We start from the raw sequence: 55,204 nt of genomic DNA, 5'->3' as shown, positions 1-55,204 counted from the left end.
AGCTCGGCTGGCGCTGGGTGTTCTTCGCGCCGGTCCTGCTCGCCGCCGCGATCCTGGCCGCCGCGATCGCGCTGATCCCGAAGGAGCCGCGCCCGGCCCGCGTGAAGGGCGGCTTCGACCTGGGCGGATCGCTCACCGCCGCCGGCGCCATGCTGCTCCTCGCGTACGGCATCATCCGCCTGGAGCACGGGCTCGCCGGCTGGCGGGTCACCGTCGCCGCGCTCGTTGCCGGACTCGCCCTCGCCGCGGTCTTCGTCGCCGTCGAGCGCCGGGCCGCCACCCCGCTCGTCCGCCTCGGCATCCTCCGCAAGGCCTCGCTCGTCCGCGCCGACCTCGGCGCCCTGCTCTTCGTCGGCTCCTTCTTCGGCTTCCAGTTCGTGGCCACGCTCTACCTCCAGGAGCTGCGCGGCTGGTCCTCCCTCCAGACGGCACTGGCCCTCCTGGTGATGGGCGTCGACGCGGTCCTCGCCCCGACGCTGACCCCGCGGCTCGTGGCCCGGTTCGGCAACGCCCGGGTGATCCTGGGCGGCTTCGTCCTCGCGGTCGCCTCGTACGCGCTGTTCCTGCCGGTCGGCCCGGACTGGTCGTACGCGGCCATGTTCCCGACCCTGTTCCTGTCCGGACTCGCGTTCGCCCTGGCGTACGGGCCGCTGACCATCGCCGGCACGGACGGCGTCGCCGAGGAGGAGCAGGGACTCGCGAGCGGACTGCTCACGACGGCGACCCAGTTCGGCTCGGCGGTCGGCATCGCGGCGGTGACGGCGGTGTACGGCCTGGCGGGCGGCGGTCTCGACGGCTTCCGGGCGGCGCTCGTGGTCCCGGTGGTCATGGTCGCGCTCGGAGCCGTGATCACGGCGACGGGGGTACGCGGAAAGGCCTCCCGAGTCGTCGGGGGAACGGGCCAGGACGCCCCGGGGGCCTTGGAGTCTGCGACGAAGGTCACGGTCTGAACGCCCACGGCCGCCCCTAATGTGGAGGGATGGACTTTTCGCCCGGCTGCCCGCTGATCGGCGTTGCCGCCACCTACATGCCCCGGCTCTCGGAGTTCACCTTCGAGCCGGGGCTCGTGGCCGCCGTCGACCAGCACGCCGCCGCCGTGTGCGACGCCCTGATCCCCGCGCAGCGGGGGCCGGAGGGCCGGACCGTCCGGCGGGAGGAGCTCGCCGACTACGTCCTCGGGTTCACCGACTGGCTCTCCGAGGTCGACTGGACCGAGCCCGTCGGCCACGACTTCGCGACCCTGCGCCTGACGGCGGTCTGCTGGCTGATCCGGGAACACGACCTGCTCCTGGACGCCTGAGCCCCGCGGAGATTCCGCGGAGGCGAGGAACCCCGGACCTACAGGGGAATCCCGGACCTACATCGGGTCCATCGGGGGCTCCTGGCCGGGACGGCGCTCCGTCCGCTCCTGCCCCTCGCCCCGCTCCATCCGTTCCCGTCCTTCGCCCCGGGCCGTCCGCTCCTGCGCCGACGGCATCCCGCTCCGGGCGTCCTCGCGGCCCCGCTGGTAGGCCGCGACCTGGTCCTTGGCCCGCCCGGTCTCCGACTCGGCCGCCGACAGCCAGCGCTCCCAGCGCCCCCGCATCGGGGTCACGAGGCCGCCGCCGACGCCGACGATCACGACACCCGCGATCATCGCGAGCACGGCCGTGAGTACCGGGCCGGTCACCGAGGTCGCGATGCCCGCCTGGCTGAGAGCGGCGATCACACCGAGGCCGACGATGAACGCCCACGCCGCCGTGGCGAGGATCCTGCCGTAGGACGTCTGGCTCAGCGCGCCGCCCACGATGTCCCGTACCGCGCGGGCGATGGCCATGGCCACGACGACGATGACACAGGCGACGATCGCCTTCGGCAGCCAGGCGACGATGCCGTTGATCATGATGCTGACCGGGTTGGGGCCGAAGACCCCGAAGGCCAGCTGGAGGGCGATCAGCAGGACCGCGTAGTAGAGGATCTTGGCGATGATGCCGGTGGCGTCGTACTTCGACTCCCGGAGGGTGTTCGCGACGCCGCTGCGCTCCGCCATCCGCTCGAAGCCGACCCGGCGAAGGAGCCGGTCGGCGACCTTGGCGATCATCTTGGCGACGAACCAGCCGATGAGCAGGATCGCGAGGAAGCCGATGAACTTCGGTACGAACTCGGCGACGGCGGACCAGGCGTCCGTGAACCCCTGGCCGAAGTCGACCGAGAGGGCGAGGCGCTGCGACATGGAGCCATCACTCCGCTCAGGAGGGCCCCGTCCGTTCAGGGGGCCTGGACTCCCGACGTAACTACGCCCGGGATCCGCCCGCCCCCGGTCAGCGTCCCGGCTGCGCCGAAGGGGTGGAAACCGGCGTGCTCCCGGTCTCTCCGCCGGTGTGTCCGGTTGCGGGCGGGACGGGCGCACCCGTCTCGGCCGCGGCCTTCGCCGCCTCGACCGCCGCCCTGCTGCGGCGGGCCGTGCGCAGGGCGTCCCAGGTGAGGATCGTCAGGGCCAGCCAGACGAGGGAGAAGCCGGCCCACCGCTCCGGCGGCATCTCCTCGTGGAAGTAGAGGATGCCGAGGAGGAACTGGAAGGTCGGTGCCAGGTACTGGAGGAGCCCGAGCGTCGACAGCGGTACGCGGATCGCCGCCGCCCCGAAGCAGACGAGCGGGACCGCCGTGACGATGCCGGTGGCGGCGAGCAGGGCGGTGTGGCCGGCGCCGTGGCCGCCGAAGGCGAGGGTGCCCTGGGTGCCGAGCCAGACGAGGTAGCCGAGGGCGGGCAGGAACTGGACGGCGGTCTCGGCGGCGAGCGACTCGAGACCGCCGATGTTGACCTTCTTCTTCACGAGGCCGTAGACGGCGAAGGAGAAGGCGAGGGTCAGGGAGATCCAGGGCGGCTGCCCGTATCCGATCGCGAGGACGAGGACGGCGGCGAAGCCGACGCCGACCGCCGCCCACTGCGCGGGGCGCAGGCGTTCCTGGAGGACGAGGACGCCGAGGGCGATGGTGACGAGGGGGTTGATGAAGTAGCCGAGGGAGGCCTCGACGACGTGGCCCGTGTTGACGGACCAGATGTAGAGGCCCCAGTTCACGGTGATGACGGCGGCGGCGACGGTGATCAGGCCGAGTTTGCGCGGGCTGCGGACGAGCTCGCGCATCCAGCCCCAGCGGCGCAGGGCGAGCAGGGCGAGGCCGACGAAGGCCAGCGACCACACCATCCGGTGGGCGAGGATCTCGATCGCCCCGGCCGGTTTGAGGAGGGGCCAGAAGAGCGGGACCAGTCCCCACATGCCGTAGGCGCCGACCCCGTAGAGCAATCCTGCTCGTTCCGTGCTCCGCGTGCTTTCCGTGCTCTCCATGCTCTCCGTCTTCACCGGACCTCCTGCCCCGCGCCGCGCTGTCCTGTCGAAGGTAGCGCCGCACGGGGCGGATTGTCATGCCCGTACTCCGATACGGTCATGACGGGTCAGGAGGCGGCGAGGGCTTCCGTGATCGACTCGGCGATCGGGGTGGTCGGGCGGCCGATCAGTCGGGCCAGGTCGCCGTTCCGCCGGGCGAGCGCGCCGCGCTCGACGGCCCGGTCGACGTCGACCAGGATCTCGGCGAAGGGGGCCGGGACGCCGGCGCCGGTGAGGATCGCGAGGTGGGTCTCGGCGGGCACGCTGCTGTACGTGATCTCCCGGCCGGACCGCGCGGCGACCTCGGCCGCGTACTCGGCGAACGACCAGGCGGTGTCGCCGCTCAGCTCGTACGCCCGGTTCAGGTGCTCCTCGGCCGGGCCGGTCAGGACGGCGGCCGCGGCGGCGGCGTAGTCGGCGCGGGAGGCGGAGGCGACCCGGCCCTCGCCCGCGTTGGAGACGACGGCGCCGTGGGCCAGGACGGGGGCGAGGTTGGCGGTGTAGTTCTCGGAGTACCAGCCGTTGCGGAGGAAGGTGTACGGCAGACCGGAGGCGAGGATCAGCCGCTCGGTCTCCTTGTGCTCGGCGGCCAGGTCGAAGTCGGCCTCGTCGCCGCCGAGGACGCCGGTGTACGCGAGCTGGGCCACGCCCGCCGCCTTGGCCGCGTCGATCACGGCGGCGTGCTGGGCGACCCGCTGCCCGACCTCGCTGCCCGAGATCAGGAGCACCCGGTCACCGGCCTCGAAGGCGCCCGCCAGGGTCTCCGGCCGGCTGTAGTCGGCGATCCGCAGCTCGACACCGCGGTCCGCGAGACCGGCCGCCTTCTCCTTGTTCCGGACGACGGCGGCGACGGACTCGGCGGGGGTGGTGGCGAGGAGGGCGTCGATGACGAGACGGCCGAGTGCTCCGGTGGCTCCGGTGACGACGATGCTCATGGTGCTTCCTTCTCCCGTGGGCTGCGGTGGGCGGTGTACCCACCGGCACTCACCGTACGTCTGGCGCTTTCCTTTCGTAAGTACCCACCTTGAAGTAAGGTACTGGTATGGGAGTAAGTGAGGAATCGAAGAGCCCGTTCACGGACGTCGTCGGCGCCATGTGTCCGGCGCGGCTCGTCCTGGAGCACGTCACCAGCCGCTGGGGCGTCCTGATCCTCATCGCGCTGCGGGAGCGCTCGTACCGCTTCAGCGAACTGCGCCGACGGGTCGGCGGCGTCAGCGAGAAGATGCTCACCCAGACGCTCCAGACCCTGGAGCGCGACGGCTTCGTCCTGCGCGTCGCCGAGCCCGTCATCCCGCCCCGCGTCGACTACAGCCTCACCGCCCTGGGCGAGGAGGCCGCCCGCCAGGTCGCGGAACTCGCCCGCTGGACCGACAGCCGGGTCCCGGAGGTCGAGGAGGCCCGCGCGCGGTACGACGAGGCGCGTCGCGAGCGCGCCACGAATTCGTCCCAATGATGCGGTAACCAGGGCGAGTTGCCGCCGCCGGGCCATACGATCTGCTCACTGTCCGGGGGAGACCGTGAGGGACCGTGGGGGAACTGTGGCGTACGGGGACCGAAGACTGCTGCGCGCCTGCTGCGCCGTACTGGTGGGCGGACTGATCACGACCGGCTGCGGCGACGGCGACGGGAAGAAACCCGACGGCAGGAGCGGCAGGGGGACCACCAGCGCGTCGGCCGCCCCGACCACGGCCGCCCCGGCGCCGGCCCCCACGCCGACCGCCCTCGACTTCGTCCCCGACCCCAAGCGCGCGCCGAGGACCGAGGCCGACGCCCGGCGCCTCGCCCTCGCCGTCGTCGCCGGGCCCGACGCCTGGGGCCCGGACTACGTCAAGCGCACCCCGTACCTCAGCGACCCGGACTACTGGCCCGTCCTCGGCGCCAACTGCTCCTGGGAGACGGGCCCCCGGCCCTCCACCGTCCTCTACAGCGTCACCGCCTACAGCGAGATCCCCGCCCGAGGAACCCTCGGAGCCCTCCGGGTCGCCGCCACCGTCACCGTGCACCGCACCGAGACCGATGCGGACTGGGAGATGGCCGGGACCCTGGAGGAGGCCCTCCGTTGCCCCGACCAGCGGCTGCGCGACGGTGAACGCATCTCCGGTCTCATCTCCCTCGGCAACCCCTTCGGAGTGGGCGGCAACTACACCGCCATGGACTCCCTCGGAGAGCGCGGGAGCTACCACAACGACGCCGTGCGGGGGGAGCAGTTCTACGGCTGGTACCAGTCGCGGATCGGCCAGGTGACCGTCGCCACCGTCGTCAAGGGAGCGCCCGGCTACAGCGAGGAGCAGACCAGCACCACCGTCGGCACCGTCGGCGGCCAGGTGCAGGCCCTCGTCACGATGATCGAACGCGCGCAGAACGAGCTGGAGGTCCAGTCATGAGCTCGACGACCCCCCAGCCACCGGAGTCCGAGCCCCAGCCCGGCGCTCAGCCTCAACCCGGCGCTCAGCCTCAGCCCGGCCTCCAGGCTCAGCCCGAGCCTCAGTCCGATTCCCAGCCCGTGCCCACGCCCCCGCCCCGCCCCCCGCACCCGCCCCGTCCCGAGCCCGGCGCGCTCCAGCCCCTGCTGCCCTCCGACCCGTCCGCCGTCGCCGGCTACCGGCTCCTCGGCCGCCTCGGTGCCGGCGGCATGGGCGTCGTCTATCTGGGCCGTACGGAGAACGGCGAGCTCGCCGCCGTCAAGGTCACCCACGCCGACCAGGCCGAACAGCCGGACTTCCGGGCCCGGTTCCGGCGCGAGGTCGAGGCCGCCCGCCGGGTGGTCAGCCCCTGGGCCGTCCCCGTCATCGGCGCCGACCCCGACGCCCCCGAACCGTGGATGGCCACCGCCTTCGTCCCCGGCCCCTCCCTCGGCGAGGCCGTCACCGCACACGGCCCGCTGCCCGAGCGGAGCGTCCGCCTCATCGGCTGGGCCGTCGCCCGCGCCCTCTCGGCCGTGCACGCGGCCGGACTCGTGCACCGGGACGTCAAGCCCGGCAACGTCCTCCTCGCCGTCGACGGCCCGCGCCTCATCGACTTCGGCATCGCCCGCGCCACCGGAGAGACCGCCCTCACCGCCACCGACATGGTCGTCGGCACCCCCGGCTTCCTCGCCCCCGAGCAGGCCGAGGCCCGCACCGACGCCATCGGCCCGCCCGCCGACGTCTTCTCGCTCGGCTGCCTCCTCGCGTACGCGGCGACCGGCCGCCCGCCCTTCGGCACCGGCGCCGTCGACGCCCTGATGTACCGCACCGTCCACGACGAACCCGATCTCACCGGCGTACCGGCGGGACTGCTCGACCTCGTCCGCGTCTGCCTCGCCAAGGACCCGGCCGCCCGGCCCACCGCCGCCGGGATCGGCGTCCGGCTCACCGAGGACGGCCCCGCCACCGACGCCGGCTGGCTGCCCGACCCCGTCGTCAGGACCATCGCCGAACGCTCCGCCCGGATGCTCGCCCTCCCCGGGATCGACACCACCCACGCGGGCGCGGGACCGGCGGACGCGCCGAAGCGCAGCCGGCGCGGCTTCCTGCTGCTGGCCTCCGGCGCCGCCGTCCTCGCCGTGGCCGGCGGAGCCGTCGCCGTCCGGGCGGGGCTCAAGGACGACGACACCGACGGCAAGGGGGACGGCGGGAGGCCCGCCCCGCCCCGCACCACCTGGAAGATCGGCGTCCTCGCCGACCTCTCGGGACCCACCAAGGAGATCGGCCTCGCCCAGGAGCGGGGCGCGCGCCTCGCCGTCGAACGGTTCAACGCGCGCGCGGACAAGCCGTTCACGCTCGAACTCAAGGTCTCCGACGAGCGCGGCGACCGGACCAGGGCCCTGGAGGCGGCCCGTGAACTCACCACCGACCCGGGCGTCCTCGCCGTCCTCGGCCCCACCACCGACGGCGTCGGGCAGGCCGCCCTGCCCGCCTTCGAGGAGTCCGGCCTCCCGATGATCACGGTCTCCGCCGGCTTCAACCTCCTCACCGTCCGGGACAAGGCGAGCGCGCCGAACACCACCGTGCTGCGGGCGATCCCGCACCACCCCTTCGCGGGGATGCACCTCGCCTACGCCGTCACGCTCCTCTCGGCCATCCGCAGACCCGGCGTCCTCCAGGACCGCACCGACGACCAGTACGGCTGGCAGCTCGTCCGGGGCGCCCAGTTCGCCTTCGGACAGGCCGGTCTCACGCCGCACTTCCGCGTGGTCCCGGCCGTCGCACGGGACTACCGCCCGATCCTCGGCGAGATGATCGACGCCGGCATGGACGCGTACGTCCACTGTGGAGTACGGGAGACCGCCGTCCTCGCCGCCCGCGCCCTCAACGAACTGCGCTTCACCGGGCCCCGGTTCGCCGGCCAGCACGCCTTCGGCCCGGCCTTCCTGAAGGAGGCGGGCGCCGACGCGGAGGGCTGGTTCTTCGGCGCCCCCGTGCTCGACGCCGTCACCCGCAAGGAGGCCGCCGGCTTCGTCGCCGCGTACCGCGAGCGGTTCGGTACGGCCCCCGCGTACTACACGGGGGAGTCGTACGACGTCGTCACCATGGTCCTGGAGCAGCTCGCACGGAACGCGAAGGCGGGCCGCGCCCCCGCCCGCAAGGGGCTCTGGGCGGAGCTGAGGAAGCAGAAGTACACGGGCGTCATGGGCGGTTACACCTTCGACGAGAGCGGAGACCTCACCAACGGCGGCACGTTCGTGCACGCGGTGCAGAACGGCGCGTACAAGCTGATCGGCCCCGCGCCCGTCATGCCCGCGAACAAGGCGAAGCAGAAGGCCTGACCCGTGCAGCCACTCCGCAGGGGTGACCCCTCGTCGGTCGCCGGCCACCGGCTCATCGGCCGCCTCGGCGCCGGAGGCATGGGCGTGGTGTACCTCGCCCGCTCGGCGGGCGGGGCGCTCGCCGCGCTCAAGCTGATCCGCGCCGAGCACGCCGCCGACCCCGGCTTCCGGGAGCGGTTCCGCCGCGAGGCGCGTGCCGCCGAGCGGATCACGGGCCGCTGGGTCGTCCGTGTCATCGGCGCCGACCCGGAGGCCCGGGAGCCGTGGCTGGCGACCGAGTACGTGCCCGGGCCCTCGCTCGCCGAGGCCGTCGCCCTGCACGGCGCCCTGCCCGAGCCGACCGTACGGGCCCTGGGCGCCCGGCTCGCCGACGCCCTCGCCGACGTGCACGGGGCCGGGCTCGTCCACCGGGACGTCAAGCCGGGAAACGTCCTCCTCGCCCTCGACGGGCCCCGGCTCATCGACTTCGGCATCGCCCGCTCCGCCGGGGCGACCGCGCTGACCGCCACCGACGCGATGATCGGCACCCCCGGCTTCCTCGCCCCCGAGCAGGCCCGCGTCGCCGGGGCCGGCGAGGTCGGGCCGCCCGCCGACGTCTTCTCGCTCGGCTGCGTCCTCGCGTACGCCCTGACGGGGGAGCGGCCCTTCGGTACGGGCGGGGTGGCCGCCGTCGTGTACCGCACCGTCCACGAGGAGCCCGACCTCACCGGCGTACCCGGCACGGTCCTGCCGCTGATCGTGGCCTGTCTGGCGAAGGACCCGGCGGCCCGGCCCACGGCGGCGGAGGTACGGGCCGCCCTGGAGGAGGCCGACGCCCCGGCCGGAACCCCGGCCGGAACCCCGGCCGGCACTCGGGTCGGCGCCCCGGCCGGCGACTGGCTGCCGCCCGGTCTGCCCGCCCTCATCGCCCAGCGCTCCTCGCGGGTCCTGGACCTGCCGGTCCCCGAGCCGACGATGCTCGCGGGCCCCGAACCGCCCACGGGCCTTTCACGGCGCGGCTTCCTGATGGGCGGTTCCGCGGCGGCCGTGGCGGGCGCGGGCGGTCTGACCGCCTGGCTCCTGAGCCGGACGCCGGCGGAGACGGGTGTGGGCACGACCGGAGGGACGGGAGGCGGCGGGGCCCCGCTCCCCGCGTACACCCTCGGCCTGCTCACCGATCTCAGCGGCCCCACCCGGACGTACGGCCGGGCCCAGGAACGCGGGACCCGGGTGGCCGTCGAGACCTACAACGCCCGCCGGGACCGTCCCCTCGACCTCGTCCTGCGCGTCATGGACGACGGCGGGAACGCGGCCCGCGCCACGGCCGCCGCCCGCACCCTGCTCAAGGACGAGAACCTGATCGCGGTCGTCGGCCCGACGACCGCGGAGAGCGTCCTCGCCGCGACGGCCGAACTCGTGAGCCGCTCCGTGCCCCTGGTGAGCGTCTTCGCCTCGGTCCCGGTCGGCAGCACGGTGCAGGGGCAGACGATGAGGAAGACCTACTTCGAGTCCCGCGCCTTCCCCGACAACCTGATCGTGCCCTACGTGCGCTACCTCGCCGAGCGCGAGATCGTGCGGACCGCCCTCGTGGAGGACCGTGCCGGCGGCCGGTTCACCTGGTTCGCGGCCAAGAGCGTCAAGGACGCCCCGCCAGGGAAGGGACTCGGCGGGAAGGCGACCTCCCACCCCGTCGAGGCCGACAGCGAGGACTTCGCGTCCGCCGTGCGGGCCGCGCTCGCCACCGACCCGCAGGGCGTGATGTACGTGGGGACCTCACCGCGCCGCGCCGCGCTCTGCGCCAGGGCCCTGCGCGACCAGGGGTACGAGGGGCTGCGCGGCAGCGTCGAGCACGCGCTGCGGCCGGAGTTCCTCACGCTCGCGGGACCGGCGGCCGAGGGCTGGTTCTTCGGCACGGCCTACGCCGACCCCGACGGCATCCCGGCGGCGAAGGACTTCGCCGCCGCGTACCGCAAGCGCTGGGGACTCGCCCGTACGACGCCCGTCGAGCCGTACGCCACGGAGGCGTTCGACGCGGTCAACTGGGGCCTCCAGGCGCTCCGCGCGTCGGTCGGGAACCACGCGGAGGCGGCGGCCGCCGGGGTGGCGAACGGCCTGCTGCACAACCCCTACCGGGGTGTCGTCAGAACGTACTCGTCCACGGGCAGGGACAGCGTCGACCAGGCCCTCGCCGGTCTCTTCCTCTGGCAGGTGAAGGGAGGAGTCCCGCGGTACCTGGGGGAGTTCGAGGAGGCGGCGGTCACGGGGACATGAGGAGGGGCCCGGCCCGTACGGTGGACGTACGGACCGGGCCCCAGGGGTCTCTCCGGCTCAGCCGACGACCGTCCACGTGTCGTTCCCCGCGAGGAGCTGACCGAGGTCGCCCTTGCCGTGCCGCTCCACGGCCGTCTCCAGCTGCTCGGCCATCAGCGTGTCGTACACCGGCCGCTCCACCGACCGGAACACCCCGATGGGCGTCTGGTGGAGGGTGTCCGGGTCCGCGAGCCGGGAGAGCGCGAAGGCGGTGGTGGGGGTGGCCGCGTGGGCGTCGTGGACGAGGATCCGCGACTCGTTCTCCGGGGTGACCGTGACGACCTGGAGGTCGCCGGTCACCGGGTCGCGGACGACGCCCTTCTCGTCCTCGGCGCCGAAGCGGATCGGCTGCCCGTGCGTGAGGCGGATGACCGCCTCCTTGGCCTGGTCCCGGTCCTTGAGGACCTCGAAGGCGCCGTCGTTGAAGATGTTGCAGTTCTGGTAGATCTCGACGAGCGCCGTGCCGTCGTGGTCGGCGGCCTGCCGCAGCACCTCGGTGAGGTGCTTGCGGTCGGAGTCGACCGTACGGGCCACGAAGGAGGCCTCCGCGCCGAGCGCGAGCGACACCGGGTTGAAGGGGGCGTCGAGCGAGCCCATCGGCGTCGACTTGGTGATCTTGCCGACCTCGGAGGTGGGGCTGTACTGGCCCTTGGTCAGCCCGTAGATCCGGTTGTTGAAGAGCAGGATCTTGAGGTTGACGTTGCGGCGCAGCGCGTGGATGAGGTGGTTGCCGCCGATGGAGAGCGCGTCGCCGTCGCCCGTGACGACCCAGACGGACAGGTCGCGGCGGGAGGTGGCGAGGCCGGTGGCGATGGCCGGGGCGCGGCCGTGGATCGAATGCATCCCGTAGGTGTTCATGTAGTACGGGAAGCGGGAGGAGCAGCCGATGCCGGAGACGAAGACGATGTTCTCCTTCGCCAGACCGAGCTCCGGCATGAAGCCCTGGACGGCGGCGAGGACCGCGTAGTCACCGCAGCCCGGGCACCAGCGGACCTCCTGGTCGGACTTGAAGTCCTTCATGGACTGCCGGCCCTCGGCCTTGGGCACCAGGCTCAGCAGGGTCTCCGACGACTCAGGCATCGATGGCCTCCTTGAGGACGGCGGCGAGCTGCTCGGCCTTGAACGGCATGCCGTTGACCTGGGTGTGGCTGCGGGCGTCGACGAGGTACTTCGCCCGGACGAGGGTGGCGAGCTGGCCGAGGTTCATCTCGGGGATCACGACCTTCTCGTACCGCTCCAGGACCTCGCCGAGGTTCTTCGGGAAGGGGTTGAGGTGGCGCAGATGGGCCTGGGCGACGTGACCGCCCGCCCTGCGGATGCGGCGGACGGCCGCCGTGATCGGCCCGTAGGTGGAACCCCAGCCGAGGACCAGGGTGCGCGCGCCGTCCGGGTCGTCGACCTCGATGTCGGGGACGTCGATGCCGTCGATCTTGGCCTGCCGGGTGCGGACCATGAACTCGTGGTTCGCGGGGTCGTACGAGATGTTGCCGGTGCCGTCCTGCTTCTCGATGCCGCCGATGCGGTGCTCGAGACCGGGCGTGCCGGGCACGGCCCACGGCCGGGCCAGGGTCTCCGGGTCGCGCTTGTACGGCCAGAAGACCTCGGTACCGTCGTCGAGCGCGTGGTTCGGGCCGGTGGCGAATTGCGTCCGCAGGTCGGGGAGCTCCCCGGTGTCCGGGATGCGCCAGGGCTCGGAGCCGTTGGCGAGGTAGCCGTCGGAGAGCAGGAAGACCGGCGTGCGGTACGTGAGCGCGATCCTGGCCGCCTCCAGGGCCGCGTCGAAGCAGTCGGCGGGCGTCTTCGGCGCGACGACCGGCACCGGCGCCTCGCCGTTGCGGCCGTACATGGCCTGGAGGAGGTCGGCCTGCTCGGTCTTGGTGGGCAGACCGGTCGACGGGCCGCCGCGCTGGATGTCGACGACGAGCAGCGGCAGCTCCAGGGAGACCGCGAGCCCGATCGTCTCCGACTTCAGCGCCACACCGGGCCCGGAGGTGGTGGTCACGGCGAGCGAGCCGCCGAAGGCCGCGCCGAGCGCCGCGCCGATGCCGGCGATCTCGTCCTCGGCCTGGAAGGTGCGCACGCCGAAGTTCTTGTGCTTGGACAGCTCGTGCAGGATGTCCGAGGCCGGGGTGATCGGGTACGAGCCCAGGTAGAGCGGCAGGTCCGCCTGCCGGCCGGCGGCGATCAGCCCGTACGACAGAGCCAGGTTCCCCGAGATGTTCCGGTAGGTGCCGGTGGGGAAGGCCCGGGTCGCGGGGGCGATCTCGTAGGAGACGGCGAAGTCCTCGGTGGTCTCGCCGAAGTTCCAGCCGGCCCGGAAGGCGGCCACGTTGGCCTCGGCGATCTGCGGCTTCTTCGCGAACTTCTGCCGCAGGAAGGCCTCGGTGCCCTCGGTCGGCCGGTGGTACATCCAGGAGAGCAGCCCGAGCGCGAACATGTTCTTGGAGCGCTCGGCCTCCTTCCGGGAGAGGCCGAAGTCCTTCAGGGCCTCCACGGTCAGGGTCGTCAGCGGCACCGGGTGGACCCGGTAGCCGTCGAGCGAACCGTCCTCCAGGGGCGAGACGTCCCAGCCGATCTTCTTCATGGCCCGGGGAGCGAACTCGTCGGTGTTGACGATGATCTCGCCGCCGCGCGGTACGTCCCCCAGGTTGGCCTTGAGAGCGGCGGGGTTCATCGCGACCAGCACGTTCGGGGCGTCGCCCGGGGTCAGGATGTCGTGGTCGGCGAAGTGCAGCTGGAAGGACGAGACGCCCGGCAGGGTCCCGGCGGGCGCCCGGATCTCGGCCGGGAAGTTCGGCAGCGTGGAGAGGTCGTTCCCGAAGGACGCCGTCTCCGATGTGAAGCGGTCACCCGTCAGCTGCATTCCGTCACCGGAGTCACCCGCGAAGCGGATGATCACCCGGTCGAGGCGGCGCACTTCCTTCTCGGTGCCGTGGTGCGGCTTCGCCGGGGCGCTGCGCTGCTCCCCGAGCAGGGCCTCACCGGCCTCGCTACTGACCTGGCTGGTCACTGAACTGGACCTCCCTCGCGGCAAGGGGACTCTCCGCCGGAGGCGGAGAAGGCTCGGGCGCGGTCGGCCGATCACCGTCCGTCCCGTGGCCCACCCTACGACGGCAGGGAGGGCCTTCCCGGGACTTCTCACATCATGGACCTCTTTTTGAGACGCCCTCTTGCCCTGAATCGTCACGTTCTGTCGTCATCAGGAGTACCCGGAATGTCGGATTCCGTCCCACCCTCCGGGCCTGGGGCCTCGGGGCGCCGACGAACGGCCTTCCGTCCCCCGTGCCAACTGACAGAGTGTCAGATGTTCAGGATCTCAGATACGTCAACACCGCGAGTACCCGTCGGTGATCGCCGTCACTCGGTGAAAGGCCCAGCTTCAGGAAAATGTTGCTGATGTGCTTCTCCACCGCGCCGTCGCTCACCACCAGCGCCTTCGCGATCGCCGAGTTCGTCCGGCCCTCCGCCATCAGACCGAGGACCTCCCGCTCGCGCGGCGTCAGGTTCGCGAGCACGTCCTGCTGACGGCTCCGGCCGAGCAGCTGCTGCACGACCTCCGGATCCAGCGCCGTACCACCCCCGGCGACCCGCACGACCGCGTCCACGAACTCACGGACCTCCGCGACCCGGTCCTTCAGCAGATAGCCCACCCCCCGGCTGGAACCGGCCAGGAGTTCGGTGGCGTACTGCTCCTCCACGTACTGCGAAAGGACCAGTACGCCGAGTCCCGGATGCTCCTTGCGCAACCGCACCGCCGCACGCACGCCCTCGTCCGTGTGCGTCGGCGGCATCCGCACGTCCGCCACCACCACGTCCGGCAGCTCGTCCTTCTCCGCCAGCCCGGCGACGGTCTCGACGAGCGCGTCCCCGTCCCCGACGCCGGCGACGACCTCGTGCCCCAGATCGGTCAGGAGCCGGGTCAGGCCCTCCCGGAGCAGCACCGAATCCTCGGCGATGACCACCCGCACCGCCTTGCCTTCCACACCCACGCCGTACATCCCCCATGTAGCCCAGCCCGATACGACCACCAGCATCGCACCAGGGACCGCTCGCCCACCCCCGTTGTGGGCAATCGTTCCGCTCGAGCAGGGGGGGACCCCCATCGCCCTTGCGGAACAGTTGCCCACAACGGGTACGAGCGGTCCGCAAGGTCACGCCCGCCAGGGCAGCTCCGCCGTCACCGTCGTCGGCCCACCCGCCGGCGAGACCACCGCCAGCACCCCGTCCACCGCCCCCACCCGCTCCGCAAGCCCCGCGAGGCTCCGCCCCGCCACCGTCTCCGCCCCGCCCGTCCCGTCGTCCCGCACCTGGAGCATCAGCCGGTCGCCCGCCCGCCACACGTCCACCCAGGCGCGCCGCGCGCCCGAGTGGTCGGTGACGTTCCGCAGCAGCTCGGAGACCGTGAAGTACGCGATGCCCTCGATCGCCGGGACCGGCCGGGCCGGCAGGTCGACGTCCACCGACACCGGGACCGCGCACCGGGAGGCGACCGCGGAGAGCGCCGCGTCGAGGCCCCGGTCGGTGAGGACCGCCGGGTGGATGCCCCGGGCGAGGTCCCGCAGCTCCTTGAGCGCGAGCTTCACCTCGCCGTGCGCCTCGCCGACCAGCACCGCCGCCGCCTGCGGGTCCTCCGCGAGCTTCTCCTTCGCCAGCCCCAGGTCCATGGCGAGCGCGGCGAGCCGGGCCTGCGCGCCGTCGTGCAGATCGCGTTCGATGCGCCGCAGGTCGGCGGCGGCGGTGTCGACGACCACGCCCCGGTCCGTCTCCAGCTCGGTCACGCGGGAGGCCAGCCGCGAGGGGCCGAGGAGCCCGGAGACCAGCAGCCGGTCGACGGCGACGAACCCGCGGAGCAGCCACGGCCCGACCATGACGAACAGCAGCCCGATCACGCTGGTCACGGCGATCTCGAAGGGGGAGTCGAGGTAGAGGCCGCGGATTCCGTCGCCGTACAGCTGGAGGCCGTCCTGCCCCAGGTACATGGGGAACACCCACTGCCACAGCGGGTACAGGAAGAGGCCCCAGCCCCAGGACCAGAACGCCACCGTCACCGAGAACGAGAACACCGCCCACGGCATGTGCACGACCGCGTACAGCAGGTGCCGCCAGGACGCTCCGCTCTTCAGCATGGCACCCATCCAGGAGAAGGCCCCGCCGGTCCGGCCCCGCACCGGCTCGGGGGCCCGCACGTCGAGGTCGAGGAGTCCGCGCGCCCTGGCCCGCTCGACCGCGCCGAAGCCCCGGCACATCGCGAGGGCGCCGGCGAGGATCGGCACGCCGAGGAAGGTGATGAGCAGTCCGGCGCCGGCCGAGACGAAGGCGACGGAGAGCGAGAACCAGCAGACGCTCAGAGGCAGCCCGATCAGGACGTGGAGGACGGCGCGCCAGGTGCGGGCCTCGAACGGCGCGCGGATCGCGGCGGGGAGTCGGTGGGAGGCCATCGCGGGGTCCTTCTCTGCGTCAGGGGTGTGCGTACGTGTTCCAGTCCCAGGGTTCCGTCCGGGCGCCCGCCGGACCATGAGGCGGGTGGGCGTCTCCGGGCGGGGGTTTTCCCTACCTGCCGCTCATGGGGCCGGCGTCCGCCGCTCACCGGGCCGACGCCCCCGCCGCTCAGCCCGCTCCGCCCCGCCGCTCACCGGGCCGGCCGCGAGCGCCACGGCAGCTCCGCCGTGACCGTCGTCGGACCGCCCTCCGGCGAGTCGAGGACCAGCAGCCCGTCCACCGCCCCGAGCCGCTCAGCGAGCCCCGCGAGCCCCGTACCGCCGTCGAAGCGGGCCCCGCCCGCCCCGTCGTCCCGTACCTGGAGCAGCAGCCGGTCCTTCGCCCGCCACACCTCCACGGAGGCGGACCGGGCACGCGCGTGCTTGGAGACGTTCTGGAGCAGCTCCGACACCGTGAAGTACGCGATGCCCTCGATCGCCTCCGCCGGCCGCTCCGTCAGGTCCACGGTCACCTTCACCGGCACCGTGCACCGCGCCGAGACCGAGGAGAGCGCGGCGCTCAGCCCCCGGTCGGTGAGGACCGCCGGGTGGATGCCCCGGGCGAGGTCCCGCAGCTCCTGGAGGGCGAGCTTCACCTCGCCGTGCGCCTCGTCGACCATCGCGGCGGCCGTCTCCGGGTCGTCGAGGAGCTTCTCCTTCGCGAGGCCGAGTCCCATCGCGAGGGCGACGAGCCGGGCCTGCGCGCCGTCGTGCAGATCGCGTTCGATGCGCCGCAGGTCGGCGGCGGCGGTGTCGACGACCACGCCCCGGTCCGTCTCCAGCTCGGCGATCCGCCGCTCCAGCTCGTCGGAGGGCGAGAGCAGCCCCCGGACCATGCCCCGGTCGGCACCCGCCATGCCCCGGGCGAGGAAGGGCAGGACCGGCCAGAGGACGAGGAGCGAGACGAGGGTGATCGCGAAGGTCGCGATCCCCCAGGGCAGCCGGATCAGCCCGTACAGCTGCGTCCGCCATGCCACCGGGTCCTTCAGCGAGGTCCACAGCCAGTCGAAGAAGCCGCCGCGCGACGGCAGCGGGGACGGCTCGGCGACCGCGACCCCGAGCAGCCCGCGCGCCCGCGCCCGCTCCGAGCGGCCGATGAGACGCGCGCCGCCGAGCCCGAGGGCGAGCAGCGGAAGTCCGATCACGGTGACCGAGAGGCCGACGCCGAGGACGACGCTGACGACCGCGTAGACGAAGCCGACCAGGGCCGTGAACAGGTTGGAGAGGAGGAAGGCGATCTCCTTCCAGGTCTCCTTGCCGTAGGCGGTGCGCCGGAGCGGACGGGGAGCGGCGGCGGGGGCGGAGGACCCGGCGGATTCATGATCAGCGGTCATGCTCCCCAGACTGCCGGTCGGCGACCGCGCGACGCCATGGGGGAGGTCGGTGAGCGACAGGGGGGATATCCCCACCAGCGGTGTGTACGCGACTGCTTACGGCCTCTTTAACAGGGCCTAGACTCGCGTGCGTACAGAAGTGACTCATGAGACACCGAGACCGAGGGGCGGACGTGCGGGAACCGACCGTTGTCGCGGCCGACGCGGCGGACTACTTCCAGACGTACTCCGTCGTCGGCCTGCTCGCCGTCGTCGGCGTGCTCTTCGTCGCCGTGGCGTTCGGCGCGGGCCGGCTGCTCCGGCCCGTCGTGCCGACACCCGAGAAACTCCTCACCTACGAGTGCGGTGTGGATCCCGTGGGGGAGGGCTGGGCGCACACCCAGGTCCGCTACTACGTGTACGCCTTCCTCTACGTGATCTTCGCCGTCGACTCGATCTTCCTCTTCCCCTGGGCGACGGTCTTCGCCGCGCCCGGCTACGGCGCCACGACCCTGGTCGAGATGTTCGTCTTCCTCGGCTTCCTGGCCGTGGGGCTGCTCTACGCATACAAGAAGGGCGTCCTGACATGGACGTGACCCCGCTCCCCGTGACCCCGCTCCCCGCCCCGACCCTGGGGCCGCTCGCGCGCCTCGCCCCCGAGCCGATGAAGGTGGTCCTGAACTGGGGCCGCCGCTACAGCCTGTGGGTCTTCAACTTCGGGCTCGCCTGCTGCGCGATCGAGTTCATCGCCGCGTCGATGGCCCGGCACGACTTCATCCGCCTCGGCGTGATCCCCTTCGCGCCCGGCCCCCGCCAGGCCGACCTGATGATCGTCTCCGGCACGGTGACCGACAAGATGGCCCCGGCCGTGAAGCGCCTGTACGAGCAGATGCCCGAGCCGAAGTACGTCATCTCCTTCGGTGCCTGCTCGAACTGCGGTGGCCCGTACTGGGACTCGTACTCGGTGACGAAGGGCGTCGACCAGATCATCCCGGTGGACGTCTACGTCCCCGGCTGCCCGCCGCGCCCCGAGGCGCTGCTCCAGGGCATCCTCAAGCTCCAGGAGAAGATCGCGCGGGAGAGCCTGGCCGAGCGGTACGCGAGCGCCGCGTCGGTCTCCCAGCTGACGAGCCCCCTGGTCGAGGGACCGGGAGGCGAGGCATGACCGCCTACGACTCGCTCCCCGAGGCCGTGACCGAGGTCTTCGGCGAGGAGGCGACGGCGGAGCGGGCGTACGACCTGCTGACCGTCGACGTCCCGCCGGCGTCCTGGATCACGGCGCTCGAAACGGCCCGGGACGCGCTCGGGTGCACCTACTTCGACTGGCTGAGCGCGGTCGACGAACCGGGCACGGGCTTCCGGGTCTGCGCGCACGTGGTGTCGCTCGCGTCGCTCGCGGAGGGCGGTCCGCGCCGTCTCCTCGTCCGTACGACGGTGCCGCACTCCGCCGCCGTCCTCCCCACGGCGATCGGGGTGTACGCGGGCGCGGGCTGGCACGAGCGCGAGACCCACGAGATGTTCGGCGTGGACTTCACCGGCCACCCCCACCTCGTCCCGCTCCTCCTCCCGGAGAACTTCGAGGGCCACCCGCTGCGCAAGGACTTCGTCCTCGCGGCCCGGGTCGCCAAGGCGTGGCCGGGCGCGAAGGAACCGGGCGAGTCCCACGACGGCGGCCCGAAGCGCCGCCAGATGCTTCCGCCGGGCGTCCCGGACCCGAACGAATGGGGCCCCCTGAAGGGCCAGCTCCCCCCGGCCCCGACCCGTCCCGCCCGAGCGGCGGCAGGCGACCGCCCGGCCCGCCGGACCCGCTCGGTGGGCGAGGGCTCGGCGAGCCGGACGTCCGCCGTGACTCCCGCACCGGACGCGGCCACCGAGCCCCCGTCCCCGACGACCCGCCCGCCGCGCCGCAGCCGCTCGGTGTCGGAGGGCTCGGCGAGCCAGTCGGCCGCCGCCGACCCGACCCCGGAGCAGGCAGCCGCGGCTCCCGAGCCGGGTACGGCGACCGACACCCCGCCCGCCACCCGCCCGCCGCGCCGTACCCGCTCGGCGTCGGAGGGCTCGGCGAGCCGGCCGACACCGGCGCCGACGGACGCGCCCGCGCCCGAGACGCCCCGCCCGCCGCGCCGTACCCGCTCGGCGGCCGACGGCTCGGCGAGTCAGGCGACCCCGAACGGTCCTGCGCCGAGCGCAGAGACCACCGGCCCGCGTACCCGCAGCTCGGACGCCCCCTGGCACCACGCCCGCCCGGCCTTCGACGACGAGCCGGCTTCCCGGAAGTCCCCGGCGAAGCCGGAGACCCCGGCCGGGGCCGAAGGCCCCGAAGCCGAGCGTCCCGAGCCGCAGACGCCGGACCCGGCGACCCGGCCCGAGCCGCAGGCTCCGGAAACGGCGTCCGAGCCGACCGAGCCCGGCACCGGGCCGCAGCCCCCGGAAGCCGCGCCCGAGTCGGCCGCGTCCGGACCGTCCGAGCCCGCCGCCCCCGCCCCCCAGGCCGCAGGCCCCCGCTCCGCCCCGCCCGCAGGGCGCGAAGCCGTCGCCCCGGACTCCGAGCCCGACGAACCGGCTGCCCCGCAAGGCCCCGCCGAGTCCGACGAACCGCCCGCCCCGCAAGGCCCCGCCCCGCAGGGTGGCGGCACCGACCACCCCACCACCCCCGCCGGAGGCGATCCCGCGTGAACGACGTACTCGACGTCGCCCTCCGGCTTCTCGTCGTCTTCGCCGTCTTCCTCGTGCTGCCCCTCGTCGTCGGGCAGACCGAGCACAAGGTCATGGCCCACATGCAGGGCCGTCTCGGCCCCATGTACGCCGGTGGTTTCCACGGCTGGGCCCAGCTCGTCGCCGACGGCGTGAAGTTCGCGCAGAAGGAGGACGTGGTCCCCAAGGACGCCGACCGCCGGGTCTTCCAGCTCGCGCCGGCCGTCGCCCTCCTCCCGTACCTCCTCGTCCTCGTCGCGATCCCGATCGGCCCGAGCGAGGGCGCGGTCGGCCAGGTCGTCGACGCCGGCGTCTTCTTCGTGCTCGCCGTGATGGGCGTCGGCGTCCTCGGCAGCCTGATGGCCGGCTGGGCGTCCGCGAACAAGTTCTCGCTGCTCGGCGGCCTCCGTACCGCCGCCCAGCTCCTCGCGTACGAGCTCCCGATGCTGCTCGCCGCCGCCTCCGTGGCGATGGCCGCCGGTACGGTCTCCCTGCCCGGCATCCTGAACGCCTTCGAGTGGTGGTGGCTGCCCTGGCAGATCGTCGGCGCCCTCGTCTTCTTCGTGGCGGGTCTCGCGGAGCTCCAGCGGCCCCCGTTCGACATGCCGGTCGCCGACTCCGAGATCATCTTCGGCGCGTACACCGAGTACACCGGTCTCCGCTTCGCGCTGTTCCTGCTCGCCGAGTACGCCGGCATCGTCGTCCTCTGCGGTCTCACCACCGTCCTGTTCCTCGGCGGCTGGCACGGCCCCTTCGGCGCGGACGGCCTCGGCTGGGTCTGGACCCTCCTCAAGACCGCCGTCCTCGCGTTCGTCGTGATCTGGCTCCGGGTGAGCTACCCGCGGCTTCGTGAGGACCAGCTCCAGAAACTGGCCTGGACGACGCTCGTCCCGCTCGCCCTCGCGCAGATCGCGCTCACCGGCATCGTGAAGGTGGCGATCAACTAATGGCTCCGTTCCCCGGCTCCGGCCTCGCCAAGGGCCTCGCCGTCACGCTCCGCACGATGACGAAGAAGACCGTCACCGCGCAGTACCCGGACGTCCAGCCCGAGCTGCCGCCCCGCACCCGCGGGGTCATCGGACTGTTCGAGGAGAACTGCACGGTCTGCATGCTCTGCGCCCGTGAGTGCCCCGACTGGTGCATCTACATCGACTCCCACAAGGAGACGGTGCCGCCCGCCGCTCCCGGCGGCCGCGAGCGCAGCCGGAACGTCCTCGACCGCTTCGCCATCGACTTCTCGCTCTGCATGTACTGCGGTATCTGCATCGAGGTGTGCCCGTTCGACGCGCTGTTCTGGTCGCCCGAGTTCGAGTACGCCGAGACCGACATCCACGAGCTCACCCACGAGCGCGACAAGCTCCGCGAGTGGATGTGGACGGTCCCGGAACCGCCCGCGCTCGACCCGCGCGCGGAGGAGCCGAAGGAGATCGCCGCCGCCCGCAAGGCCGCCGAGAAGGCCGCCGCCGCGGCCGCCGCCGCCCAGGCCGAGGCAGAGGCCCAGGACGCCCCCGCCCAGGCGCAGGAGGAGCAGCAGTGACCCCCGCAGCAGTGGCCCTCGCCGCCGCGGCCCAGCAGCCCCACGGCTTCCTCTCGCCGACCGGCGTCGAGATCTCCTTCCTCCTCGTCGGCCTCGTCACCCTCGGCGCCGCCCTCGTCACGGTCACCACCCGCCAGCTCGTGCACGCCGCGCTCTGGCTGGTCGTGGCGCTCGGCGGCCTCGCCGTGGAGTACCTGCTCCTGACCGCCGAGTTCATCGCCTGGGTGCAGGTCCTGATCTACGTCGGTTCCGTCGTCGTGCTCCTCCTCTTCGGCCTCATGCTCACCAGGGCTCCCATCGGCCGCTCCCCGGACGCCGACTCCCGCAACAAACCGGCGGCGATCGCGGTGGCCCTGGCCGCCGCGGCCGCGCTCGTCTGGGTCGTCGTCGACGCGTTCCGTACGACCTGGATCGACCTGGACGGAGCCGTCCAGGGTTCGACGAAGGTGTCGGGCGAGATCCTCTTCCGGCACTGGGTGCTGCCCTTCGAGGCGCTGTCCGTCCTCCTCCTGGCCGCCCTGGTCGGCGCGATCGTGCTCTCCCGCAAGAAGCAGGAGGAGCAGCGCTGATGCATCTCGTCTACCCGGCCGTCCTCGCCGCCCTCCTCTTCGCCATCGGCGTGTACGGCGTCCTCGCCCGCCGCAACGCGATCCTGGTCCTGATGTCCGTCGAGCTGATGCTCAACGCCGTCAACCTCAACCTGGTCGCCTTCGACGTGTGGCTCCGCGACACCCTCCACGCGGGCCAGGCCCTCACCCTCTTCACCATCGCCATCGCCGCCGCGGAGATCGGCATCGGTCTCGCGATCGTCCTGATGGTCCACCGCAACAAGGGCACCTCGGACGTCGACCGCCTCCGCGACACGGCGGAGAAGGCATCCGAGAGCACCGACGACACGCCCACCGGCGAGAAGGCCGAGGCCACCGCGTGACCACCACGACCCTCGCCGTCCTCGTCCCCCTCCTGCCCTTCCTCGGTTCCGCCGCCGGACTCCTGCTCGGCCGCACCGCGCCCGGCTTCGTCCGCCCGCTCGCCGTGCTGCCGACGCTCGCCGCCGCCGTCCTCGCCGTCCTCGTCGCCGCCCGCCAGGGCGGAGGCAGGGCGATCGAAGCGTCCACCCAGCTCACGCCCACCGGCTCCGTCCCCATCGACCTGGCCCTGTACATCGACGGCTTCGCCGCCCTCGTCGCCGTCCTGGTCGGCGTCGTCGCCACCTGTGTGCAGATCTACTCGACCGGCTACCTCCGCGAGGACCCGCGCTACCCCTCGTACGCCGCGCTCGTCTCCCTCTTCACCTCCGCGATGCTGCTCGTCGTCTACTCCGGCGACCTGATGGTGCTCCTGGTCGGCTGGGAGATCATGGGCATCTGCTCGTACTTCCTCGTCGGCCACTACTGGGAGACCCCCGAGGCGCGGGCCGCCTCCCTGAAGGCCTTCCTCGTCACCAAGCTCGGTGACGTCCCCTTCCTCATCGGGCTCTTCGCGCTCGCCACCGACGCGGGCACCTTCCGGATCACGGGCGTCCTCGGCGCCGTCGCGAGCGGCGGCCTCGACCACCCCACTTTGATCGCGCTGCTGCTGCTCGCCGGTGTGGCGGGCAAGTCGGCCCAGTTCCCGCTGCACACCTGGCTCCCGGACGCCATGGCCGGCCCCACCCCCGTCTCCGCGCTCATCCACGCGGCGACGATGGTCGCCGCCGGCATCTACTTCACGGCCCGGCTGCTGCCCGTGTTCGCCGCCTCCGCCGCCGCGATGACGGTGCTCGCCGTGATGGCCGCGATCACGATGGTCGGCTCGGCGCTCGCCGCGCTCGCCCAGGACGACATCAAGCGGGTCCTCGCCTATTCGACGATCGGCCAGCTCGGCTACATGGCCGGTGCCCTCGCCGTCGGCGACCGCGGTGCCGCCGTCTTCCACCTCCTCTCGCACGCCGCCTTCAAGGCGCTGCTCTTCCTCGCCGCCGGCGCGGTCATCCACGCCGCCGGTACGAACTCGCTGACCGCCATGTCCCGCATGAGCGGCCTCGCGAAGCGCGTCCCGGACGCGTACTGGACGATGACCGTCGCCCTCCTCGCGCTCGCCGCGATCCCGCCCTTCGCCGGCTTCTTCTCCAAGGAGGCCGTCCTGGTGGCCGCCGAGCACACCGCGCTCGGAGACCGGGCCGTAGCCCCCGCCGGGGCCGGCTGGACCGTCCTCGTCGCGGGTCTGCTGACCGCCCTGCTCACGGCCGCGTACGCGCTCCGCCTCTGGCTCCGCACCTTCCGTGGCCGAGGCGCCGAAGCACCGGACCACGGTCGTCAGCCCATCGCCATGACGAGCGTCCTGTGGGTGCTCGCGATCCCCTCCCTCGGCTTCGGGCTCACCGCCACGTACGTCGACGACTGGTTCGACGGGCACGCCCTCACCCCGACCGTCACCACGGCCGTCCTGGGCACGGGCCTCGCCGTCGCCGGAGCGGCCGTCACCTACGCCGTCTGGCGCACCCTCGCCGTCCGGACCCCCGTCGCCGCCCCCGTACCCCACGTCGCCCACCCGGGCGCCGACGCGGGTCTCGTCGAGGCCGAGGCGCTGCACCTGCCGCACCCCGCGGAGGACCCGGCCGATCCCGGCCGCGCACTCCTCGGACCACTGCACGGCCCCGCCGCCGACGGCTTCCACCTGGACGCCGTCTACCGGACCGCCTTCGTCCGCCCCGTCCTGGCCGCCGCCTCCCTGGTCCGTTTCCTGGACCGCGAGGTCGTCGACACCTACGTCCGCGCCGCGGGCGACTCCGCCAAGGGGCTCGGCTGGCTCGTCCGCCGCGCCCAGACCGGCAACGTCCAGACCTACCTGAGCGCCCTGCTCGCCGGCTCCGTCGTCCTGGCGATCGCCGCAGTCGCCCTCGCCAACGCCGTCGCCGGAGCGTGAGCCGTGATCGATATCAGCGAATCCGTGATGCAGTTCCTTCTTGCGTTGATCGTCGCCGGACCGCTCATCGGCGCGGCCGCCGCCCTCCTCCCGGCCCCGCCGGGGCTGAAGGGGAAGTCACCCGACCAGGCCGTGCTCCGCCACGGCGTCACGGTCACCGGCGTGATCCTGCTCGCCGCGCTCTTCCTGGTGCTCGGCTTCGACCACGACCAGCCCTCGAGGATGCAGGCCACGACGGACATCAGCTGGATCCACGCACTCGACGTGCGCATCCACCTCGGTGTCGACGGCATTTCCCTCCCCCTCCTGGTCCTGACCGCGCTCCTGAGCTTCCTCTGCGCGCTGTACAGCTCCTACAAGATGCCTGCCGGCCCTTCCCCCAAGGGCTTCGTCGCGCTCCTCCTCGTCCTGGAGTCCGGCACCCTCGCCACCTTCGCCGTCCTCGACCTCGTCCTGTTCTTCCTGGCCTTCGAGATGGTCCTCATCCCGATGTACTTCCTCATCGCCCGCTGGGGCGGCGAGGGCAGGCAGGCCGCCGCCTGGAAGTTCATCCTCTACACGCTGCTCGGCTCCGTCGTCATGCTGCTCGGCCTGCTCCTCATCGGCGTGAAGGCGGGCACGTTCGACATGGTGGCGCTCGCCACTGACAACGGCCGTGGACTGACCACGTCCGTGCAGGTCATCGCCGTTCTCGCGATCGGTATCGGGCTCGCCGTGAAGACCCCGATGTGGCCGCTGCACAGCTGGCTCCCGGACGCCCACACCGCCGCCCCGACCGTCGGCTCGGTCCTCCTCGCCGGCGTCCTGCTCAAGATGGGCACGTACGGATTCGTCCGGATCCTCCTGCCGATCGCCCCGGACGGCATGCGGACCTTCGCCCCGTACCTCGCCGCCTTCGCCGTCGCCGGGATCATCTACGGATCGCTCGCCTGCCTGGCCCTCGCCAGGCCCGGCAACAAGGGCGACCTCAAGCGCCTCATCGCGTACTCCTCCGTCGGCCACATGGGCTTCGTCCTCCTCGGCATCGCCACCATGACCCCCACCGGGGTCAACGGCGCCCTCTTCGCCAACGTCGCCCACGGCCTCGTCACCGGCCTGCTCTTCTTCCTGGTCGGCGCGGTCAAGGACCGGTACGGCACCGCCGACCTCGACACCCTCGCGGGCGCCACAGGGGCAGCCCTCTACGGCCGCGCCCCCCGCCTCGGCGCCCTCCTCGCCTTCGCCGCCGTCGCCTCCCTCGGCCTGCCGGGCCTGGCCGGCTTCTGGGGCGAGATGCTGGCCCTGTTCGGCGCCTTCGAGCCGGCCGAGGGCCTCAGCCGCCCCGCCTTCCTCACCTTCACGGCGATCGGCGCGTTCGGCACCCTCCTCACCGCCGCCTACCTCCTCCTCGTCGTCCGCCGCGTCTGCATGGGCGGTCCCCGGCCCGCCGGGGAGACACCGATCGCCGACGTCCAGGGGTACGAGTTCGCCGCCTGGACCCCGCTCGTCGCCCTCACCGTCCTCGCCGGACTCTGGCCCGCCGTCCTCCTCGGCCTCACCGACCCGGCCGTCCAGAAGCTCCTCGCCGGAGGCACCCAGTGACGTCGTCGCTCGTCCAGTCCGTCGACTGGCTCACGATCGCGCCCCCCACCCTGACGGCCGTGGTCGCCCTCGTCGTGCTCGTCGCGGACCTCTTCGTCCCCGAGGGGCGCAAGCAGCTCCTCGGCTGGACCGCGATCGGCGGCCTCACCGCCGCCCTCGCCCTCCTCGTACCGCTGCGGGCCGGCGACCGCTCCACCTTCTGCCTGACCGCCGACACCCAGGTCACGGCGTGCAGCTACACCGCCGACCACTTCACCCTCGTCATCCAGCTGCTCGTCCTCGGCGGCGCGCTCCTGACGGCGCTGCTCTCGCTCACCGAGACCCGCGAGAGGCTCCCGGCCGGCGAGTTCTGGTTCCTGCTGCTCTCCTCGGCCGCCGGCGCGGCCCTGCTGCCCGCCTCCCGCGACCTCGCGACCCTCGTCGTCGCCCTCGAAGTGGCCTCGCTGCCCGCCTTCGCGCTCGTCGGCCTCAAGCGCGGCGACCGCATGTCCGGCGAGGCGGCGCTCAAGTTCTTCCTCTCCTCCGTGACCGCGACCGCCGTCACCCTGCTCGGCGTCAGCTTCGTGTACGCGGCCGCCGGCACCCTCCACCTCACGGAGCTCGCCCAGCGCCTCGACGACGTCCCCGGGCAGCTCCAGACGCTCGCCGAGGCGGGCGTGGCCCTCACCCTCGTCGGCTTCGCCTTCAAGACCGCCGCCGTCCCCTTCCACTTCTGGGTGCCCGACACGTACGTCGGCGCCCCGCTGCCCGTCGCCGCCTACCTCTCGGTGGTCGGCAAGGCCGTCGGCTTCACCGGGCTCATCCTGGTGACCGTCGTCGCCTTCCCCTCGTACGCGGACGTGTGGGGCCCGGCGCTCGCCGTCCTCGCCGCGCTCACCATGACCGCCGGCAACGTCGCCGCCCTGCGGCAGCTCTCCACGCGCGCGTGGAGCGCGGTCCGGCTGCTCGCCTGGTCCTCCGTGGCCCAGGCGGGCTACCTCCTGGTGCCGATCGCCGCCGCCGCGTACTCCAGCGACGACCAGATCGGCGCCACCGTCGCGTACGCCCTGATGTACGCCGTCGTGAACCTCGGCGCGTTCGCGGTCGTCGCGCTCGTCGCCCGCAGCCACCCCGGGAACCGGATCGAGGACTACCGCGGCCTGTACGCGGCGAGCCCCGCCGCCGCCCTCGCGCTCGCCTTCTTCCTCCTGAACCTGGCCGGTCTGCCCCCGGGCATCATCGGCCTCTTCGCCAAGGTGACCGTCTTCTCGTCGGCCGTCGACGCGGGCCTGGGCTGGCTGGCCGTGGTCATGGGCGTCAACGTCGTGATCGGCCTGTACTACTACCTCCGCTGGACGGCCCTGCTCTTCCGTACGCCGGAAGGGGCGCGGGAGGGAACGCCGGAAGGAGCGGCCGGGAAGGCCCCCCACCGGACCCCCCGCCGGGCCCCCGCGCCGATCACCCTGGCGATCGCGCTGACCGCCGCCGCCGGGGTCGTCCTGTCGGGCTACCCGCAGCTCGCCCTCCGCTTCGCCGCGAACAGCCTCTTCTGACAGCCCTCGCCGGCCCCTCCCACCCGAACGGCCCACAGCACCCCCGGCGCGGCCGGGGGAACCCGAACCTCCCGCCTGGCGTTGACCAGTACGGAAGGGTCCACTGGACCTGGGATCCCTCCCGGACGAAGACCGGGGGCGGACGACCACGAAGCAAAGGGTTCCCCTGCCGCACCGCTTGGAGGGCGTACCGTGCACCGCCGGCACAACGGGCTGAGGACCGCCGTACTCCTCGGAGGGCTCTCCGCCCTCATCATCGTCATCGGCAGCTTCTTCGGACGTACGGGGCTGATCGTCGCGCTCCTCGTGGCGCTCGGCACCAACGCGTACGCGTACTGGAACAGCGACAAGCTGGCGCTGCGGGCCATGCGGGCCCGTCCGGTCAGCGAGTTCGAGGCCCCCGCCCTCTACCGGATGGTGCGGGAGCTCTCCACCCAGGCGCGCCAGCCCATGCCCCGGCTCTACATCTCGCCGACCCAGGCGCCCAACGCCTTCGCGACCGGCCGCAACCCGCGCAACGCCGCCGTCTGCTGCACCGAGGGCATCCTCGCGCTCCTCGACGAGCGCGAGCTGCGCGGGGTCATCGGCCACGAGCTGAGCCACGTCTACAACCGGGACATCCTCATCTCCTCGGTCGCCGGAGCGCTCGCCTCCGTGATCATGTTCCTGGTCAACTTCGCCTGGCTGATCCCGGTCGGCCGCTCCAGCGACGACGACGGTCCCGGCCTGCTCGGGATGCTCATGATCATGATTCTGGGCCCGGTGGCCGCCTCGGTCATCCAGCTCGCCATCTCCCGTTCCCGCGAGTACGAGGCCGACACCTCCGGCGCCCAGCTCACCGGCGACCCGCTCGCCCTGGCCAGCGCCCTGCGGAAGCTGGACGCGGGCACCAAGCAGCTGCCGCTGCCTCCCGAGCCCCGGATCGAGACCGCGAGCCACATGATGATCGCCAACCCGTTCGGGCCCGGACGGGGCATGTCCAAGATGTTCTCCACCCACCCGCCGATGGCCGAGCGGATCGCCCGGCTCGAACAGATGGCAGGTCACCGCCCGTGAAGACGATCCTCAACGTCATTTGGCTGGTCCTGTGCGGATTCTGGATGTTCCTGGGCTACATGCTCGCGGGCGTCCTGCTCTGCATCACGATCATCGGCATCCCCTTCGGACTCGCCGCCTTCCGCATCGGGGTCTACGCCCTGTGGCCCTTCGGGCACACGGTCGTCGACCGCCGCGACGCGGGCGCCCCCTCCTGCGTGGGCAACGTCCTGTGGCTGATCCTGGCCGGCTGGTGGCTCGCCCTCGGCCACATCACCACCGGCATCGTCCTCTGCGTCACGATCATCGGCATCCCGCTCGGCATCGCGAACTTCAAGCTGATCCCGGTGTCGCTGCTGCCGCTCGGCAAGGAGATCGTCCCCACGGACCAGGTCTCCCAGGCGTACGGATACGCGGGACGCTGAGGCACCCCCGCCGAGGCATCCCCGGTGCGGAACCCGACGCGGGGAACCAGGCGTACGGAGACCGCCGACGGGCTCAGGACCGACGGGCTCAGGGCCGAGGGGGTACGGGCCGCCCCCGGCTGACGGCCCACGCCACCACACCGGCGGCGACGACCCCGGACCCCGCCAGGACGGACCCGAGGGGCAGCGCGAACGCGAGGACCCCGCAGCCGACCAGCCCGAGTGCGGCGAGCGGCCGGTTCCGGCCTCCCAGGGTCCACGCGGAGGTGTTCGCGATCCCGTAGTAGACGAGCACCCCGAAGGACGAGAAGCCGATCGCGCCCCGCACGTCCGCCGTCGCCGCCACCACGGCCACCACCGCGCCCACCGCGAGCTCCGCCCGGTGCGGCACCTGGAAGCGCGGGTGCACGGCGGCGAGCGCGGCCGGCAGGTATCCGTCCCGGGCCATCGCCAGGGTCGTGCGGGACACCCCGAGGATCAGCGAGAGCAGCGAGCCGAGCGCCGCGACAGCGGCGCCCACGGTGACCACCGGAACCAGCCAGCCGGCGTCCGCCGCGCGTGCCGCGTCGGCGAGCGGGGCGGGGGAGTCGGCGAGGGCCGTGGGGCCGAGGACGGAGAGCACGCCCACCGCGACGAGCACGTAGACGGCGAGGGCGATCCCGAGCGCGATCGGCACGGCTCGGGGGATCGTCCGGGCCGGGTCGCGGACCTCCTCGCCGAGCGTGGCGATCCGCGCGTACCCCGCGAACGCGAAGAAGAGCAAACCCGCGGCCTGGATCTCCCCGCCCGCCGTGACCTCTCCGCCGATGGTGAGCGGCGCTGTCCCACCGGCCCCGAGGGACACCACGCAGACGGCGGCGAGGACGGCGAGGACAAGGGCCACGATCACCCGCGTGAGCAGCGCCGACTTCTGAACTCCCGCGTAGTTGACGGCCGTCAGGGCGACCACGGCGGCCACCGCCACCGCGTGCGCGTGCCCCGGCCAGAGGTACGTCCCGACGGTCAGGGCCATCGCCGCGCAGGAGGCCGTCTTGCCCGCAACGAAGGCCCACCCGGCGAGGTAGCCCCAGAAGGATCCGAGGCGTTCGCGACCGTACACGTACGTGCCGCCCGAGCTGGGGTAGCGGGCCGCGAGCCGGGCCGAGGCCATGGCGTTGCAGTACGCGACGACAGCGGCGATTCCGAGCGCGACGAGCAGTCCGCTCCCGGATCCGGCCGCCCCGGCGGCGGGCCCGAGCGCCACGAAGATCCCGGCCCCGACCATGGCCCCCAGCCCGATCACGACCGCGTCGAAGACGCCGAGGGAGCGGCGCAGTTCCGGTGTCATGCACCGCACATTAGACGGTGAGGCCGGTCTCCCTGAGCGTGATGTTGAGCCGCCCCGTCAGGCCGAGCGCCGGCTCGGCCGTCCCCGGGTACACCTTGGGAACCCCGTGGTGAACCCAGCGCGAAGCCCCGCCGAAGACGAACAGGTCTCCCGAGGCCAGCTCGACGTCCTGGTACGGCCGTCCACGGCCCTCCTCGTTCCCGAACCGGAACACGCACCGGTCCCCGAGGCTCAGCGACACCACCGGCGCGCCCGAACGCTCCTCCCGGTCCTGGTGCATGCCCATCCGCGCCCCCGGCTCGTAGAAGTTCACGAGCGCGGTGTCGGGGGTGAAACCGCCGTGGTCCCCGTACGCCTCGACGAGCGCCTCCCGGCCCAGGGCGACGAGCGGGCCGGGCAGTTCGACACCGACCGTGTCGAGATAGCGGTACGGCACCCACTGCCGGCCGAGACACAGCGACCGCACCGACATGACGCCCCCGCCCGGCAGCACGGTCCGCCGGTACGGCACGGGCCCGCGCCCCCACTCCCGACAGGCGTCCACCAGCTCCCGCTGCCGCGCGAACGGGAGCCACGCGGGCACGTGCACGGCCCCGGGCGCGATCACGGCCCGCTCGCGGGGAAACAGCCCCTCGGTCACACGGAGGCCCCTTCGAGCGCCCCTTCGAGCGCGAGGAGCCGCTCCTTCCGATCGAGCCCGGCGGCGTACCCGCGCAGACTCCCGTCGGCCCCGATCACCCGGTGACAGGGCCGCACCAGGAGCAGCGGATTGCGCCCGATCGCGGTCCCCACGGCCCGTACGCCGGCACCGGAGGACCCGACCCGCCGGGCGATCTCCCCGTACGAGACGGTCGTGCCGTACGGGATCTCCTCCAGGGCCCGCCAGACCCGCCGCTGGAACGCGGTCCCGGCCTCGCCGTCGAGGGGCAGGTCGAACCGGTCGCGCCGCCCGGCGAAGTACTCACCGAGCTGCCCGGCGACGTCCACGAACGCCTCGGGCGCGAGCGTCCACCCGTCCCCGACCGCGACGGCACCCTTCTGTCCCGGCAGGGACAGTGAGCGCAGCACGGCACGGCCCCCTCCGGCGAGCCGCCCGACAAGCAGCATCTCGCCCAGGGGGCCGTCGACGTACGCGTACACGGTCATGGCTGGTTCCTCTCCCCGCACGGGTCTTCCACGTCCAGTGTGCGGGGCCCGCCGAGCCTCGGACCGGCGGAATTCGGACACGAACCTCGACGGGTCAGCGGTAGTTCACGAACTGGATCGCGAAGTCGAAGTCCTTGCCCTTGAGCAGCGCCTGCACGGCCTGCAGGTCGTCCCGGCTCTTCGAGCTGACCCGCAGCTCGTCGCCCTGCACCTGCGCCTTGACGCCCTTGGGACCCTCGTCCCGGATGGTCTTCGCGACCTTCTTGGCGTTCTCCTGCGAGATGCCCTCGGTGACCGACGCGAAGAGCTTGTACTCCTTGCCGGACAGCTGCGGTTCGCCCTCGACGTCCAGCGACTTGAGCGAGATGCCGCGCTTGATCAGCTTGGTCTGGAAGATGTCGAGGATCGCCAGGACGCGCTCCTCGCCGTTCGCCTGCATCAGGATCTTCTCGCCCGACCAGGAGATCGAGGCGTTGGTTCCCTTGAAGTCGTAGCGCTGGGAGATCTCCTTCACGGCCTGGTTGAGGGCGTTGTCGACCTCCTGCCGCTCGACCTTGGACACGATGTCGAAACTGGAGTCGGCCATGACTCGTGGCTCCTTGCTCGGATGCTGTGGGGTACAGCCCAAAGCCTAGGGGGTGCGCCACGACCCGAACCGCTGATCAATCCGGTGGCGAAGCACCCCCGGGGATCAGGTATTGTTTACGTCGTTGCCACGGAACACCGCCGGAAAGCGGATCCACGGCAGCGATCTCATGGCGATGTGCCCGAGTGGCCAATGGGAGCGGACTGTAAATCCGTCGGCTTAGCCTACCCAGGTTCGAATCCTGGCGTCGCCACGCGATAAGAACGGCCCCTGATCTGCGGAAACGCGATCAGGGGCCGTTCGCGTGTAAAGGTTGGACCAGGGCTGGAGTGTCTCGCCCTGCCCCTCTCAATCACCCTGTCTACCAGCGTGTCTGGACGGACTGTGGACGGGAATCCGGACGCTACGTGCGGCTCCGGCCGGGGCGGACGTCAGAGGCCAGCGGGAGCACTCACCCGGTGCTGGTTCAGGCGAGCGGAGATCTTGGCGTTCGCGGCCTCATCGCCCCCCTTGAGGAACTTCGCGTAGACGCGGAAGAGGACCCCGACCGAATGCCCGGCCCGCTGGGCGACCAGCTGCGGTTCGACGCCGGAGCTCAGCCATGTGGAGACGGCCGCGTGACGAAGGTCATACGGCCGCTTGGCGAGCTTCGTTTCCCGTTCGGCGGGGGTGAGGACGTCCTCGCGGGCGCCCGCCCAGACCTCCCCGTACCCGCTCTCCTGGACCATGCCGCCACGGGCGGTCCGGAACAGCCGGCCGTCGGTGTGGGTGCCGTAGAGGGTGACGTGCCACCGGAGCATGGAGACCAGCTCGGGCGGGATGGGCACGTACCGGACCGTCTTCCGGGTGCGGTGCTTGAGCCCGCGCCGGTCGTGAGCCTCACCCGTGTCCGTCCAGGAGCTGCCCGAGCGAGCACGGCTCTCCCGGAGCCGGACGAGACCCCAACCGCGCCGGGGAAGGTCGCAGTCCTGGAGCCGCAGCCCGACCAGCTCTCCCGGACGGCCGGCGGAGTAGTACATGCACCCGAAGAACGCTTCCAAGTGCCGGCCACGGGCTCCCTGCTTCCGCACGGCGGCGAGGAGTGCGGCGGCCTGCTCGGGGTCCGGCACGGCCTCGGGGTCCACCTCCTCCTCGACTTTCTCGGGGGCCTTCCACTTGATCGCCGGAATCGGGTTCTCACCCAGCAGCTCAGCGTCGACTGCGAGGCCCAGAGCTTGGTGAAAGATGGCCCGCTTGCGGGCGATGACCGACCCGGCGGAAGTCTTGCCGTCCAGGCGCCGGGTACAGGCGTCCAGGGCCCGGCGTACGAGGATCCGATCTGCGAGCGAGGACGTGGGGACCGACTTCCGATCCACCCAGGCGAGCAGCGCGGCCACGTCCTCCGGGGCCTCCTCCTTCCACCGGTTCACGTTGAAGCCCCAGGTGTAGAGCGCACGGCGCACGGCCTTGTGATCCGCCATGCCCTTCGTGTCCTTCAGGAGCGCGAGCGTCACGGTGGCCATGGCCTCAGCCAGGTTCCTGCGCGTGGAGGCGGGGGAGTGGTCCCACTTCATCTCTACGTAGTTCCTGGCGTGCTGGTACCAGGAGATGTCCTTGGCTTTCTGGACCATGGATTTCGGCAGGCCGCTGTCGACGTCCCAGGGCTCGCCCTCGCGAGTCGCGGTGATGAACTGTGCGCGCCGGCTCTCGGCGAGCCCGAGCGTCAGGAACGACTCCGAGTGTGGCTTCGTACCGACCTGCCAGCGGAGCTGGTACGGCTTGCGATACGGCCGCTTGCGGATGCTCCAGATCCGTACGGTGTAGCTCCAGTCGGTCACGCGGTCTCCAGTTCGTTCAGGAAGGCGTCGAGCGCGCTGCGGCGGATCCGCAGGTGCCCGTTGGGGAGGCGCTTCACCTCGGGGCCGTAGCCGCGGTTGCGCCAGCGGTACCAGGTGGCTCGGGTGATGCCGATCTCGTCGAGGACGTCAGTCAGGGGCAGCCATTCGTCCACAGGCGGACGGCGGCGGGTGGTGCGGGCCATCGGGTCCCCTCCTCGGGGCATGGTCGGGCGGCGTGGCCTTCGTGTAGGCGGTACACGTGGTTGAAGCGGGCCACTGCAGCGGCTGATCGGCTTCGTGTGTGTCCGAGGTCAGGATTTCTGCGTCATCGCGCCATCAGCGTCATTTAGGTCGCTGACCTGCGGATTTCGGTGACGCAGGGGATGACGGACTGCGTCACCGGTGACGCAGCCGTCCGTCACGGGGTGACGCAGGTGACGCAAGGTGACGCAGACTTTTGGGCTCTGCGTCACCCCTGTTGATGCAGGTCAGGTGCGGTTTTCGGGCCCGTAGTGACGCAGGTGACGCAGCGTCTTTCTACTTAGGAAAAAGAGGGGCCTGTGTCTGTTGTTGTGCGCACCTTCGGGCGTGAATGGGGAGCCGCGAAGCGGCACGCCCTTTGGGCGGCGGCGCGGCCGCCGAAGAGCAAGAGGAGCACCGCCTCGCCAGGGTGGGGGTGCTCCTCTTGCCTGTGCGGTCAGGCACGCGTGGCCCGGGGTTAGAACGCCTGCTGCTGCTCGTCGGCCGGGGGCGTGGGCCGGGTCATCTCGATGTAGCGGGCGGTTTTGGTGCGGCCCCAGTCGACCAGCACGCCGCGTGCGGCCAGGACCGGCTGGAGGCGCTTGAGGCGGTCGGAGAGGACCTTGCCAGTGGTGGGCCAGCCCTTGGGCAGGGGACGGAAGTCCTCGCCGCTGTAGAGCTGGGTCAGGCCGTGCAGCCACTCGGCCGACGTCATGCGGACCTCGGTGCCCGGGTCGATGTCGGCGGCGCGCTTAAGGACGGTCTGGGCGAGCAGATCGCCCTCGATGACGTCGTCGTTAAGGTCGTCCAGGCTGGTCCGGTAGGCGTCCAGAGCTCCGAAGCCGGTGGCGGTGTCGAGCTGGGCGCACAGGTGGGCGAAGTCGGCCATGCGCAGGTCGGTGGGGATGTCGGCCTGGGTGGCGCGGGCCTGGACGGCCAGGTCGAGGACGGAGCCGAGGATCACGGGCAGGTCGCGTGCGAACTCCGTCCACAGCTCCGCCTCGGTGCGCCGCACCCGGGGCCGCTCCAGCCGCAAGGGCAGGAGGCGTTCGGCGAGGTCGGGGCGGATGACGCCGACGTCGATGCCGGTCAGCAGCAGCGGCCGGCGGTAGCGGGAGCGGACGACGTCGCCGTCGGTGAACAGGGCCCGCTTGATGTTCTCCGCGCCGGTGACGATGCAGCACATCAGGTCCGAGAGATCCGGTCCGAGGTGGGAGAGGTTGTCCAAGCCGGTGATCCATCCGGCCGCGACGGCCGTGATCAGGTTCTCCTCGTCCTTCGGGGCGCGGCGCAAATCGCCGCTCATGCCCTCGATGATCCGGATGAGCATCTTGCCGGCGGTGGACTTGCCCGCGCCCTGGGGTCCGGTGAGGAAGGGGGCGGGGACCGGGACGTCGGGGCCGAGGCAGCCGATGAGCCAGGCCAGGGCCAGGGACTCGGTGCGGGCGTCGGTGAAGTTGCACAGCCGCATCAGCAGGTCGATGCCCTTGCCGTTGGTCTTCTTCGCGGGCAGGGGCAGTTCCCCGGTGAGCTGGGTGCGCCGCCAGCAGACCTCGCGGGGGTCGGGGGTGAGGATGTCCCAGCCGGTGGGGTGGATGCGGACGGACTGGCCGTCGTCGCGGCCCAGGTCCAGCCAGGTGGCGCCGTCGAATCCGGGGGCGACGCGGATGTGGATGGGCTGGACGTCCTCGGTGAGCGCGAGTGCTTCGATCAAGTCGAGTGCCTCCTTCAGGGCCGTTCCGTTGAATACGCCGATCCCGTCCTTGAACAGGCCGACCATGAGTTCCTGCCGATGGCTGCCGGTCGTGCCCTGCGAGCGGATGGGACGGGCGACGGGGTGGCCGTTGCGCTGGGCGTACACGGTGCCGTCGACGGTGCGGAAGTACCGGAAATGGGCCTGCGCGTAGTCGCTGATGACCTCGCGGGCCGGGTTCTTCTCCTCCTCGGACATGTCACATCCCCAAAGCGGTGCGGGCGTTGGCCCACGCATCGGTGCAGTGCCGCGGGGACTCCCCCTTGGCCTGCGCGGCGGTGAACAGCCGGGCAACATGTGCGTCGGTGAGGCAGCCGCACCGCCCATGGGCGGCCAGCACTGCCAGGAACGTCCGGTACACGGTGGCGTGTACCGCGCTGGCCGCGTCGGTGATCCGCTGCTCGGCCATGGCGATGCCCCGCTCCAGGTAGGCGGGCGAGCGGTGGCGGCACTGCCCGTCCCCGGCCGGAGCGGGCACGGCCACAGCGCGCGGAGGTGCGGGCCGGACGGCGGAGGGTGCCTTCTCGGCGAGCGCGCGCACGACCACCGGGAGCTCCGCCAGGGGGCCGGTGCCGGGGCCGAGCCAGCGGGCATAGGCCATCGTCGACTTGAGGTCGACGCCCTCCCGAACGGCGTTCACCGACCGCATGGTGCCCCGGTAGATCCAGTGCTCCCCACGCGTCGTGGCCACGGTGCGGGTCGGGGGCAGGGTGGCGCGGGCCCAGGCGACGGCGACCGCGTTGTCGAGGTCGACCACGGTCAGTCCGGCGCCGCCGGGGTGATAGCCGACGGCCCCGGCACGGCGCCATGCGGCCGTCCAGGGGGCTGAGGAGAGGACGGCGGGGTTGGTGGTGGCGGCGGCCCAGGCGTGGCACGGCCACGGGCAGGAGCAGGGGCCGGGGGTCTTCATGTTCGGCCGCCCGCCGCACGCGTTGCTAACGCAGGTCCGGCAGTTGCCGAACGGGCCCTTGTCGGCTCGCAGCGGCAGCACCGGCACCCCGCCAGCGGCAAGGGCGAGCGCGATGTCCAGGACGGCGTGTTCTCGTCGAATGAGGATGGGTTGGGTCATGCTGGATGTCTCCAGTTCTGTGAGAAGTACTGGTTGGTGAGGGCGGCCCCGGCTTTGGCGAGACGGGGGCCGCCCTCGGTCGTGCTGGTCAAGCGGCAAGGTCGGGCTGGTGCCAGGCGGGCAGGTCGTCCAGGACGCGGGTGCGCCAGCGCAGGGCGTAGTCCAGGCAGTTCGCGCAGTTCTTGTGCGTGTGGCCGGGCAGCGGGGGGCGTTTGCGGGCGTGGTAGCTCCAGGCCAGGGAGTCGGCGGAGGCCAGGAGGTGGCCGACCCGGGCCAGGCCGAGGGTCTTGAATCCGAAGCCGTGCAGTTTGAGGCCGTGGGCGGCCATCGCGGTGACGATGGCCGCGCCTTCCGTGGTGGACTGGCGGCGGCAGACCGAGCCCAGTCCCACGACCGGTTCGGCCCGCAGGTCCACCCCGGCCTTCTCATAGAGCTCCCGGCAGTGCTCGTACTCGGCAACGGTGTTGCCCTGCAGGGTGGGGATGATCCGCAGGTCGGGTGCCAGGCTGCGGAGGTCGAGGAAGTTGTTCACCGTGCGCCGCTGGTGCTCGACCACGCTCAATCCGGTACCAGCGAAGCGCAGGGGTCCGGCCTGTCCGCCGTGGATGATCAGGTCCTCACACATCCAGTCCTGCCCGGCGGCCCAGTCGTAGGGGCCGACCGACTCCCAGATGCGCCGCAGATCGGTGACGTACTGGCGCGGGGTGCGCGTCCAGGTGCCGTGCTTTTGGAGCTCCGAGAAGCCGCCGGAGTCCACCGCGTAGGGGCCGAGGGCGGGGTGGAGGGTCTTGGTTTCGACGAAGTGCTGGGCTTTGAGGAACAGCGGTATCCGCACCGCGCGGACCCAGTGCTGTTTGTGGGTGGTCAGGTAGAAACGCATGCGAACGCTCCTAGGTGATGTCCGGGGCTTGTCAGCGATGCCGATGCCGAAAACGGAACCTGTGATCACAAGCACCCAGGGAGGCGGAGAGACCCCCTGGCGATGGTGTGTGGAGGGGGTTTTCGCAGGTGGTGGCGGGGCGCCTCCCTGCCTCCCTGGCGGATCATTTGCGCAGGTCAGGTCCAGGGAGGTGGGTCAGGGAGGGGTTCAGGGAGTTCTCCCTGCCTCCCTGCCGGTTCGGAGGGTGCTTCCCTGTCACACTTCGGCGGAAGTGGAACCCGCACTGCCACGGTTGGCCAGGGCGCGGGCGACGCGTTCGCGGCCGACCACCATGCGCCCGTCGGACTTGTACGGCCCGGCCCCGGCCTCGTCCAGGACCTGCTTGAGGTCACCGGGCGTCCACGCGCCGTAGGTCTTCTCGCTGAGCGCGGACAGCCGCTTGAGGACGTCGGCCGTCAGCACCCGGGCGGCGTCACCGAGGACGCTGTGGATGTCGGCGAGCTGGTCCCGCTCCTCGCCGGAGTCGACGGCCGTCAGGGTAGTGACGCCGTCGCGCAGGGCCTTGGCCCGCTGGGCGACGGCGGTGGCGGTGTCGGTGTCGATGTAGTGGGTGCGGACCGTGATGGAGGGCTGTCCGGCGGGGATCTTGATGCCGTCGGAGGCGACGACCACGGTGCCCTTGTCCAGGCCCTGGCGCAGCATGTGCGGCGCGGCGCCGCCCTCGACGGCGGAGTCACCCAGAGCCATGCGGGCCTGGGACTCGGTGCCCAGCACGAGGGAGATCCGGGTGTGGGCGCCCTCGCGGACCAGCTTGGGCAGGTTCTCGTTGGTGGGGTCCTGGGTGCCCTGCCACATCAGCACGTCCACGGCCCGGCCCTGGTTGTGAATCTTGCGGACGGCCTGGAAGTAGCGGGACGTGGCCTTGGTGCCGCCGTAGGGCCGCTTGTCGTCACCGATGGCCGGGGACATGAACGCCACCTGCGCCTCGTCCACCAGGCAGATCAGCGGGGTGAACTTCGTGCCGGGCGGGGCCTGGATGCGCCGTTCCATCTCCGCCACCACGGCCTCGGTCATCTCGGTGGCCTCGATGACGTGCTCGTCGGTGGGGCCCTGGATGAGGACGGTGGCGATGCCGTCGTACATGCCCCAGTCGCCCACGCCCTTGAGGTCGGCGATCCGGAACTCCACCCGGCGGTCCAGCGCCAGCCAGAGAGCGAGTGAGCGCATGGCGGCGGTCTTGCCCTGGTTGGACTTGCCCGTGATCAGCAGGTGGCGCTGGTAGAGGCTCAGTTCGGCCGCGTCCCCGCGCAGGTCCTGTCCCCAGGGCGCCAGGCCTTTGGCGTAGTCGGCGGTGATCGTCTCGTCCGTGACGAGCGGCGAGGGGCCGATCGGCTCGTCCAGGGCGCCGGAGTCGGCGATCCACAGCCGGACGGTGCGGGCGGCTTCGGGGATGGTGATGAACACCTCGTGGCCGTGCCGGTTGAGGTTCTCCGCGAGCTTCTTGCGCCGCCCCTGCACCTCCGCCGTCTCGACACCGGACGGGAGGGTGACGTCGACCTCGACGCCGCATCCGGCGATCCGGATCGGCCCGAGCATCGCCGCGCCGGCGTCGCCCATGTCCTTGATGGCCTTGCGCAGGGTGGCGATGCCCAGGTCGCGCAGGGCGGTGACCACGATGGAGGGGGTGATCGGTGCTCCGGCGTCGCTCGCGCGGGCGGTCGCGGGAAGAGCCCACTGCGGGGCGGCGCCGCGCTGCCGGCCGACCGCCCACACGCCGGCCAGGGCGAGCCAGGGGCCGACAGCGACCAGAGGCCCCCACAGGATGGTGACCAGGGTGACGAGCAGCCGGATCAGCTCGATGAGCGCCATCAGCGGGGTGAAGACGTCGGTGACGTCCTTGTTCGCTATGGCCAGGGCGATGCCGATCGCGATCAGCGCGCCGAGCGAGCCGCCGGCGCCGTAGGCGGCGCCCTTGACCAGCTTCTCCGGCGCGGCGAGCAGGTCCATGCGCCGCTTGTGCCGCTGCTCGTGGAAGCGGTGCAGCCGCTCCTCCCACTCGCCGGCCGCCTGGTAGTTCCCCGCGGCTTCCGCCGCGCGCAGCAGACGTTCGTAGCGGGCGCCGGTGCGGCCGTCCCACGCCCGGCGGGCCACGATCCTGGTGCCGCCCAGGACGTATGAGCCGTGCCGGACGCTCACGCGGGCCACCTGACGGGTCCGCTCGTGCTTCACCGCACCGACCACCGCGCGGCGGGAGCGGACGAACACCCGCACCGGACGTGGCTTGACGGCAGGCTGCGGCACCGTCGTCAGCGTCGGCGAGGGCGCTGGGCTGGACTCTTGGGGGTCGGGATCCTTGAACAGGGGGACCACGTTGTCGGTCATGCTGGGTGTCTCCTGCTGCTCGAAAGGGCGTGGGAAGGGCCCCGGGGACGGCGCTGTTTCCTTGGCCGGGACGGCCGTCCCCGGGGGCGTAGCTACTTGCGCTTGAGGGTCACCGGGGTGCAGGGCTGATAGCCAGCGGCCTGCACCGCCTCGATGACGGCCTCCCGGGCGATGTCCTCGCTGTGGGAGTCGACGAGGCCGCGATGCGTACCCAGGCGCCCCTTGCTGTCGGTCGCCTGAACCTTGAATTTCCAGGTCACTCGGGGGGCGCCCACTCGGCTCCTCACTTGTGCTTGCCGTTGTTCTGCTCGGTGCGCTTGCGGGCACGGTCGATGATCCGGTCGACCTTGGCCTCCAGGTCGCCCTGGTAGACGCTCTCGCCGGCGATGCCCCGCTTCGCCATCCGGGCCACGTTCCAGGCGATCCGGGCGTGCTCACCGGCGGTGAGCGGGGGGTAGTTCGGGTCGTACTCGCTGTCTTTGGCGGCCACGACGTGGTCCTTTCCGGGGCCGGGGCTGTCCCGGCTCCCCTCACCGCCCGAACGGGTCGGGCGGATCGGGCAGCCGTCAGCGACGACGCCTGCGGGCCTTGCTCAGGGTCTTGGCGGCGGCCCGGCCTTCCGGCCCGCCGACCGACTTCACGACGCTCACGACGCCCCAGGCCATGACGGCGGCCAGGAACGCCAGCAGGGCCAGGTTCGCGGCGATGGCGGTCAGCGCGCCGACGAGCAGGGGGCCGAAGTAGACCCCGGCGGCGACCGTGCCGGCGCCGATGCCGGAGCCGAGCGCGATCCGCTGGACCGTGCGATCCGGCGGGGCCTGATGGATGTGCTGGTGCACCACCTGCGGGGAGCCCAACGGGGCCTGTAGGGCGGGGAGGCGGTCGGCGTAGGCGTAGGTGCCGTCCGGGAGCCGGACGACCGGGGCGGGCTCGGGCAGGTTGGACATGGGTTCTCCCAGGTCAGCCATGGCAGCTACAGTCACGGGCCATGGGGGCTCAGCAGAGGCGTACGAGGCCGTGCAAGTGGTGCGGGCGACCGCTCGCGTACCGGTCGTGGTGGCGTTCGCGCCGGTACTGCAACCGGTGGCATCAGGTGCGGAAGTGGATTGCGCGGATCGTCGAAGCGGTCGGGGAAGCCGCCAGCGCCTGACGGCACGGCTCAAGCGGCCGCAGCATCGGGGTAGGCGCAGGGGCTGCACATGCCGAGCGAGGCGGGGATGCGGCATCCGGCGTCCCGCCCGCACTCCGGGCAGATCCGGCGGGCCGCGTTGGCCCGCTCCAGCGCCGCCCACCGGGCCGGGGTCATCGGCCGGACCGGCCGGGCCAGGTCGACCCGGTACAGGAACGCGACCAGCGGTCCGCGCCGGCGGCGGGGCCGTTCGAGCTGGGCCACCACCGGCTGACCACCGGGCCGCAGCCCCAGCGCCCGCAGCTGCCGGAACGTCGCCAGCCCCTCCGGGGCCAGCTGCCAGCGGTAGACCGGCAGCGCGCTCATGAGGCGGTGGCGGTGACGCGCCGCCAGGCGGCCCGCAGCCGGGTCTCACTCGCACTGTGACCGGCCGCCCGGAACCGCAGCGACAACTCCCGGTACGACAGCGGCGGCGTCTCACCGTCGCGGAGCTCCGTGACGATCCGGTCCAGCTCCCCGTCGCTGAGCGCGGGTGCCGGGTCGAGCGCGGGGGTGGGGACGGGTTCGAAGGGGCCCCAGACCGGGAGTTCCCAGCGGGGCTGTGCCCCGGGTGTGACGCGGTCGGTCACGCAGGTCAGAGCGCGTGCGGTGCCCTCGCCCTGCCGGGCCGCCTCCAGCGTCGACCACGCTCCCGACAGCCGCTCGGCGGTCTCCGCCTGGATGCGTGCGACGCGTGCCCCGGCCTCCGTCACGGCCGTCAACCGGGTCTCCTCCGTGCCCGCCTGCGCCCGCAGCCGGGCCCGCGCGACGGCCGCCTCGTCGCGGGCCTCCTGCTGGATGCCCCGGATGGCGTCCAGCGCGACCGGGGTGAGCGCGGTGCGCTCCCACAGCCCGTGCACCAGCCACAGGGCCTTGGCCGCGAGCGGCAGCCAGGACACCGCCAGCCACGCCCCGGTGGACTCCTCCACCAGCGCGTGGGCAACCAGGACACCGGTCGCAATGAGTCCGAAGCCCCAGCCGACCGCCGTCACGGCCCGGTTGTGGTCGCCCTGGGCAGCGAGGCGCCGCTCGTAGGCGAGGGTGGCCAGCCAGCCGCCGTCCAGGCCGAGCCCGACCACCAGGGCGATCTGCCAGGGCATCGCAGCACCGAGCCAGATCACGACCACGGCCAGGGTGAGGACCATGGACACGATCGTCATGGCGACGGCCGGCGCCACGGTCACCAGCTGCTTTTTCACCACCGGACACCTCCCTCGGCGGGGCGGACGTCCAGCGCGCCGAGCAGCCGGACCGGGCCCAGCCCGCTCAGCTCCTGCCACTCCCACACCCGGCCCACCGGCTCGAAACCCAGGACCGCGAGCGCGGCGGCCCGGGACGCCGGGGACGGGACGTCGGTGAACTGGGTGGAGGGCCAGTTCGCCAGCGGGATGGTGTCGTTGGCGACGTACAGCACCCAGATCCCGGAGCGGGTCTGGGCGAGCTGCGCGCAGTACGCCGTGCACCGGCCGCGCTGCCACAGCAGAATCCAGTGGACGGCCAGGACGCCGACGGCCGCCAGGCCCCCGGCGTAGTGGACGCCCCGGCGGCCGACGAGCAGCCCCAGGACCTCTACGGCGATACACAGGAGCACCAGGCTCCACACCAGACGGCGGCTCACTTCTCGCCTCCCTGCTCCTTGGAGCGGAACGGGGTGTAGGTGACGGGGCGGCGCGCCGTCCAGCGGCGGAGCTCCCGGACGGTGGCGTCCAGGATGTCGTTGCCGGGGTGGCGCAGCAGGACCGACAGGGCGATCACCACGTCCGCCGAGCGGCGCTCCAGCAGCCGGTAGTGCTCCTGCTCGTCGGCCCGGCGGACCGACGGCATCGGCACGTCCAGCGCCTCGACGATCGCGGTCAGCAGCCCGGTCACGTCGCCGTCGAGGTCGGTGAGCCTGTTCATGCGGCACCGTCCGTCAGCACCGTGCCGGCGCGGTTGGTCAGGTCCCGGCGTTCCGCCAGGACCCGGTTGTGGGCCCGGCGGATCCGCCGGACGTCCAGCTCGGTGGCCGGCCGGTCGAGGGTCATGATCTGCGCGTCGAGCAGGTCGACCTCCGCCAGGATCAGCGGCATCTCGGTTTCGATCGCGTCCAGCTCCGCGTCCGACGGCTCACCGTCGAACGGGTTGGCCGTAACAACGGCCTGAAGTGCAGCGATGGTCTTCATTGGGTGGGTTCCTTCCAGACAGGAACGGCCCGAACCGACCCCCCGGTGTTCCAGCACCGGGGGGTCTCGCCGTTAGAACCAGGGGATCTCCTCCGGCTCCCCTCGGCCCCGCCCGTACGAGACGGACGGGGGAGGCAACCGGCCGCATTAGCTGCGGAGTTGAGTAGCGCTCTATGGGCCCAGCGGACCCGCGATCTTTGCCCTTGTCTCACCGCGCATGGACGGGTCCCTCAGTCGACCCCGAAGGGGCAACCAGGGAGGAAGGTGCGTACTTCTCATGCGTGGCAGGGCCCACGGCTTGTCGCAGATGCCTGTCGTTCTGTGTCCGCTGTTCAGTTCTCAACCGTGACTGGCGCTTCCATCGAGCCTTTCAGGGGCTCTCCGGGCGGCATAGGTAACACGTGCACTCCTGCACTCGTGTACTCATGTGTAGGAGTGATGTGCAGGAGAGTGCCCAACTCCTGTACATGAGTCAACCCGCCGCGCAGCCTGTGTCGCGGCGGGTTGGGCTCAGAGGGGCCTGGTTTCAGTCACCGGCAGGGATGCGGTACTCCAGAACGAACTGGTCAGCGGCCATGAAGGTGTCGCAGACCTCTACTACTCGGCCATTCGAGGATTCGGCGTTCCGGGTCAGGTGGATGATGGGTGAGCCGGGGCTGAGGCTCAGTGCCGCGACCTCCTGCTTGGTGGCAAGGCGCACTCGGACGGTCTCTGTGAACTCGACCAGCGAGTGGCCGTGTTCCTCCAGCCGGGCGTAGATGCCTCCGCCTCCGGGGTTCTCCTCGAAGAGTTGAGGGATGTCCCTGGCGACATCCCAGGGCAGGTAGGAGATCGCTTCTTCCGTCGGGATGCCGTCGCTGAAGTACAGGCGACGCCGAGCGAGGATCTTGGAGCCAGCAGGGACAGAGAGTCGTTCGGCGATGTCGGCCGGCGCGTTAACCGGGCCCACGTACAGCACGCTGACGCTCGGCTTGCTGCCGGACTGCTCGGCTTCGGCCAAGTAAGCAGCCTTGCCAGCCGTCCGGTGGGACCGCCTGAACCGGTCGGACGACTTCCGGCGGACCGGCGGCCGTCGCTTCACGAAGGAGCCCTTGCCATGGAGGGTGTCGATGAGGCCGGTGGCCCGAAGTTCGGCCATCGACTTCCGTACGGTGCCCTGGGATGCGGAGTACTTCTTCATCAGGTCCGACTCGCTCGGCATCTGCTCGCCGGGCTCAAGCACAGCCTCATTGATCTGCTGGACGAGGTCGTCGGCGATCTGGAGATACCGCGGCTTTCCGGAATCCCGTGCGGGGATGGATGCCATGTCCTTCAGTTCCTCCTAAGCTCCTGTACATAAGCAACGCTACTGGAGGGCGCAACTATGCCGCTGCACTCGGTGTCGGTAGCTGGGGTGGTGGTGCGGGAAGACGGTCGCATCCTCGCGATCCAGCGCGCGGACAACGGCACCTGGGAGCCTCCAGGCGGGGTGCTTGAACTGGACGAGCGCCCCGAACAGGGCGCGGCCCGGGAAGTACTTGAAGAGACGGGCCTGCGCGTCGAGGTCCAGCGCCTGACCGGCGTCTACAAGAACATGACGCGAGGTGTCGTCGCCCTCGTCTTCCGGTGCCGACCAATCGGCGGCGAGGAGAGCACTTCCGCTGAGTCGACGGCCGTCGAATGGCTCACTCGAGATGAAGTCGAGGAGCGGATGACTGAGGTCTACGCCGTGAGGGTCCTGGATGCGCTGAACGCGACAGCCGCCCCGCATGTCCGCGCTCACGATGGGCGGCACCTGCTGGGGGACGCCTGACCTTCAGCGCGATCCGGGCAGCGACCTGCTTCCGGCCCAGCATCTGACCAGGAGCGCAGCAGCCAGGCCTGACGTGCATAACTGAGCGGGTCGGTCTGCAAAGGCGATCCTTCACAAAAACCAAGCGGTGCGGCAGAGCAGCCCAATAAGATTGGCTCCCGCGCGTGAGTGGGTCGACTCAAAGTTCCACCATGCCCACTGCTCCGAGGGAGGGCGCATGCCTGAAACCAGTCCTATCGATGGATCTGTTGGCCCCGTCGATGGCTCCGCTTATGAATTTGACCCCGCCCTCCTCTCTCAACTTGCTCACTTTGTCGATCAAGCCTGCGCCGGCGCCGAGGCATATCATCAAGTCAGTCGGCTCCTGAGAGCTATTTTCGAAAGGGGAGAATTTAACGTCAGCCCTGAATCGGTACGCGAACTAAGCATCGCTTTCATGTTCGTTCTCACTCCTCGACCGCTGGGCTCTTCTCAGCCTGGAGCTGACCTCGGTCCCATTGAAGGTCCGGGTTACCCTCGCCCGCTTCGCGAAGCAAGCGACCAGGTGCGTGAACTTTGGAAGGGCCTGGCTTCTGCAGCATCACACCCCATGGCCAGGGCGCGATTCTCGGACATCGTTTTTACGCTTCGCTTGATAAAAGGGCGCGAATATGCCGAGCGGGCCGTTCAGGGGTATTTGGATATGGTCGGCGGAAACCTTCGACTAGACGAGCAATGCGATGGGCTGCTCCGGGCTTGGACTATCGCGCGTAGTGTTGGGCTAAGCGACCGTGTGGCTGAAATGTCTACGGTAATGCTGAATATAGTGGAGGCGCAAATATCTGTTCGCGATCACGGGTATGTGGCGGTTCATCTGCTTGATGCCCTAGTTATGGGGCAACGCAAAAAAGGTGGAGACCGAGGTGATCCACGGATCGATCAAGTGCTGGACAGTGCTCTACTGGCGTACTCCGAAACACATACGATCAGCGAGTTTGCTGCACTCGTACGTAGGCGCGCCACCGGGGATGAGCCCCGCCTACGGCATGCTGGCGAAGTAGAGGTCCAAGCTCATCTGCGGGATGCCGATAAATCCTCTGATGGAATCGTTATCAGAGCCCATCTGAACGAGGCTGCGTCTAAAGCGCGAAAGCTAGGCCTGGCGCACCTAGAAGCCACCGCTGTCTCGCTTCTTCAGGCTGCTCCGCAGGTTGAATGGAAGACGATGGGGTTTGAATTCGGGGTCCCGAGGTCCAATTTTCACAGATTCCTTCTTCCTTACCTGCGGGCTGATTCCTGGCAGGAGGCTCTAGCAGTCTGGTTCCACTCGGATGCGCCGACTGGCACGTTGTCACGCAATGAAGAGGCGGCGCGTGTTGCACTTAGTGAGTCTACTTTTACGCGACTCGCGACAACGATCGTATTTGGGCGTGATGATCTACCCAAGCGCGTGCTGTCGGGAGACGATGATGCGTACAATCACCAGCTTGTGCGCGCAGAAATGCTGAACGCGAGATTCGGCGGGATTATGCTGGCCGACGCACTTGATTTGGTCAAAAACAGATTCGGCATCCCGGCCCAAGAGGATTTGGGGAACTTCCTGGCTGACGTAGGTGCGCACCCTGCATTGGGTAAATCACTCTCGAAATCTCTTCAGCTATTTTGGGTAGGTGAATTTGAGGCCGCCGTGCATCTCTCGATCCCGAAAATCGAGGCAGCTGTACGTGCTTTGTTGCTTGAGCTTAATGAGCCGATGTATCGGGCTGCGGTGGGGGACGGTACAGGTTCCTTTCCCGGCCTCGGGGCTCTACTGGATCCATTGGTGGATAAGGGATTCGATCCGGACTGGGCGCGTTTCCTCAGGACCTTCCTTCTGGGTGAAGGGGATAACGTTCGAAACCTAACTGCGCATGGCTTCATGGATAACGTCGATAGAGAGAAGGCGGCACTGGCGCTACGTGCTTGCTCCCTAGTCGTTCTCATCGCCTCAGAGGAGGCCGCAAACAGGGACAGGGAGCTAGTGAGAGGGAAGCTAGCCAATCCGGCTCCAATCCCACCCCGTCCTTGGTGGCGACGGGTCAGGCATGCCGTCTGGGCCGCCCATCGAGAGCTGACGCGCTGATAGGCGACCAGACGACGGTCCGCATGTCGGCGCAGACCCGGGGCCGGCGAAACAGGCATAGAGCTCGCCGTGTTGGGGAGAGCCGTTGACAGGATCACAGTCGGGAGGGCTTCGCGTGTTGGCATGGGAGAAGAAGGTCACGGCTTTGGCCAGGAAGGCCGAGAACCGCACTGGAGATGCACACCTGACGGACGCCGTCGGGGAGGGGCTGGCGGCAGTGGCCTACGCCGTTCTGCGGAGGGGGGTGTCCCAAGGGCCGCGTGTCTGGCTCGGTACCCGGGCATCCTCAGGCACCTGGGTCCGATGTGAGGACATCGTGAGTGTCCGCGTACGAGAGGAACAGCAGGACGGAAACTCTGAGTTCGCCTTGGAGGTCTTTGTCCCTGGCTTGGCCTCAGCAGAGCAGTGGCTCATTGTCGCGACCGGCAAGAGCGAGTGGTTCGAGCTGAACGCTGCTGAGCGCCTGCTGATGCTGCTGGATGAGATTGCACGCAATGAGGACGAGGAGGCACCCACAGTGTTTGTTTCCGTCCACGGAGAGGCTGCCGACAAGGGGCGTCTTGAGTGGGATCGGAACTACTGAACTGTGCAGCCAAGCAACCCGATTGGTCGAGGATCAGAACGCGACCGGGGATCCCTTGGACGAGGCGTGGACGGCGGCGTCATCGCAGTTGCGACTGGGAACTCCCGCTGCAGCTCAGGTGGGTTATGGCGTGATCAATACTGGGAGACTGTAAATCCGTCGGCTTAGCCTACCCAGGTTCGAATCCTGGCGTCGCCACGCGAAGAAGGTCCCCGGTGTTTGCACCGGGGACCTTCACTCGTTTCCGGGGCCGCGCGGCCCGGCTCAGTTTCCGGCCACGTCCTTCACCGCGACCGACAGCGGCGTCGAGCCCGCGATCAGTTCCAGGGTGAGGCCGGCCGTCGCCGGGGTGTCGAGGAGTTCCACGAGGGTCGCGGCCACGTCGTCGCGGGAGATCGGGCCACGGCCCGTGTGCGCCTCCAGGCGGACCATCCCCGTGCCCGCGTCGTCCGTCAGGATGCCGGGCCGCAGGATCGTCCAGTCCAGGGCCTTCCGGGAGCGGACGTCGTCGTCGGCGGCGCCCTTCGCGCGGAGGTAGGCGTCGAAGACGTCGCCGCCCGGGTGCGAGGCGTCCGCGCCCATCGAGGAGACGACGACGAAGCGCCGTACGCCCGCGCGTTCCGCCGCGTCCGCGAAGAGCACCGCCGCCCCGCGGTCCACCGTCTCCTTGCGGTCCACGCCGCTGCCCGGGCCCGCGCCCGCCGCGAAGACGGCCGCGCCGGCGCCCTGGAGGACCGCCGCGACCATCTCGACCGACGCCGTCTCCAGGTCCAGGACGACGGGCTCGGCTCCCGCTTTCCGCAGGTCGTCGGCCTGTTCCGGTCTGCGGATGATCCCGGCGACCTCGTGCCCGCCCGCCGAGAGCAGCCTCTCCAGGCGCAGGGCGATCTGTCCGTGTCCTCCAGCGATGACGATGCGCATACTCACGACCGTACGACGGGACCGGCCGGAGGGCTTCCCGGCTCGGGCGGCCGCTCCGGACGCGTCTGGCGCGGCAGGTCCAGCGCCGCCGCCGAGTCGCAGTACTCCCGCACCGCGCTCGTTCGCGCCACCACCCGCCCCCGGTGCACCACGATCCGGCTGTACGCGAGGGACAGCACGCCCGTCAGACGCTCGCCGCGCACCGCGAGCAGCTCCGCCGGGAAACCGGCCTCGACCCGCACCTCCGGCAGCCCCATCACGTCCCGCGCCTCCGCGCTCACCGCCGCGTACGCCTCCTCGGCCGGCAGCCCGCCCAGCGAGGCGAGCAGGTACGCCGCCTCCAGCGGGTCCCCGCGCCCCACCGGGCTCGCCACGTCCCGCAGCGCCCCGCTGCCCGCCGCGACCCGCACCCCGGCCACCCGCAGCAGCCGTACCGGCGCCGCCCCGCGCCGCTCCGCGCCCCCGCAGCCGCCCTGCGGCAGACACACCACCGCCACCCCCGCCGCCGCCAGCTGGTCCGCCGCCCGCCGTGCCGCGTCGGCGGGGAGCCCGCCGAGCCCCGCGCACGGCCCGATCGTCACCCCGGGCCGCAACCCGCCGGCCATCGCCGCGAGCCGGGCGAGCCGGGCCGGGTCGTCCCCGTCGGTGTGCAGGTCGACCGGGACGCCGTGCTCGGCCGCGACCTCGAGGACCGCCTCCACGTAACCGGCCGGGTCGGGGTCGAGGTCCGGACAGCCGCCGACCACGCCCGCGCCCATCTTCACGGCGTCCCGCAGCATCGCGAGACCGTCGGCACCCGCCACCCCGGTGAGCAGCCGGGGTACGGCCACGGCGGTGAGGTCGGCGAGGCCGCGCAGCGAGCGCCGGGCCTGGAGCACGGCTTCCAGGGGGCCGAGCGCGTGCACGTCACCGATCCGTACGTGCGCGCGGAGCGCGGTCGCGCCGTGGCCGAGCTGGAGCAGCGCCGCCTCGGTGGCCCGGCGCTGCACGTCCTCGGGGGCGTACGAGACGGGCCCGGGGGCGTCGGCGGAGAGCGCGGTGTCGGCGTGGGCGTGGGGTTCGGCGGCGGCGGGCAGCAGCAGATAGCCGGTGAGGTCCACGCGCGCGCCCACGGCGGTGAGGCTGCCGGCCGTGCCGACCGCCTCGATGCGGCCGCCGACGAGCCGGACGTCCACGGTCCGTCCGTCGGTGAGCCGTGCGTGGGAGAGCAGGAGCGAGGTCGAGTCGGCGGTGGTGGCGGCCCCGTCCTCGGGTGGCTGGGGCTGCTTGCTTTCGGCTGACATCGGGGCTCCTCAAGGCTCCTCAAGATCAAGATCACGAAGCGTGGGGCCGAGCCTAGGGGCGTCCGGACCGACCTTCGAGGAGGAGCGCAATAGTCGTACCGATGAGGCCACGAGTGGCGTACGTGACGCCTGGTGAGGGCCGTCGGGAGGGCGCCGCGAAACGGATTTGGGTGATGGGCCGGAGACCGTGTAATGTCTTCCTCGCTCGCCCCAATAGCTCAGTCGGTAGAGCGTCTCCATGGTAAGGAGAAGGTCTACGGTTCGATTCCGTATTGGGGCTCTGGTGAGAAGGACCCCGTCTTCGGACGGGGTCCGGATCATCAAAGCGGTGTAGCTCAGTCGGTAGAGCAAGCGGCTCATAATCGCTGTGTCACCGGTTCAAGTCCGGTCACCGCTACACACGGTAGCCGATTGTGGGGTCGGTCCTTCGATCGGCTACTCTTTTATGCGTTCATCCGTCCCATCCGTCCAAGGAGCACTCACGTGGCTGCCACCGACGTCCGCCCGAAGATCACGCTGGCCTGCGTGGAGTGCAAGGAGCGGAACTACATCACCAAGAAGAACCGGCGTAACAACCCGGACCGTCTTGAGATGAAGAAGCACTGCCCTCGCTGCAACTCGCACACCGCGCACCGCGAGACGCGTTAATCAGGCTCGTACACGAGGCCGTCCCCACCAGGGGGCGGCCTCGTGTCGTTTCTCGGCACCAGGCAACAGATCCAGGAGGTATCGAGTCCATGGCGCTCGACCAGTCCTTCGTGGGCCGGACCTATCCGCCCACCCCGCCCTACGAGGTCGGCCGCGAGAAGATCCGCGAGTTCGCCGAGGCGATCGGGGACGCCAATCCCGCGTACGCCGACACCGAGGCGGCCAAGGCGCTCGGACACCCCGATGTGATCGCCCCGCCCACCTTCGTGTTCACCATCACGTTCAAGGCGGCCGGCGCGGTCATCGAGGACCCGCAGCTGGGTCTGGACTACAGCCGGGTCGTCCACGGCGACCAGAAGTTCGCCTACACCCGGCCCGTACGCGCCGGGGACCGGCTCTCGGTCACCTCCACCATCGAGGCGATCAAGTCCCTCGCCGGCAACGACATCCTGGACATCCGCGGCGAGGTCCACGACGCCTCCGGCGAGCACGTCGTGACCGCCTGGACCAAGCTCGTCTCCCGCGCACCCGAGGGGGCCTGACCATGACCGCGAAGATCACCTACGACGAGGTCGAGGTCGGCACCGAGCTGCCCGCGCAGACCTTCCCCGTGACCCGTGCCACGCTCGTCCGGTACGCCGGCGCCTCCGGGGACTTCAACCCCATCCACTGGAACGAGAAGTTCGCGGTGGAGGTCGGCCTCCCCGACGTCATCGCCCACGGCATGTTCACCATGGCCGAGGCGATCCGCGTCGTGACCGACTGGGCGGGCGACCCCGCCGCCGTCGTCGAGTACGGCGTCCGCTTCACCAAGCCGGTCGTCGTCCCCAACGACGACAAGGGCGCGGTCGTGGAGGTCGGCGCCAAGGTCGCCGCGAAGCTGGACGACCAGCGGGTGCGGGTCGACATCGTCGCGATGTGCGCGGGACAGAAGGTCCTGGGCATGTCCCGGGCCGTGGTCAGGCTCGCGTAGTCACGCCGATCGCTGACCAAGGGTGGGCGGCCGCGGAAAGCGGCCGCCCGCCTTCCCCCTTGCAAAGTTAGTGATTGGACACTAACTTTGTTTCATGGCCAGGATGAGTGCGGAAGAGCGGCGCGAGAGCGTCATCCGGGCGGCGATGAGCGAGTTCAGCCGCGGCGGTTACCACGGCACGTCCACCGAGACGATCGCCAAGCGCGTCGGCGTCTCGCAGCCGTACCTCTTCCGGCTCTTCCCGGGCAAGAAGGCCATCTTCCTGGCCGCCTCCGAACGCTGCATCAAGAACACGATCCGCGTCTTCGAAGAGGCCTCGGAGGGGCTGTCAGGCCAGGAGGCCCTGCACGCCATGGCCGCCGCGTACACCCGGATCATCACCGAGGATCCCGACCAGCTCCTCATGCAGATGCAGGTGTACGTGACCGTCGCCGCGGCCGAGGCGGCCGGCGACCACGAGTTCGGCGAGGCCGTGCGGGCCGGCTGGATGGCGTTGTGGGACACCGTCCACCTCGCGCTCGGCGCGGACGTCGACGAGACCACGACCTTCCTCGCGTACGGAATGCTCATCAACACCCTCGTCGCCATGGGCTTTCCGTCCGGGCACCGGGTCTGGGAGGGGTTCTACCCCTCCGTCCACCGTCCCGGTGGTTCGGAGGAGTAGTGCGGCCGCCCGCCTTCACGCGTCCCCGCCGGTACGCCCCCGCTCTTTCATGGGCACGAAAGTTAGTCATCAATAACTAACCTGAGATCCGAGAGGCAGTAATGAACCAGCCAGCAGTCCGCCGCGGTTCCGCCGCCTGGGCACTCGTCATCACCAGCGTCGCCGGCTTCATGGCGGCCCTCGACAACCTCGTCGTCACCACCGCCCTCCCCTCGATCCGCGAGGACCTCGGCGGAGCGCTGCACGACCTCGAATGGACGGTGAGCGCGTACACCCTCACCTTCGCCGTCCTGCTCATGTTCGGCGCGGCCCTCGGCGACCGCTTCGGCCGCCGCCGTCTCTTCCTCGTCGGGCTCACCGTCTTCACCGGCGCCTCCGCCGCGGCCGCCCTCGCCTCCGGCATCGACGGGCTGATCGCCGCACGCGCCGTCCAGGGCGTCGGCGCCGCGATCATGATGCCGCTCACGCTCACCCTGCTCACCGCTGCCGTCCCTGCAGCCAAGCGCGGCACCGCCTTCGGCATCTGGGGCGCCGTGCAGGGACTCGCCGTCGCCTCGGGCCCCCTCATCGGCGGCACCCTCACCGAGCACCTCTCCTGGCAGTGGATCTTCTGGCTGAACGTCCCGCTCGGCCTCGCCCTGCTGCCGCTCGCCCGACTGCGCCTGGCCGAGTCGCACGGCACTGGTGCCCGCCTCGACATCACCGGCACGCTCCTCGCCAGCGGCGGCCTGTTCGGCATCGTGTACGGGCTGATCCGGGGCCCGATCGACGGCTGGACCTCCCTGACCGTCCTCACCGGACTGATCGCGGGCACCGCGCTCATCGGCGGGTTCGTCCGCCACGGCATCCGCGGCAAGGCGCCGATGCTGCCCATGAGGCTCTTCCGCAACCGGGCCTTCTCCGGGATCAACGCGGCCGGCCTGCTGATGTTCCTCGGCATGTTCGGCTCGATCTTCCTGCTCAGCCAGTACATGCAGGGCGTACTCGGCTACTCGCCCACCGAGGCCGGGCTGCGGATGCTGCCCTGGACCGGCATGCCGATGATCGTCGCGCCGCTCGCGGGCGCCCTCTCCGACCGGATCGGCGGACGCCCGGTCGTCGCCGCGGGCCTCGCCCTCCAGGCGATCGGCCTCGCCTGGCTCGCGCTCGTCCTGACCCCCGACGCCTCGTACGCCGCTCAGCTCCCCGCCCTCGTCGTGAGCGGCATCGGCATGGCGCTGTACTTCGCACCGGCGGCCAACCTCGTGATGTCCAGCGTCCGGCCGGCCGAGCAGGGCATCGCGTCCGGTGCCAGCAACGCGCTGCGCGAGGTCGGCGGCGCGCTCGGCGTCGCCGTGATGGCCTCGATCTTCGCCGCGCAGGGCGGCTACGAGTCCGGGCAGAGCTTCGTCGACGGCCTGCTGCCCGCTCTGTGGGTCGGCGCGGGGGCGGTGGCCCTCGGCGCGGTGGCGGTGCTGTTCGCACCGTCGCGGCGCCAGGAGGCCCGGCGGAAGACGGAACCGGAGGACGAGGCCGCGGCCGGGGTCGGGACGGAGGCCGGGAAGCGGGATCTGATCACCACGTGACGGCACGCGGCACCGCGCCGGGGACGGGCCCGCCATGGATGGCGGGCCCGTCCACGTTTCCCCTGTGACAGGGGAACCCCCGTACTCTTGAGCCCGTGCAGCCTCTTCTCGATGCCCCCCTCGCGCCCCTGACCACCTTCCGGCTCGGTGGCCCCGCGGCCCGGCTCGTCACCGCGACCACGGACGACGAGGTGGTCTCGGCCGTTCGCGAGGCCGACGCCACGGGGACGCCACTGCTGATCATCGGCGGCGGGTCCAACCTCGTCATCGGCGACAAGGGCTTCGACGGCACCGCCCTGCGGATCGCGACCAAGGGCTTCGCGCTCGACGGGACCCGTCTGGAGCTCGCCGCCGGCGAGGTCTGGACCGACGCCGTCGCGCGGACCGTCGAGGCCGGACTCGCCGGGATCGAGTGCCTGGCCGGCATCCCCGGCTCGGCCGGCGCGACCCCGATCCAGAACGTCGGCGCGTACGGGCAGGACGTCTCCGCCACCGTGACCGAGGTCGTCGCCTACGACCGGCGCGCCGAGGAGACGGTCACCCTCACCAACGCCGAGTGCGCCTTCTCGTACCGGCACAGCCTCTTCAAGGAGCACCCCGAGCGGTACGTGGTGCTGCGGGTCCGCTTCGAGCTCGAGGACGCCGACGGGATGTCGGCGCCGATCAAGTACGCCGAGACCGCCCGCGCCCTCGGCGTCGGGGCGGGGGACCGGGTGCCGCTCGCGACGGCCCGCGAGACCGTCCTGCGGCTGCGGGCCGGCAAGGGCATGGTCCTGGACCCCGAGGACCACGACACCTGGTCCGCCGGTTCCTTCTTCACCAACCCGATCCTCACGGCGGGGGAGTACGAGGCCTTCCTCGCGCGCGTGGCGGGGCGGCTCGGCGCGGACGTCACCCCGCCCGCCTTCCCCGCGGGCGACGGCTTCACCAAGACCTCCGCCGCCTGGCTGATCGACCGGGCCGGGTTCACCAAGGGGTACGGCTCCGGACCCGCCCGGATCTCCACCAAGCACACGCTCGCCCTCACCAACCGGGGCGAGGCGACCACCGAGGACCTGCTCGCGCTCGCCCGCGAGGTCGTCGCCGGGGTCCGGGACGCCTTCGGGATCACCCTGGTCAACGAGCCGGTGACCGTGGGCGTCGAACTCTAGTAGTACTTCGTTAGGTTCTTCGTCTGGTTCTGTTGCGGGGTAGGGGTCGGCCGCAGGTGGTGCAGGTGCCGGTCCAGCACTGCAGGAGGTC

56 protein-coding genes and 3 tRNA genes (1 of these 59 cut by a window edge) are annotated in these 55,204 nt (G+C 71.3%); 30 read left to right on the top strand and 29 right to left on the bottom strand.

All coding sequences use genetic code 11. The features are described 5' to 3' along the window. On the top strand, positions 1-950 hold the 3' portion of the coding sequence (locus tag ACFWUY_RS30440; RefSeq protein WP_384117000.1) for an MFS transporter. 469 nt of this gene lie to the left of the window's left edge; the window shows 950 of its 1,419 coding nt (coding positions 470-1,419); its start codon lies off the left edge, out of view; the stop codon is at positions 948-950. A 29-nt stretch (positions 951-979) separates the two neighbouring features. Next, positions 980-1,300, top strand: coding sequence for a DUF6401 family natural product biosynthesis protein (locus ACFWUY_RS30435; RefSeq protein WP_384116994.1), 321 nt, complete (start codon positions 980-982; stop codon positions 1,298-1,300). 57 nt (positions 1,301-1,357) lie between these two features. On the opposite strand, the gene ACFWUY_RS30430 is transcribed toward ACFWUY_RS30435, so the two are convergent. The 3 genes from ACFWUY_RS30430 to ACFWUY_RS30420 form a co-directional block, all read right to left on the bottom strand. After that, entirely contained in the window at positions 1,358-2,212 is an 855-nt protein-coding gene (locus ACFWUY_RS30430) for a hypothetical protein (RefSeq protein ID WP_384116988.1), read from the bottom strand. A gap of 88 nt (positions 2,213-2,300) precedes the next feature. Next, positions 2,301-3,326 carry an EamA family transporter RarD gene (rarD, locus tag ACFWUY_RS30425; RefSeq protein WP_384117044.1) on the bottom strand — a complete coding sequence of 342 codons (1,026 nt, stop codon included), beginning with the start codon at positions 3,324-3,326 and terminating at the stop codon, positions 2,301-2,303. 107 nt (positions 3,327-3,433) lie between these two features. After that, on the bottom strand, positions 3,434-4,300 hold the full coding sequence (locus ACFWUY_RS30420) for an NmrA family NAD(P)-binding protein (RefSeq protein WP_384116981.1): 867 nt from the start codon (positions 4,298-4,300) through the stop codon (positions 3,434-3,436). Positions 4,301-4,407: 107 nt separating this feature from the next. On the opposite strand from ACFWUY_RS30420, the gene ACFWUY_RS30415 reads away from it, so the two are divergent. From ACFWUY_RS30415 to ACFWUY_RS30400, 4 genes are all read left to right on the top strand, one after another. Then, positions 4,408-4,818, top strand: a complete 411-nt coding sequence (locus tag ACFWUY_RS30415) for a winged helix-turn-helix transcriptional regulator (RefSeq protein ID WP_384116973.1) — start codon at positions 4,408-4,410, stop codon at positions 4,816-4,818. Positions 4,819-4,903: 85 nt separating this feature from the next. Continuing rightward, positions 4,904-5,749: a hypothetical protein gene (locus ACFWUY_RS30410; RefSeq protein ID WP_384116966.1), complete on the top strand. Its 846-nt coding sequence runs from the start codon at positions 4,904-4,906 to the stop codon at positions 5,747-5,749. After that, positions 5,746-8,112, top strand: a complete 2,367-nt coding sequence (locus ACFWUY_RS30405) for a bifunctional serine/threonine-protein kinase/ABC transporter substrate-binding protein (protein ID WP_384116961.1) — start codon at positions 5,746-5,748, stop codon at positions 8,110-8,112. Before ACFWUY_RS30410 ends, ACFWUY_RS30405 begins: the two co-directional genes overlap by 4 nt. Before the next feature lie 3 nt (positions 8,113-8,115). Then, a complete protein-coding gene (locus ACFWUY_RS30400; protein WP_384116958.1) occupies positions 8,116-10,362 on the top strand; it encodes a bifunctional serine/threonine-protein kinase/ABC transporter substrate-binding protein in 2,247 nt (748 codons plus the stop codon). Between the two features lie 57 nt (positions 10,363-10,419). On the opposite strand, the gene ACFWUY_RS30395 is transcribed toward ACFWUY_RS30400, so the two are convergent. The 5 genes from ACFWUY_RS30395 to ACFWUY_RS30375 all read right to left on the bottom strand — a co-directional run bounded on the left by ACFWUY_RS30395 (position 10,420) and on the right by ACFWUY_RS30375 (position 17,212). Beyond that, positions 10,420-11,481, bottom strand: a complete 1,062-nt coding sequence (locus tag ACFWUY_RS30395) for a 2-oxoacid:ferredoxin oxidoreductase subunit beta (protein ID WP_384116955.1) — start codon at positions 11,479-11,481, stop codon at positions 10,420-10,422. Then, complete coding sequence (locus ACFWUY_RS30390) at positions 11,474-13,411, bottom strand: 2-oxoacid:acceptor oxidoreductase subunit alpha (RefSeq protein WP_384116953.1); 1,938 nt, start codon at positions 13,409-13,411, stop codon at positions 11,474-11,476. Before ACFWUY_RS30390 ends, ACFWUY_RS30395 begins: the two co-directional genes overlap by 8 nt. A 298-nt stretch (positions 13,412-13,709) precedes the next feature. After that, positions 13,710-14,369, bottom strand: a complete 660-nt coding sequence (locus ACFWUY_RS30385) for a LuxR C-terminal-related transcriptional regulator (RefSeq protein WP_384117041.1) — start codon at positions 14,367-14,369, stop codon at positions 13,710-13,712. A 183-nt stretch (positions 14,370-14,552) separates the two neighbouring features. Further along, a complete protein-coding gene (locus tag ACFWUY_RS30380) occupies positions 14,553-15,839 on the bottom strand; it encodes a sensor histidine kinase (protein WP_384116948.1) in 1,287 nt (428 codons plus the stop codon). 191 nt (positions 15,840-16,030) lie between these two features. Then, positions 16,031-17,212, bottom strand: a complete 1,182-nt coding sequence (locus ACFWUY_RS30375; RefSeq protein WP_384116942.1) for a sensor histidine kinase — start codon at positions 17,210-17,212, stop codon at positions 16,031-16,033. Between the two features lie 146 nt (positions 17,213-17,358). Here ACFWUY_RS30375 and ACFWUY_RS30370 point away from each other — a divergent pair, with 146 nt between their 5' ends. The 12 genes from ACFWUY_RS30370 to ACFWUY_RS30315 all read left to right on the top strand — a co-directional run bounded on the left by ACFWUY_RS30370 (position 17,359) and on the right by ACFWUY_RS30315 (position 28,902). Further along, positions 17,359-17,787, top strand: a complete 429-nt coding sequence (locus ACFWUY_RS30370; protein WP_174518279.1) for an NADH-quinone oxidoreductase subunit A — start codon at positions 17,359-17,361, stop codon at positions 17,785-17,787. Next, positions 17,778-18,356 (top strand): NADH-quinone oxidoreductase subunit B, encoded by a 579-nt coding sequence (locus ACFWUY_RS30365; protein ID WP_384116934.1) that lies wholly within the window; start codon positions 17,778-17,780, stop codon positions 18,354-18,356. Before ACFWUY_RS30370 ends, ACFWUY_RS30365 begins: the two co-directional genes overlap by 10 nt. After that, positions 18,353-19,867 (top strand): NADH-quinone oxidoreductase subunit C, encoded by a 1,515-nt coding sequence (locus tag ACFWUY_RS30360; RefSeq protein WP_384116927.1) that lies wholly within the window; start codon positions 18,353-18,355, stop codon positions 19,865-19,867. The genes ACFWUY_RS30365 and ACFWUY_RS30360 overlap by 4 nt, the downstream gene beginning before the upstream one ends. Then, complete coding sequence (locus ACFWUY_RS30355) at positions 19,864-20,832, top strand: NADH-quinone oxidoreductase subunit H (RefSeq protein WP_384116920.1); 969 nt, start codon at positions 19,864-19,866, stop codon at positions 20,830-20,832. Before ACFWUY_RS30360 ends, ACFWUY_RS30355 begins: the two co-directional genes overlap by 4 nt. After that, positions 20,832-21,422, top strand: a complete 591-nt coding sequence (locus tag ACFWUY_RS30350) for a NuoI/complex I 23 kDa subunit family protein (protein WP_384116912.1) — start codon at positions 20,832-20,834, stop codon at positions 21,420-21,422. Before ACFWUY_RS30355 ends, ACFWUY_RS30350 begins: the two co-directional genes overlap by 1 nt. An 11-nt stretch (positions 21,423-21,433) precedes the next feature. Further along, positions 21,434-21,991, top strand: a complete 558-nt coding sequence (locus ACFWUY_RS30345) for an NADH-quinone oxidoreductase subunit J (RefSeq protein ID WP_384117038.1) — start codon at positions 21,434-21,436, stop codon at positions 21,989-21,991. Next, positions 21,991-22,353, top strand: coding sequence for an NADH-quinone oxidoreductase subunit NuoK (nuoK, locus tag ACFWUY_RS30340; RefSeq protein ID WP_384116905.1), 363 nt, complete (start codon positions 21,991-21,993; stop codon positions 22,351-22,353). The genes ACFWUY_RS30345 and nuoK overlap by 1 nt, the downstream gene beginning before the upstream one ends. Then, positions 22,350-24,329: an NADH-quinone oxidoreductase subunit L gene (locus ACFWUY_RS30335; protein ID WP_384116898.1), complete on the top strand. Its 1,980-nt coding sequence runs from the start codon at positions 22,350-22,352 to the stop codon at positions 24,327-24,329. Before nuoK ends, ACFWUY_RS30335 begins: the two co-directional genes overlap by 4 nt. A 27-nt stretch (positions 24,330-24,356) precedes the next feature. Further along, a complete protein-coding gene (locus tag ACFWUY_RS30330) occupies positions 24,357-25,910 on the top strand; it encodes a NuoM family protein (RefSeq protein WP_384117035.1) in 1,554 nt (517 codons plus the stop codon). Continuing rightward, positions 25,907-27,442: an NADH-quinone oxidoreductase subunit N gene (locus tag ACFWUY_RS30325; protein WP_384116891.1), complete on the top strand. Its 1,536-nt coding sequence runs from the start codon at positions 25,907-25,909 to the stop codon at positions 27,440-27,442. Before ACFWUY_RS30330 ends, ACFWUY_RS30325 begins: the two co-directional genes overlap by 4 nt. Before the next feature lie 192 nt (positions 27,443-27,634). Continuing rightward, a complete protein-coding gene (gene htpX / locus ACFWUY_RS30320; protein WP_384116884.1) occupies positions 27,635-28,498 on the top strand; it encodes a zinc metalloprotease HtpX in 864 nt (287 codons plus the stop codon). After that, complete coding sequence (locus ACFWUY_RS30315) at positions 28,495-28,902, top strand: YccF domain-containing protein (RefSeq protein ID WP_384116877.1); 408 nt, start codon at positions 28,495-28,497, stop codon at positions 28,900-28,902. Before htpX ends, ACFWUY_RS30315 begins: the two co-directional genes overlap by 4 nt. Before the next feature lie 88 nt (positions 28,903-28,990). Here ACFWUY_RS30315 and ACFWUY_RS30310 read toward each other — a convergent pair whose 3' ends face one another. From ACFWUY_RS30310 to ACFWUY_RS30295, 4 genes are all read right to left on the bottom strand, one after another. Further along, entirely contained in the window at positions 28,991-30,229 is a 1,239-nt protein-coding gene (locus ACFWUY_RS30310; protein ID WP_384116869.1) for an APC family permease, read from the bottom strand. Between the two features lie 10 nt (positions 30,230-30,239). Continuing rightward, positions 30,240-30,869: an alpha-ketoglutarate-dependent dioxygenase AlkB family protein gene (locus ACFWUY_RS30305; protein ID WP_384116865.1), complete on the bottom strand. Its 630-nt coding sequence runs from the start codon at positions 30,867-30,869 to the stop codon at positions 30,240-30,242. Then, complete coding sequence (locus tag ACFWUY_RS30300; RefSeq protein WP_384116862.1) at positions 30,866-31,375, bottom strand: methylated-DNA--[protein]-cysteine S-methyltransferase; 510 nt, start codon at positions 31,373-31,375, stop codon at positions 30,866-30,868. Before ACFWUY_RS30300 ends, ACFWUY_RS30305 begins: the two co-directional genes overlap by 4 nt. A gap of 94 nt (positions 31,376-31,469) precedes the next feature. Then, complete coding sequence (locus tag ACFWUY_RS30295) at positions 31,470-31,961, bottom strand: YajQ family cyclic di-GMP-binding protein (RefSeq protein ID WP_073810273.1); 492 nt, start codon at positions 31,959-31,961, stop codon at positions 31,470-31,472. Positions 31,962-32,132: 171 nt separating this feature from the next. Between ACFWUY_RS30295 and ACFWUY_RS30290 the strand changes: the two genes are divergently transcribed. Continuing rightward, positions 32,133-32,214, top strand: a tRNA-Tyr gene (locus ACFWUY_RS30290). Between the two features lie 178 nt (positions 32,215-32,392). Here the strand turns inward: ACFWUY_RS30290 and ACFWUY_RS30285 are convergent. The 15 genes from ACFWUY_RS30285 to ACFWUY_RS30215 all read right to left on the bottom strand — a co-directional run bounded on the left by ACFWUY_RS30285 (position 32,393) and on the right by ACFWUY_RS30215 (position 44,738). Further along, entirely contained in the window at positions 32,393-33,778 is a 1,386-nt protein-coding gene (locus ACFWUY_RS30285; protein ID WP_384116858.1) for a tyrosine-type recombinase/integrase, read from the bottom strand. Beyond that, complete coding sequence (locus ACFWUY_RS30280) at positions 33,775-33,981, bottom strand: helix-turn-helix transcriptional regulator (protein ID WP_384116854.1); 207 nt, start codon at positions 33,979-33,981, stop codon at positions 33,775-33,777. The genes ACFWUY_RS30285 and ACFWUY_RS30280 overlap by 4 nt, the downstream gene beginning before the upstream one ends. A gap of 515 nt (positions 33,982-34,496) precedes the next feature. Beyond that, a complete protein-coding gene (locus ACFWUY_RS30275; protein WP_384116848.1) occupies positions 34,497-35,969 on the bottom strand; it encodes an ATP-binding protein in 1,473 nt (490 codons plus the stop codon). 1 nt (position 35,970) lies between these two features. Beyond that, positions 35,971-36,840, bottom strand: a complete 870-nt coding sequence (locus ACFWUY_RS30270) for a DNA primase (protein ID WP_384116845.1) — start codon at positions 36,838-36,840, stop codon at positions 35,971-35,973. Positions 36,841-36,928: 88 nt separating this feature from the next. Next, positions 36,929-37,720 (bottom strand): hypothetical protein, encoded by a 792-nt coding sequence (locus tag ACFWUY_RS30265; RefSeq protein ID WP_384116842.1) that lies wholly within the window; start codon positions 37,718-37,720, stop codon positions 36,929-36,931. A gap of 255 nt (positions 37,721-37,975) precedes the next feature. Next, entirely contained in the window at positions 37,976-40,102 is a 2,127-nt protein-coding gene (locus ACFWUY_RS30260) for an FtsK/SpoIIIE domain-containing protein (RefSeq protein ID WP_384116839.1), read from the bottom strand. Between the two features lie 92 nt (positions 40,103-40,194). Further along, complete coding sequence (locus ACFWUY_RS30255) at positions 40,195-40,362, bottom strand: hypothetical protein (RefSeq protein ID WP_384116837.1); 168 nt, start codon at positions 40,360-40,362, stop codon at positions 40,195-40,197. A 23-nt stretch (positions 40,363-40,385) separates the two neighbouring features. Then, on the bottom strand, positions 40,386-40,592 hold the full coding sequence (locus ACFWUY_RS30250) for a DUF6257 family protein (RefSeq protein ID WP_384116834.1): 207 nt from the start codon (positions 40,590-40,592) through the stop codon (positions 40,386-40,388). Between the two features lie 76 nt (positions 40,593-40,668). Then, on the bottom strand, positions 40,669-41,049 hold the full coding sequence (locus tag ACFWUY_RS30245; protein ID WP_384117032.1) for a DUF6251 family protein: 381 nt from the start codon (positions 41,047-41,049) through the stop codon (positions 40,669-40,671). A 212-nt stretch (positions 41,050-41,261) separates the two neighbouring features. Beyond that, positions 41,262-41,597: an RRQRL motif-containing zinc-binding protein gene (locus ACFWUY_RS30240; RefSeq protein ID WP_384116831.1), complete on the bottom strand. Its 336-nt coding sequence runs from the start codon at positions 41,595-41,597 to the stop codon at positions 41,262-41,264. Then, the gene (locus tag ACFWUY_RS30235; protein WP_384117028.1) at positions 41,594-42,430 is read right to left on the bottom strand and encodes a protein spdB; all 837 of its coding nucleotides are present in this window, start codon (positions 42,428-42,430) and stop codon (positions 41,594-41,596) included. Before ACFWUY_RS30235 ends, ACFWUY_RS30240 begins: the two co-directional genes overlap by 4 nt. A 35-nt stretch (positions 42,431-42,465) precedes the next feature. Further along, a complete protein-coding gene (locus tag ACFWUY_RS30230; RefSeq protein ID WP_384116829.1) occupies positions 42,466-42,888 on the bottom strand; it encodes a DUF6303 family protein in 423 nt (140 codons plus the stop codon). Then, a complete protein-coding gene (locus tag ACFWUY_RS30225; RefSeq protein WP_384116824.1) occupies positions 42,885-43,169 on the bottom strand; it encodes a hypothetical protein in 285 nt (94 codons plus the stop codon). The genes ACFWUY_RS30230 and ACFWUY_RS30225 overlap by 4 nt, the downstream gene beginning before the upstream one ends. Continuing rightward, a complete protein-coding gene (locus ACFWUY_RS30220) occupies positions 43,166-43,432 on the bottom strand; it encodes a DUF6284 family protein (RefSeq protein ID WP_384116821.1) in 267 nt (88 codons plus the stop codon). Before ACFWUY_RS30220 ends, ACFWUY_RS30225 begins: the two co-directional genes overlap by 4 nt. A 526-nt stretch (positions 43,433-43,958) precedes the next feature. Then, positions 43,959-44,738 (bottom strand): GntR family transcriptional regulator, encoded by a 780-nt coding sequence (locus ACFWUY_RS30215; RefSeq protein ID WP_384116818.1) that lies wholly within the window; start codon positions 44,736-44,738, stop codon positions 43,959-43,961. Between the two features lie 57 nt (positions 44,739-44,795). Here ACFWUY_RS30215 and ACFWUY_RS30210 point away from each other — a divergent pair, with 57 nt between their 5' ends. From ACFWUY_RS30210 to ACFWUY_RS30200, 3 genes are all read left to right on the top strand, one after another. Further along, positions 44,796-45,224, top strand: a complete 429-nt coding sequence (locus ACFWUY_RS30210) for an NUDIX hydrolase (protein ID WP_384116815.1) — start codon at positions 44,796-44,798, stop codon at positions 45,222-45,224. A gap of 217 nt (positions 45,225-45,441) precedes the next feature. Next, on the top strand, positions 45,442-47,325 hold the full coding sequence (locus ACFWUY_RS30205) for a hypothetical protein (RefSeq protein ID WP_384116812.1): 1,884 nt from the start codon (positions 45,442-45,444) through the stop codon (positions 47,323-47,325). A gap of 115 nt (positions 47,326-47,440) precedes the next feature. Continuing rightward, the gene (locus ACFWUY_RS30200; RefSeq protein ID WP_384116809.1) at positions 47,441-47,908 is read left to right on the top strand and encodes a hypothetical protein; all 468 of its coding nucleotides are present in this window, start codon (positions 47,441-47,443) and stop codon (positions 47,906-47,908) included. 264 nt (positions 47,909-48,172) lie between these two features. Here ACFWUY_RS30200 and ACFWUY_RS30195 read toward each other — a convergent pair whose 3' ends face one another. Both ACFWUY_RS30195 and ACFWUY_RS30190 read right to left on the bottom strand, forming a co-directional pair. Then, positions 48,173-48,829, bottom strand: a complete 657-nt coding sequence (locus ACFWUY_RS30195) for an SDR family oxidoreductase (RefSeq protein WP_384116806.1) — start codon at positions 48,827-48,829, stop codon at positions 48,173-48,175. 2 nt (positions 48,830-48,831) lie between these two features. Beyond that, a complete protein-coding gene (locus ACFWUY_RS30190) occupies positions 48,832-50,112 on the bottom strand; it encodes an amidohydrolase family protein (protein WP_384116804.1) in 1,281 nt (426 codons plus the stop codon). A 207-nt stretch (positions 50,113-50,319) separates the two neighbouring features. Between ACFWUY_RS30190 and ACFWUY_RS30185 the strand changes: the two genes are divergently transcribed. The 8 genes from ACFWUY_RS30185 (at position 50,320) to ACFWUY_RS30150 (ending at position 55,113) form a co-directional block, all read left to right on the top strand. Beyond that, positions 50,320-50,392 (top strand) — tRNA-Thr (locus ACFWUY_RS30185). Positions 50,393-50,436: 44 nt separating this feature from the next. Then, positions 50,437-50,509, top strand: a tRNA-Met gene (locus tag ACFWUY_RS30180). 86 nt (positions 50,510-50,595) lie between these two features. Beyond that, positions 50,596-50,760: a 50S ribosomal protein L33 gene (rpmG, locus tag ACFWUY_RS30175; RefSeq protein WP_003956487.1), complete on the top strand. Its 165-nt coding sequence runs from the start codon at positions 50,596-50,598 to the stop codon at positions 50,758-50,760. A gap of 89 nt (positions 50,761-50,849) precedes the next feature. Next, on the top strand, positions 50,850-51,302 hold the full coding sequence (locus ACFWUY_RS30170; RefSeq protein ID WP_384116801.1) for a MaoC family dehydratase N-terminal domain-containing protein: 453 nt from the start codon (positions 50,850-50,852) through the stop codon (positions 51,300-51,302). 2 nt (positions 51,303-51,304) lie between these two features. Beyond that, entirely contained in the window at positions 51,305-51,733 is a 429-nt protein-coding gene (locus ACFWUY_RS30165; RefSeq protein WP_384116798.1) for a MaoC family dehydratase, read from the top strand. A gap of 94 nt (positions 51,734-51,827) precedes the next feature. Then, the gene (locus tag ACFWUY_RS30160; protein WP_384116793.1) at positions 51,828-52,397 is read left to right on the top strand and encodes a TetR/AcrR family transcriptional regulator; all 570 of its coding nucleotides are present in this window, start codon (positions 51,828-51,830) and stop codon (positions 52,395-52,397) included. A 101-nt stretch (positions 52,398-52,498) separates the two neighbouring features. Then, a complete protein-coding gene (locus tag ACFWUY_RS30155) occupies positions 52,499-53,962 on the top strand; it encodes an MFS transporter (RefSeq protein WP_384116791.1) in 1,464 nt (487 codons plus the stop codon). 95 nt (positions 53,963-54,057) lie between these two features. Further along, positions 54,058-55,113 (top strand): UDP-N-acetylmuramate dehydrogenase, encoded by a 1,056-nt coding sequence (locus ACFWUY_RS30150; RefSeq protein ID WP_384116786.1) that lies wholly within the window; start codon positions 54,058-54,060, stop codon positions 55,111-55,113. The last annotated feature ends 91 nt before the right edge of the window (positions 55,114-55,204 follow it).

It is taken from the genome of Streptomyces sp. NPDC058664 (assembly GCF_042716635.1).
Lineage (GTDB): Bacteria > Actinomycetota > Actinomycetes > Streptomycetales > Streptomycetaceae > Streptomyces.
Note: the sequence above shows the minus strand (reverse complement) of the source record. Positions and strands in the feature narration are given on the sequence as shown.

What these genes read in the sequence shown, in the direction of transcription:
- ACFWUY_RS30435 (WP_384116994.1), top strand. Translation starts at nt 980, where the DNA reads ATGGACTTTTCGCCCGGCTGCCCGCTGATCGGCGTTGCCGCCACCTAC.
- ACFWUY_RS30430 (WP_384116988.1), bottom strand. Translation starts at nt 2,212, where the DNA reads ATGTCGCAGCGCCTCGCCCTCTCGGTCGACTTCGGCCAGGGGTTCACG.
- rarD (WP_384117044.1), bottom strand. Translation starts at nt 3,326, where the DNA reads ATGGAGAGCACGGAAAGCACGCGGAGCACGGAACGAGCAGGATTGCTC.
- ACFWUY_RS30420 (WP_384116981.1), bottom strand. Translation starts at nt 4,300, where the DNA reads ATGAGCATCGTCGTCACCGGAGCCACCGGAGCACTCGGCCGTCTCGTC.
- ACFWUY_RS30415 (WP_384116973.1), top strand. Translation starts at nt 4,408, where the DNA reads ATGGGAGTAAGTGAGGAATCGAAGAGCCCGTTCACGGACGTCGTCGGC.
- ACFWUY_RS30405 (WP_384116961.1), top strand. Translation starts at nt 5,746, where the DNA reads ATGAGCTCGACGACCCCCCAGCCACCGGAGTCCGAGCCCCAGCCCGGC.
- ACFWUY_RS30395 (WP_384116955.1), bottom strand. Translation starts at nt 11,481, where the DNA reads ATGCCTGAGTCGTCGGAGACCCTGCTGAGCCTGGTGCCCAAGGCCGAG.
- ACFWUY_RS30380 (WP_384116948.1), bottom strand. Translation starts at nt 15,839, where the DNA reads ATGGCCTCCCACCGACTCCCCGCCGCGATCCGCGCGCCGTTCGAGGCC.
- ACFWUY_RS30375 (WP_384116942.1), bottom strand. Translation starts at nt 17,212, where the DNA reads ATGACCGCTGATCATGAATCCGCCGGGTCCTCCGCCCCCGCCGCCGCT.
- ACFWUY_RS30370 (WP_174518279.1), top strand. Translation starts at nt 17,359, where the DNA reads ATGAGACACCGAGACCGAGGGGCGGACGTGCGGGAACCGACCGTTGTC.
- ACFWUY_RS30365 (WP_384116934.1), top strand. Translation starts at nt 17,778, where the DNA reads ATGGACGTGACCCCGCTCCCCGTGACCCCGCTCCCCGCCCCGACCCTG.
- ACFWUY_RS30360 (WP_384116927.1), top strand. Translation starts at nt 18,353, where the DNA reads ATGACCGCCTACGACTCGCTCCCCGAGGCCGTGACCGAGGTCTTCGGC.
- ACFWUY_RS30350 (WP_384116912.1), top strand. Translation starts at nt 20,832, where the DNA reads ATGGCTCCGTTCCCCGGCTCCGGCCTCGCCAAGGGCCTCGCCGTCACG.
- nuoK (WP_384116905.1), top strand. Translation starts at nt 21,991, where the DNA reads ATGCATCTCGTCTACCCGGCCGTCCTCGCCGCCCTCCTCTTCGCCATC.
- ACFWUY_RS30330 (WP_384117035.1), top strand. Translation starts at nt 24,357, where the DNA reads ATGCAGTTCCTTCTTGCGTTGATCGTCGCCGGACCGCTCATCGGCGCG.
- ACFWUY_RS30310 (WP_384116869.1), bottom strand. Translation starts at nt 30,229, where the DNA reads ATGACACCGGAACTGCGCCGCTCCCTCGGCGTCTTCGACGCGGTCGTG.
- ACFWUY_RS30300 (WP_384116862.1), bottom strand. Translation starts at nt 31,375, where the DNA reads ATGACCGTGTACGCGTACGTCGACGGCCCCCTGGGCGAGATGCTGCTT.
- ACFWUY_RS30295 (WP_073810273.1), bottom strand. Translation starts at nt 31,961, where the DNA reads ATGGCCGACTCCAGTTTCGACATCGTGTCCAAGGTCGAGCGGCAGGAG.
- ACFWUY_RS30280 (WP_384116854.1), bottom strand. Translation starts at nt 33,981, where the DNA reads ATGGCCCGCACCACCCGCCGCCGTCCGCCTGTGGACGAATGGCTGCCC.
- ACFWUY_RS30275 (WP_384116848.1), bottom strand. Translation starts at nt 35,969, where the DNA reads ATGTCCGAGGAGGAGAAGAACCCGGCCCGCGAGGTCATCAGCGACTAC.
- ACFWUY_RS30270 (WP_384116845.1), bottom strand. Translation starts at nt 36,840, where the DNA reads ATGACCCAACCCATCCTCATTCGACGAGAACACGCCGTCCTGGACATC.
- ACFWUY_RS30265 (WP_384116842.1), bottom strand. Translation starts at nt 37,720, where the DNA reads ATGCGTTTCTACCTGACCACCCACAAACAGCACTGGGTCCGCGCGGTG.
- ACFWUY_RS30260 (WP_384116839.1), bottom strand. Translation starts at nt 40,102, where the DNA reads ATGACCGACAACGTGGTCCCCCTGTTCAAGGATCCCGACCCCCAAGAG.
- ACFWUY_RS30245 (WP_384117032.1), bottom strand. Translation starts at nt 41,049, where the DNA reads ATGTCCAACCTGCCCGAGCCCGCCCCGGTCGTCCGGCTCCCGGACGGC.
- ACFWUY_RS30240 (WP_384116831.1), bottom strand. Translation starts at nt 41,597, where the DNA reads ATGAGCGCGCTGCCGGTCTACCGCTGGCAGCTGGCCCCGGAGGGGCTG.
- ACFWUY_RS30235 (WP_384117028.1), bottom strand. Translation starts at nt 42,430, where the DNA reads ATGACGATCGTGTCCATGGTCCTCACCCTGGCCGTGGTCGTGATCTGG.
- ACFWUY_RS30225 (WP_384116824.1), bottom strand. Translation starts at nt 43,169, where the DNA reads ATGAACAGGCTCACCGACCTCGACGGCGACGTGACCGGGCTGCTGACC.
- ACFWUY_RS30220 (WP_384116821.1), bottom strand. Translation starts at nt 43,432, where the DNA reads ATGAAGACCATCGCTGCACTTCAGGCCGTTGTTACGGCCAACCCGTTC.
- ACFWUY_RS30215 (WP_384116818.1), bottom strand. Translation starts at nt 44,738, where the DNA reads ATGGCATCCATCCCCGCACGGGATTCCGGAAAGCCGCGGTATCTCCAG.
- ACFWUY_RS30210 (WP_384116815.1), top strand. Translation starts at nt 44,796, where the DNA reads ATGCCGCTGCACTCGGTGTCGGTAGCTGGGGTGGTGGTGCGGGAAGAC.
- ACFWUY_RS30205 (WP_384116812.1), top strand. Translation starts at nt 45,442, where the DNA reads ATGCCTGAAACCAGTCCTATCGATGGATCTGTTGGCCCCGTCGATGGC.
- ACFWUY_RS30195 (WP_384116806.1), bottom strand. Translation starts at nt 48,829, where the DNA reads ATGCGCATCGTCATCGCTGGAGGACACGGACAGATCGCCCTGCGCCTG.
- ACFWUY_RS30190 (WP_384116804.1), bottom strand. Translation starts at nt 50,112, where the DNA reads ATGTCAGCCGAAAGCAAGCAGCCCCAGCCACCCGAGGACGGGGCCGCC.
- ACFWUY_RS30170 (WP_384116801.1), top strand. Translation starts at nt 50,850, where the DNA reads ATGGCGCTCGACCAGTCCTTCGTGGGCCGGACCTATCCGCCCACCCCG.
- ACFWUY_RS30165 (WP_384116798.1), top strand. Translation starts at nt 51,305, where the DNA reads ATGACCGCGAAGATCACCTACGACGAGGTCGAGGTCGGCACCGAGCTG.
- ACFWUY_RS30160 (WP_384116793.1), top strand. Translation starts at nt 51,828, where the DNA reads ATGGCCAGGATGAGTGCGGAAGAGCGGCGCGAGAGCGTCATCCGGGCG.
- ACFWUY_RS30155 (WP_384116791.1), top strand. Translation starts at nt 52,499, where the DNA reads ATGAACCAGCCAGCAGTCCGCCGCGGTTCCGCCGCCTGGGCACTCGTC.